Source organism: Streptomyces beigongshangae (genome assembly GCF_019710745.1).
Classification (GTDB): Bacteria; Actinomycetota; Actinomycetes; order Streptomycetales; family Streptomycetaceae; genus Streptomyces; species Streptomyces beigongshangae.
On sequence record NZ_JAHKJW010000011.1, the window covers coordinates 1 to 55737 of the forward strand.

Consider the following 55737-nt stretch of genomic DNA (forward strand, 5'->3'; position numbering starts at 1 on the left):
GCACCCACGCACGGGCGCGGCACGCCGGGCCGGAGCGCGGTCCGGGCAATCGGGCGACCGGAGGGCCGGCCGGCTGGGCAGCCGGGCGGTCGGAGGGCCAGGCGGGGCAGCCGGGCGGTCAGGCGGGCCCTTCCTCCAGGTCCCCGGCACCGGGGCCCGCCGGGCCGGCGTGGCCCGACAGGGCGAGCGTGAGGTCGAGTTCGGCGAGCAGGCAGCGGATGACGTGCTCGACGCCCGCCTGGCCGTCGAGGCCGAGCCCATAGGCGTACGGACGTCCGACGAGCACCGCCTCGGCGCCCAGGGCCAGCGCCTTGAAGATGTCGTCCCCCGTGCGGATACCGCTGTCGAAGAGGACGGTCAGCCGGTCCCCGGCGGCCCCGGCCACCCTGGGCAGCGCGTCGGCGGCGGCGACGGAGCCCGCCACCTGACGGCCGCCGTGGTTGGAGACGACGACGCCGTCCATCCCGGCGTCGACGGCCCGCCGGGCGTCGTCCGGGTGGAGGACGCCCTTCAGGACGATCGGACCGTCCCAGTTCTCCCGCAGGAACTCCAGGTCGGGCCACGTCTTGGCGGGATCCGCGAACATCCCGACGAAGTGCATGACGGCCGCGTTCGGGTCCTCGTGCACCGGCTTGGCCAGACCTGCCCGGAACGCCGGGTCGGAGAAGTAGTTGGCGGTGCCGACACCGTGCAGGAACGGCAGGTATGCCTGGTCGAGGTCGCGCGGCCGCCAGGCCAGCAGGGGCGTGTCCAGCGTGACGAACAGCGCGCTGAACCCGGCCGCCTTCGCCCGGTCCAGGAAACTCCTGGTGACCTCGCGGTCCTTGGCCCAGTACAGCTGGAACCAGCGCTCACCGTCGCCCATCGCCTCCGCGACCTGTTCCATCGGCGTGCTGGACGCGGACGACAGGACGAACGGCACGCCCTGCGCGGCGGCGGCCCGGGCGGCGGCCGGCTCGGCGTCCGGGTGCATGATCGACAGGACGCCGACCGGTGCGAGCGCGAGGGGCGCGGGGAGCCGGCGCCCCAGCACCTCGACGGACAGGTCGCGTTCGTGGACGTCGCGCAGCATGCGCGGCACGATCCGGCGACGGTCCAGCGCGGCCCGGTTCGCGCGTGCCGTGCTGCCGTTGCCCGCGCTGCCCGCCACATAGCCCACCGGGCCGGGTCCCAGCCGCCGCTCGGTCAGCTCCTCCAGCCGGGTCAGGTCGGTGGGGAGCCGGGGCACGGCGCCGGTCATCCCGTTGAGATAGATCTCGTACTGGAAGTCCGCCCAGTGCTTCGTCATCCGTACGCCCGCCTTCCGCCCTGGATCCTGTTCCCTGGATCCTGTTCGCCGGGACTGTGCCCGCCCCGCGACGATCCTGACGAGCGGGACAAGATCCGTCCAGCACGGGGGCGTACCTGACGCAGCCGACGCAGCCGACGTACCCGGGGACCTGTCCGGCGTGACGCCGGAGCACCGGCGGCCGGGCCGGAGGTCCGGGTCAGTCCGGGAACGACACGCGTACGGCGACCGGCCGGCCCGTCGGGTCGAGTTCCGCGGAGACCGGTAACCGGCCGTCACCCCGGCCGGTCATCGTGCACAGCACGCGCGCGCCGCCGACCTCCACGGTGCCTGCCTCCAGAGGGGAGGCACGGACCTCGCGCATGATCTGCCAGTGGTGGGAGTGCGGGCGGAAGTCCACCGTCAGCCGCCGCCGGGGGGCGGCGTCCTTCCAGTCGAAGAGCGCCCCGGCGAGGCGCATCGCCTCCGGCATCGGCAGGCCCGTCCAGCCCTTCACCCCGTCCTCGCCGGGCCCGCCCAGGTCGGGTGCGGAGAACCGGGCGGCGGCCGCCTCCTCGGCGGCGCCCCAGAACGCGACGTCGGCCAGGCCGTCGACCGGTTCGTCGTGCCGCCAGGCGCCCAGCGCGTCGGCGTCCCCGAAGAGCAGGCGGGCCCAGTCGACGCGTACCTCTCCCAGTTCCACGGACTTGGTGGCGGGGGAGGGAGCCAGGTCCGAGACGTCGGCCGGGGCGATGCCGGTGAGGGAGAGGTCCACGGAGGAGAGGTCCACGGGGGAGGGGCCGACATCGGACGGGGCGAAGGAGCGCGAGGTGAAGGGTGACGGGGCGAAGGGCGACGGGGCGAAGGGTGACGGGGCGAAGGGCGACGGGGCGAAGGGGACCACGATGCCGGTGTCCGTCGCCAGCACCGGAAGGGGCCGGTCCCGCGGCACCCCGCCGAGCGCCACGACCGGTACGCCGTGCATCAGGAAGCAGCCCCCGCCCCGCTCCGTGCACTGCCGCACCCGCTCCCGGTGCGGCACCCGTTCGGCGCACGCCTCCAGCCCGGCGTCCAGGCCGTGCTCCCGGCAGTGCGCGTCGAACAGCTCGGTCAGCCGCGCCACCGCGGACGCCGGGACGTCGTGGAGCGTCCGGCCGGGCTGCCGGCCGAAGGAGTGGGCGACGGTGCCGGCGTCGGGGCCGGTGATCACGAAATCGGTCGCGGCGGCCACGTCGGCGGCGACCGCCGGCTCCTGGACGCCGAACGACCCGGGGTCCACCAGTGCCGGTGAACCCTCGCCGCTCCACATGCCCAGGTGACCGCCGTCGACGATCACCAGTTCACCGGACGGACAGGTGATCTCGCCCAGCCCGTAGATCTCTCCCATGGCGGGGCAGTCTACGAAGACCACGATCCCCGGCAGCCCTTGCGGCGGGAGCTGTCCGGTTTTCGCCGTCGAAGGGCGTGGACGCCCGCTGCGCCCCCTCGCGGACCCCCGCGGTCCGCGGGCCCGGACGGAAGCGGAATGTTTCAGGCCGATTGCTGAGCAGGGGTTATCCGGCCAGCAGGTCTGCACGGCGACTCGGGGGCCGCTCAGTTCCAAGGGCGGCATGGTCGAACTCTGTCACTTCACGCCACTGATTCAATACGCAATGTTACTGAAACGCATGGGGTCGACGTGTGTTTCCGGCGCGGACTCGGCAGACTCGCGCTCGCCGCACCGGCACCACCCGTCCGGAGCGGCGATCCACCGAGCGGAAGGATGCACACAATGCCGAACACCGCGCGCTGGGCGGCGACGGTCACCCTGGCGGCCACCGCCGTCTGCGGCCCCCTCACCGGGACCGCCCTCGCCGGCCCTTCGCCGACCGCGCTCTACGCCCCCTCGTCCCTGGTGCTCACCGTGGGGCACGGCGAGATCGCGGCCGCCGCCGCGCCCGAACGCGCGGTCACCCTGAGCTGCGCGCCGACGGCCTCGGGAACCCATCCGGCCCCGGCGTCGGCCTGCGCCGAACTGCGGGCCTCCGGCGGGGATCCCGGTGCGCTGTCCGCCAGGTCCGACGTCCTGTGCACCCGCGAGTACGACCCCGTCGTCGTCACCGTCGAAGGCGTCTGGCAGGGCGAGCGGGTCGCCTACGAGCGGACCTTCTCCAACGAGTGCGTGAAGAACTCCCACGGGAGGACCTTCTTCACGTTCTGAGGGACCGGGGTCGCGTGGTTCTCCGGGTGCGTCGACGGAGACCCGCGAAGCGGATGGGGAGCGCGGATCCCGTCGCGGAGCGCCACGCGATCCCGCAACAGGGGCCGGCGGAGACGGAGTGGGGCCGTCTCCGCCGGCCCTGGCGTCGTCCCCGCCGCCCCCGGCGTCCTCCCCGCCGGTCCCGGCGTCGCCCCAGCCGGTCCCGGCGTCGTCGCGGGGCGCACGTCACCTCCGGACGGTCCCGGGCGGCCGGCCCTGCGGAGGTCGCGCGGAGGGGATCTCCGGCAGGGGAGGGAAGCGGGAGAGGAGTCCGCAGGCGCGCAGCAGGTGGTGGACGCGGGGCTGGTCGGAGACCAGGCGGAGGGCACCGCCGCGCTCCCTGGCCCGGCGCTCCGCCCGGCACAGCACCCGCAGCCCGGAGCAGTCGAAGAAGTCGACCGCGCGGAGGTCCACCACGACCTGGGGCGCCCCGTCCGCGGTGAGGGCGTCCAGCTGTTCGCCCAGCGCGCCGGCCGTCGCCATGTCGATCTCGCCCAGCACCTCGACGACCGTGAACCCGTCGCCGTGGCGAACGCGGGCGTGCGGGTGTGCCGGAGGCGGCGGGGGCTCTCCCGCGTCGTCCTCGGACGGTCCGGTGGTGTGGTTCCGGCATTTCGGTGGCATGCGCTCCACCTCCGCAAGAGCGGACATATTCGGTCTCGGTTGTTACCCCTGCCGTGCCGGAACCATCCATACCGCACCCATTGCGCAATCCGGTTCACTCGGGTCGGTGAATTTCGGCTTTAACTGTTGACTTTTGGTCTTTGTGTTTGCGCCACATGCCCTGTTCAGTCGGGTGGTGTGGACGTACAGTCGCCGTGCTGCCCCGGACCCCGGCCGCACCACTCGTTCGTACGACTGCCCGGCGACTGTCCGGCGGCTGTCCGGTCAAGGAGGATTGGCGGTGGGAACGCCAGTGCACGCGCCCTCGGAGGGCCCCGCGCTGCTCACCGAGCACGGGCTGATGGAGCCCGTCCGGGAGATGGAGTTCACGGCCCGCTTCGCCCGCGCGGACGGGGAGTTCGCGGCCCAGGCGGCCGCGGTGGCGGTGACGCGGGCGATCGACGCCCCCCTGTCGTTCGTCTCCCCGGTCCTCGACGCGGGCCGCTCCGCGAGCAGGTGCCTGCTGGCGCGCAGCGCCGCCGACGCCTGCCGGATCGTCCTCACCGCCGACCCCTCGGGCATCACGGTCTCGGCCACCGACGACGTCGCGGTCCCGCTGGACGCGGACGGCCGGACCGGGGCCAGGAACCTGCCGCTGCTGGCCGTCGTCGACGGGATGAACGTGCACCACGGCCCCGACGGCCACATGTGGGTCGTGTGGAAGGGCGCATGGCGGCGGACCGGTCCGGTCCCGCGGGAGCACGGGACGGCCTGACCCCGCCCGGACCCGCACAGCCTTGCTGCATATGATGCGCAAGTGCGCGATTACTGCATAAGAACGGCGACCCCCGACGACCTCGACGGCGCCCGGTCCGTGATGCTCGACACCGTGTACCGGGACTTCGGTACCGGGTACGTGCCGCGCTGGCACCGGGACGTCATCGACCTCCACGGCGCCTACCTCGCACCCGCCCGGCACACCCTGCTGGTCGCGGTCGGCCGGCGGGACGGCAGGGTGGCCGCGACCGCCGCGCTCGACTCCCGCGGCCCCGTCCACCCGCCGAACCCGCGCCACATCGCCGAGCGCTACCCCTCCGGGGAGACCGCCCAGCTGCGCCGGGTGTACGTCCGTCCCGAGGACCGCAGACAGGGTCTGGCCCGGCGGCTCGTCGGCGGGCTGCTCGACTTCGCGGTGGCCGACGGCGGCTACCGCTCCGCCTATCTGCACACCGATCCGGCGGTGCCCGGTGCCGAGGCGTTCTGGCGCTCCCTGGGCAAGGCGGTCCACGACGAACGCGAGGAGGCGGGCGGCGGCCAGGGCATCGTGCACTTCGAAGTCCCCCTGCCCTGACGACGCGCCGCGCCCTTCCGTACGCCACGCGCCCTTCCGCGCACAGCACAGAGCGCGCACGCACGCACGCATGAACGCATGAACGCATGAACGCATGAACGCATGAACGAACGAAAGAGACCATGTTCTTCTCGCCGCGCCGTCGCCGGTTCGCCGCCGGACTGCTGCTCGCCCCCCTGCTCACCGGCTGCTTCGCCTCCGGCGGCGGCGACACGTCCTCCGACGGCCCGGAGGGCTCCCGGCTGAGGGTCGCGCTGGCCTTCCCGCCCGCCGAGAACTTCTCCCCGTACGGAGCCGACGCCACCCTCCTCAGCCGGCTCGGCGTCACCGAGGGCCTGACCCGCCTCGACGCCAACGGGGCCGCCGCCCCCGCCCTCGCCGACTCGTGGAGCCGGGAGAACGACCGCAGCTGGCTGTTCACCCTGCGGGACGCCACCTTCCAGGACGGCACCGAGGTCACTCCGAAGGCCGTTGCCGCGGCCCTCACCCGCGCGGCCGGCGCCGAGCCCGTGACCGCCGCCCTGTCCGGCGTCGAGCTGACCGCCGAGCCCGCGGACGGGAACCGCGTACGGGTGACCACCGCCGGGCCCGACCCCGTCCTGCCGCTGCGCCTGTCCAGCCCCGGCCTGGTGATCCTGTCGGCGAAGGCGTACGCGAAGAAGGACTCCGTCAGTCCCGTCGGCACCGCCACCGGACCCTTCGAACTCACCGAGGTCACCGGCACCACCGCGGCCACCCTCGACCGCTTCGACGACTACTGGGGCGGCCGCGCCCAGGCCGCCGGCGTCGACGCGCGGTTCATCGCCGACGGCACCGCCCGCACCAACGCGCTGCGCACCGGCGAGACCGACATCGCCGAGGCCGTCCCTGTCTCGCAGGCGGCCTCCCTGGACCGGGCGGCCCGCCGCGAGACCGCCACCACCCGCACCACCAGCCTGCTGCTCAACACCAGGTCGGGGGCGTTCAAGGACGCGAGGACACGGGCCGCCGCCCGCGCGGCGCTCGACACCTCCGCCCTCGCCGAGGACGTCTACGAGGGCCACGCCGACCCCGGGGCCGGCATCTACGGGCCCGCCCTGACCTGGGCCGCCGGCAAGCGCGTGAAGCCGGCCGGCCGGGCCCCGGCGGGCGCCGCCGGCGGGAAGACGCTCACCGTGGCCACGTACGACAACCGGCCCGAGCTGCCCGAGGTCGCCCAGGTGCTGAAGCAGCAGCTGGAGAAGGCCGGGTTCGGGGTGAAGCTGGAGGTGCGGGAGTACTCGCGGCTGGAGAGCGACGCGCTGGGAGGGAAGTTCGACGCGTTCGTGTCCGCCCGCAACACCATGCTCGACACCGGCGACCCCGTCTCCGTCCTCGCCAGCGACTACACCTGCGAGGGCAGCTACAACCTGGCGCTGCTGTGCGACGAGAAGGTCGACCGGGCCGTCTCCGGCGCCGAGTCGGTCACCGACACCGCGAAGCGGCAGGACGCGGCCATGAGGGCCGAGGCGGCGGTCCTCGGCACGGACGCCGTCGTGCCGCTGGTCCACCAGCGGATCATCACCGGCGTCGGCGCCCGGGTCAGCGGCGTCCTCCTCGACCCGTACGAGCGCAGCCTCGTCGGCGTCGGCACCCGGCGCTGACGGGCGGCCGTCCCGTGCCGAAGGCCGTCGTACGGGGCGGGGCGCCCGTGCTGCTCTGGCGCGCCGTCCTCGCCGCCGCCCTGCTGTGCGGCGTCGGGCTGCTGCCGTGGCTCTCGCACACGGACCCCGCGCTCACCGTGCTCAGGGCGCGGTCCGCCGAACGCACCGCGACCCCCGAGGTGCTGGATGCGATCCGCGACGGGCTCGGCCTGGACGCCGGTCCCGCGCACCTGCTGGGTGACTGGCTCGGCGGGCTGCTGCACGGTGACGCGGGCCGCTCCTGGATCTCCGGCGCCGAGGTCACCCCGTCCGTCCTGGAGGCACTCGGTGTCTCACTGCTGCTGATGGGCGCGGCCCTGGCCGTCGCCGCGGTCACGGCGGTCGCCGTGTGCGCGCGGACCCTGCGGCTCGGGGCCCTGCGCCGACTCGACGGGCGGCGCTCCGCGGGCACCGGGTCGGCGGTCCTGGCCACCCTGCCCGACTTCCTGACCGCCTCGGTGCTCGCCACCGTCGTCGGCGTGCAGCTCGGCTGGCTGCCCGCCCTCGGCTGGTACGGCCCGCAGTGGACGGTGCTGCCCGCGCTGTCGCTCGGCCTGCCCGCCGGCGCGCTGCTCGGGCGGATGCTCGACGACCTGCTGCCGGGCGCGTTCGCCGAACCGTGGGCGCTGGCCGCCGCCGCGCGCGGAGTGCGCGGCCGGGCCGTCGCACGGCAGGCGCTGCGCCGCTGCGTACCGGGACTGCTGCCCAACGCGGGCCTGTTCGTCGTCGGCCTGACCGGCGGCGCGGTCGCCGTGGAGCAGGTCTTCGACATCCCGGGGCTCGGACGGCTCTCCCTCCAGGCCGCGGTGGCCCAGGACCTGCCCGTCCTCCAGGCCGGCACCCTGGCCCTCGTCGTGCTGGCGGCGGCCGTCGGAGGACTCGCCCGGCTCGCCGCGCGCCTCCTGATCGGCCCGGCCCTGCGCGACGGCGCGCTGCCCTCCCTGCACCGCCCGGCACCGTCACGCTCCACGACACCCCCGCTGCTGTACGGCGGACTGCTGCTCGCCGTCGTCGCGTTCGGCCTCACCCGTGACCCGCTGGAACTGGACACCGCGGCCCGGCTGCGGCCCCCGTCCCCGGCGCACCCGTTCGGCACCGACGCGCTGGGACGCGACCTCCTGGCCCGGGTCGGCCACGGGGCGCTGGACACCCTCGTCCTGGCCGGCGCCGTCAGCGCGGCGGCGCTGCTCCTGGGCGTCCTGCTGGGGCTGCTGCCGCGGTTCTCCGGGCCGCTGGTCGACACGGTCAACGCCGTACCGCCGGTCCTCGCGGCCCTCCTGGTCACCGCGGTCGCGGGCAGCGGGGCGGCCACTCCGGCGCTCGCGGTGGCCGCCGTCGCCTGGGCGCCGCTCGCCGCCCACACCTCGGCGCTGCTCCGGCAGGAGCGGGCCACCACCCACCTGGCGGCGACCAGAGGGCTCGGCGCGAGCCCGCTCCAGCTGCTGCGCCACGAACTGCTCCCGGCCGTCGTGCCCCCGGTGCTGCGGCACGCCCTGCTCCGGCTGCCGGGAGTGGCGCTGTCCCTCGCGGCCCTGGGCTTCCTCGGCCTCGGCGCGCAGCCGCCGTCCCCGGAGTGGGGCCTGCTGCTGGCCGAGAACCAGCCGTACGCGGAGCGGGCGCCGTGGGCGTCCCTGGCGCCCGCGGCGGCGCTGGCCCTGCTGGGGGCCGTGTCGGTAACGGCCGGGGGAGGAGGGGTGCGCCGGCCGCGGGTCCCGCGCCCGTGGAGGAGGCGGAGGAACGATGCCTGAACCGCGAACGACGACGGCCCGCCCCGGGAGGAGACCGCTCCCCTCGCTCCGGTCCTTCCGCCCTTTCCGGTCCTTCCATCCTTTCCGGTCCTTCCGGTCCTTCTCGCCGCTGCTGCGCCTGCTCGTGCTCACCCAGCTCGCCTTCAACATCGGCTTCTTCGCCGTCCTGCCCTTCCTCGCCGGGCACCTGGGCACGGCGATCGGCATGGCGGGCTGGCTGGTCGGCCTGGTGCTGGGGCTGCGGACCTTCAGCCAGCAGGGACTGTTCGTGGTGGGCGGCGCACTGGCCGACCGGTACGGGGTGCGCCCGGTGGTGCTCGCGGGGTGCGTCCTGCGGATCGCGGGCTTCGCCTGGCTCGGGTACGCGCGGGCCACCTGGGCGGTCGTCGGGGCGGTCCTCCTCGTCGGCTTCGCCGCCGCGCTCTTCTCACCCGCGGTCGAGTCGGAGGTGGCCCGGCAGGCGGTGTGCCGGGAGGAGGCGGGGGAGGGCCCGCGCACCCATGTGCTGGCCCTGTTCACCGTGGCCGGTCAGGCCGGTGCCTTCCTCGGCCCGTTCCTCGGCGCGCTGCTGCTGGCCGTGGACTTCCGCACGGTCTGCCTGGCCGGTGCCGGGGTCTTCGGGCTCGTCCTGGCGGGCCACACGTGGCTGCTGCCGCAGCGCATCCCCGGCCGGGTCCGCGCCGGTGGCCGCGGCGGACTCCGGCGGCTGGTGCGCAACCGGGGGTTCCTGGCCCTGTGCTGCGCGTACGGGGCGTACCTGCTGGCGTACAACCAGCTCTACCAGCTGCTGCCCGTCGAGGTGGAGCGCGCGGCGGGCTCGCAGGCGCCGCTGGCCTGGCTGTTCGCGCTCTCGTCGCTGCTGGTGGTGACGGCCCAGCTGCCGGTGACGCGCTGGGCGGGCGACCGGCTCGACCTGCGACCGTCCATGGCGGCCGGGCTGCTCCTCATCTCGGCGGGGTCCGCGGTGGTGGCCGCGGCCCGGCCCGCCGGGTGGACGGGAACCGCGGGGCTCCTGCCCGTCGCCGGTTACGTCGTCCTGCTGACCCTGGGCCAGATGCTGGTCGCGCCCGCCGCCCGGGCCTGGGTGCCCGATCTCGCCGAGGACGGCAGGCTCGGCCTCTACACGGGCGCACTCTCCTCGGTCTCCGGCCTCGTCGTCCTCGCCGGCAGCGCGGCCACGGGCTCCCTGCTCGACACCGACCTGCCCCCGGCCGTGCCGTGGCTGGTGCTCGCGGCGCTCCCGATGGCCGCGGTCGCGCTGCTGCCCCGGAGGGAGGGGCGGCCGGCTCGCTGACGGTGGGCGGACGGGCGGACGGACGGCGAACCGACGGACGGCGGGCGGGGCGGACGCGCTGCGGCGCTGCCGACTCGCGCTTCCGCCGACTCGTGCTTCCGCAAAGGAAGTTCGGGAGAACGCATTGAACACCCCACGCACCGCTTGCGTATCAACAGCCATCCAGGCGCCCGCAGTCAGCTGCCGTCCGGCGGCTCGGACCCCCCAGTCCCCAGGAGGTCAAGAAGTTGAGTCACAAGCGGATACCCAAGCGCAAGGCCGTCATCGCAGCGGGAAGCGTGGTCGCGCTCGGAGCGGCGGCCCTCGTCCTGCCCAGCGCCATGGCGTCCCAGACCGACGCGACGGAAGGTGCCGCCCCGAGAACGCTGAAGGCCGCCGACGCGTCGGACCTCGCCTCGCAACTGGCCGGACAGCTCGGAGAAGCCTTTGCCGGTGCGTACTACGACGCCGGTGAGCGGCAGCTCGTCGTCAACGTCGTGGGTGACGACAACGACATCGTCCTGGCGGAGAAGGCGGGTGCGGTCGCCCGGCAGGTCGACAACAGCACCGCCGAACTCACGTCGGCCTCGCGGACGCTGAAGGCCGAGGCGACCATCCCCGGCACCTCCTGGGCCGTGGACCCGCGGACGAACAAGATCCGGGTCACCGCCGACAGCACCGTCACCGGTGCCGGGTGGGACCGGCTGGAGTCGGCAGTCGAGGCGCTCGGCCCGGGCATGGCGACCATCAGGAAGTCCGCCGGTGAGTTCAAGACGTTCGCCGAGGGCGGCGACGCCATCTTCGGCGGCGGGTCGCGCTGCTCCCTCGGCTTCAACGTCGTCGCCGACGACGGCGCCCCGGCGTTCCTGACCGCCGGGCACTGCGGTGTCGCGGCCGCCGAGTGGTCGGACGCCCAGGACGGCGCGCCGATCGGCACGGTCGAGACCGCCACGTTCCCCGGTGCGGGCGACTTCGCCCTCGTCCGGTACGACGACCCGGCGACCGAGGCGCCCAGCACGGTGAACACCGGCCGGCAGAGCGTGGAGATCACACAGGCCGCGGAGGCGGCGGTCGGGCAGACGGTCATCCGGATGGGCAGCACGACCGGTCTCAGCGACGGCCAGGTCACGGGGCTGAACGCCACGGTGAACTATCCCGAGGGCACGGTCTCCGGCCTCGTCCAGACCGATGTCTGCGCCGAGCCGGGGGACAGCGGCGGCTCCCTGTTCACCGCGGACGGCAGCGCGATCGGGCTCACGTCGGGCGGCAGCGGCGACTGCACGGTCGGCGGCGAGACCTTCTTCCAGCCGGTGACCACCGCGTTGGCGGCGGTGGGGGCGACGCTCGGTGCGACGGGGGCCGGGGCGGATGATCCCGGTGCCGGTGCCGGTGCCGGTGCCGGTGCCGGTGCCGATGCTGGTGCTGGTGCTGGTGCCGATGCCGGTGAGGAGGCCGGGGCCGGGGGTGACGCCGTCGGTGGTGAGGAGGCCGGGCGTGAGGAGCAGGGTGCCGGTGCGCACGATCAGTGAGGTGGCCTGACCGTGTGACAGCGGTGCGGTGCGGAGCGGCCCGGTCCCCGGCGGGGACCGGGCCGCTCCGCGCGCACGGACGGGATCGTGTGCCGGCTGCGGGCCGGTGGGGGCCGGTCGCACAGTTCCCCGCGCCCCTTCGGGGGCGCACGTTTCCCGTGTTCTTCAGGTGGAGCGGGAGCGGAGGAGGAGCAGGGCCACGTCGTCCACGCGCTGTTCCGCCGTGCCGCTGTGTTCCACCAGGGTGTCGGCCACCTCGTCCAGGGGGCGGTCGCCGATCCCGGCCAGGCGGTTCGCCAGGCCGGTCAGGGCGTCCTCGATGTCGACGCCGGGCGACTCGATCAGCCCGTCGGTGCACAGGACGAGCAGCGCCCCGGGTGCCAGGGTCACCTCGGTCGTCGGGTAGGCGGCGTCCGCGTCGATGCCGAGCAGGGGGCCGCCCGCCAGGTCCAGCACCCGGACCTCGCCGTCCGGCTCCCGCAGCAGCGGCGGCAGGTGTCCCGCCCGGGCCAGTACGACCTGCCCGCGCCCCGGGTCCATCCGCAGGTAGAGGCAGCTCGCGAAGAGTTCGCTGCCCAGGTCGATCAGCAGCCGGTTGGTGCTGCTCATGACCTCCCCGGGCGGCTGGCCGACGGTCGTGTACGCGCGTACCGCGGTACGGATCTGTCCCATCAGGCCCGCCGCGGTCACGTTGTGCCCCTGCACGTCCCCGATCACCGCCGCGGCCTCCCCCGCCAGCGGGACCAGGTCGTAGAAGTCCCCGCCGATCTCCATGCCCCGGGTGGCGGGCAGATAGCGGGCCGCCGCCTCGACGCCGGGCAGCGGGGGCAGGGAGGGGGGCAGCAGGGCGGCCTGCAGACCGTGTGCGAGCCGGTGCTTGGCGTCGTAGAGGCGGGCCCGGTCCAGCGCCTGCGCGACGAGCCCGCTGAGACTGATGAGCACGGCCCGCTCGTCGGCGGGGAAGGGGTGCGGCTCGGCGTACGAGAGGACCCAGGTGCCCACCGGCCGCCCGGACGCGATGAGCGGCAGGTACGCCCATGCCTGCATGGAGCCGTCCACCGGAGCCAGGTCCGGGTACTCGCCCCGCAGCTCCTGGCGGGACGCGAAGAAACCCGGCACACCGCACCGCAGGGCGTGCGTGCCCGGTGACCGCTCGGTGAGGTACATCCCGTCGAACCGCTCCACCGTGTGCGGATCCGGGTAGCCGCGGTGCCCCAGGACGTGCAGCCGGCCCGCCCCGGAGCCGAGCACCACGAGCCCCTGGCTGCCGACGGCGGGAACGATCTCGTCGGCGACGAGCTGCACCACGTCCTGCACGCCCACCGCCTCGGTGAGCGCCCCGGCCAGGCTCAGTACCTGGGAGATGCTGACCAGGCGGGTACCGGTCTCCCCGTGCTGGAAGACCGCGCGGCCCTCCCGCGCCACCGCCCGGGCCCGGGTGATGCGCAGGCTCAGCCCGTTCGTACCGGGATACAGCCGGAACGACAGCCAGTCGGAGGGCGGCCGCTGCGCCACGAACGACGTCGCGTGCTGGCCGAGCAGCGCGGCACGGTAGCGGTCCTCGTAGACCGGGTCGTTCAGCCACTCCACCGCCGCCCACAGCTGGGTGCCCAGCAGGGCGCTGACCGGCACCCCCAGCAGCTCGGCCGCCGCCGAGTTGGCGAAGGTGATCCGCCCCTGCAGATCCAGCGCGCACAGCCCGTACGGCAGGCGGGCCACCATCCGCGCGGCCTCGACCGTGCCGAGCGTCCCCGCCACGCCCGCCATCGGCGCCGGGGCGAGCAGGTCGGGCTCGGGCCGGACCGGGTGGCCCCTCTCGTAGGCGCGCTCCAGCCGTGTCGCGAGCCGGGCGCAGGCGGCCGTGAGGTGCTCCCGCTCCCAGTCGGACAGGTCGGGGGAGCGTACGCCGGGCCACGTCACGAAGAGGGACCCGTACGTGGCGCGGTCGGTCGCCACCGGCAGCGCGGCCAGTGCGAACGGGTACGGCAGGACCATCGAGATCCGCGGGAAGCGGCGGGCCATGTCCTCCTCGCCGGCCACCCACACGAGCCGCCGGTCACGCGCCGCCTCCGCCACCGGGACCGCCGCGCTCAGGGCCATCCGCTCCCAGGGAGCCGCGAACACCCTGGGCAGCCCGGCCATCACGGCCATCTCCAGCACCGGTTCGCCTGGGGCCAGCAGGTACACCGCGCCCGAGAGCGCGCGCACGTCGTCCATGAGCGCGGCCAGGGTGAGCGAGAGCAGCGGCCGCCCGACCGGGGCGGGAGAGGCCCGGGACGGCTGCCCGGACGTCTGTCGGTCGGTCACACCGACCACCTCCTCCCGCGGTCCGCGAAGGAGCCCGGAAGGTCAAGACTCCCCCGTGCGGACGTTTCCCGCGCGGCGAGGAGCCCGGAAAGCACGCGCGCCCGCGCACGCGCCCCCCCCGGCACACGCAGCGTGACCCCCGTCGGTGGTGCCGGAGTGCCCGGGGGACGGCATGGCGCGTGGCCCGCCGACGCGTCCTCGTGCTTCGGAAGGGTCACAGGGGCTGCGTCCGCGGTCCGGAAGCGTTCTAATGACGGACGTGGTCAGTGAGGGCGGCACGGGGCGCGGAACGAGAACACTGCGTGCCGAGCTCGCCCTGGAGGCGCTGCCCACGGACCTCCGTCCTCCGGAACGACTGCGGAGCGTGCTCGAACAGGTACTCGTGTACGGCGGCGCGGCCCTCGCCCTCGTGTACGTCCCGGAGGAGCACGGCGACCGGCTGTGCCTGACCGGGTCGGCCGGTGTGCCCCGGGCGCTGTACGGACTGCCCGACGGCTACCCCCTCTCCGGCGGTTCGCCGGCGGCCGACGCCTACCGGACCGGCCGGTCCCGGTGGCCGGGCCCGGCGGAACCCGCCGTGCTGCCCGGCGCCCGGCACCCCCGGGCGGACGGCCCCTGGCTGGCGGCCCTGCCGCTGCCGCCCGGCCCGCACGGCGGCGGCTGCCTGGTGGCCGTGAGCGAGAACCCGGGCGGTTTCGGCGCCGAGGACCGCGCGTGCCTGGAGCTGTTCGCCGGGGCGGTCTCCTTCGCGCCGCCCCCCGAACCCGACGGCGCCGAGGCGCCGCCCAGCTCGTTCAGCCTGGCCATGGACTCGGGGCGGGTCGAGGTCGACGACGAGATGCTGCGGCTGTTCGGGCTCGGTCCCGAGGAGTTCGACGGCAAGATCGAGACCCTGCTGGGCATGACCGTGCCGGAGGACCTGCCCACGCTGATGTCCGTGGTCGAGGCCGACCACATGTCCATCGGCGAGCGCGAACTGGAGTTCCGCATCCTCCAGCCCTCCGGTGAGCAGCGCTGGCTCAGGCTGCGCGCCCGCCTGCTGACCGCCGCCGACGGGCGTCCCTCCCGGCTGGCGGGCACCGTCGCCGACGCCTCGGAAATGCGCTCCGGCGGCAACGAGGTGGCCCGTGTCCAACGCCTCGCCGCCGCGCTCGCCACCGCGGGCACCGTCCGCGACGTCGGCCAGGCGGTCGTCACCGCCCTGCGCCGGCCCCTGGCGGCGGACCGCATCGCCCTGGCCGAACTGGAGGGCGACCGGCTCGTCGTCACCGTCCTGGACCCGCCGGAGCCGGAGTTCTGGCCCGAGGTGTGGCGCACCGAGTGGCGCTCGGAGTGGCCCGACGCCCCCGTGCGCAGCATGCCGACCCTGGAGGCGGCCCTGCGCGAGGGCCGGGCGGCGATCTGGCCCGCCGGGACACCGCTGGAACCCGCGCTCGCCGAGGTCGGCCCCGGCGGCCTCGCCGTGCTGCCGCTGCCCGCCGGCGGCCGTATGGCCGGTGCCTGCCTCATCGGCTGGGACACCCCGCACGACTTCGGCCCCGACGAACGCGCCCTGCTGACCGCCTCCGCGGGCCTCGCGGGCCAGGCCCTGATGCGGGCCCACGCCTTCGACGCCGAGCACGAACTCGTCGGCATGCTCCAGCGCACCCTCCTTCCGCGCAGACTGCCGCCCCTGCCCGGCGCCGAGGCCGTCGCCCGCTACCTGCCCACCACGGCGGGCCTGGAGGTCGGCGGCGACTGGTACGACGTGATCCCGCTGCCCGACCACCACGTCGCCCTCGTCATCGGCGACGTCCAGGGACACAACGCCCAGGCCGCCACCCTCATGGGTCAGATGCGTACCGCACTGCGCGCGTACGCCGTCGAGGGCCATCCCCCCGACGTGGTCGTCTCGCACGCCAACCGCCTGCTCACGGGCATGGAGAGCGACCTCTTCGCCACCTGCTGCTATGTCGACGTGGACATGGCGGAGGGCACCGCCTGGTGCGTACGGGCCGGGCACCTGCCACCGGTGCTGCGCCACCCGGACGGCACCACCGACGTCGTCGTCACGGCGGGCGGTCCGCCCCTCGGCGTCATCACCCAGGCCGACTTCCCGATGAGCCCCCTGCCGCTGCGGCCCGGCACCCTGCTGGCCCTCACCACGGACGGCCTGGTCGAGTCCGCCGAACTCGACATGGAGGACGGCCTGGCCCGGCTGGCCGGCCGGCTGGCCGCGGCCGACCCCGCCCACCTCGGGCCCGTCGCGGACGCCCTGCTCGCGGGCGCCAACCGCAGCGACGACGTGGCCCTGCTCCTGATGCGCTACGACGGTCTGGCCCTGCGGCCCCTGCGGGAGAGCTGGACGGTGTGGCGCGTCCCCGAGGCCGTCCGGCACGCCCGCCGCTTCACCCGGCGCGTCCTGCGCGCCTGGGAGGTCGGGGACGAACCCGACGCCGTCCTCCTCGTCGTCTCCGAGCTCGTCACCAACGCCCTCGTGCACACCGACGGCCAGGTCCGCCTCGACCTCACCCTCGTCGAGGGCCGCCTGCGCGTCGCCGTCGCCGACATCTCGCCGCGTACGCCCGTCAGGCCCACGAGCATCGGCTGGGAGGCCACCGGGGGCCGCGGCATCCTGCTGGTCGAGGCCCTCTCCGTCACCTGGGGAACGGTCCCGGTCAGCGGCGGCAAACAGGTGTGGGCCGAACTCCCGCTGACCGGGCCCCCGCCGGACGGTCCCGCCGAGGGCTGAGCGGGGAGACTGGTCCGCATGCGCCTCCTGCTGATGTCCGACACGCACCTCCCCAAGCGCGCCGGGGAACTCCCCGGGCCGCTCCTCGCCGAGCTCCCGCGCGCCGATGTCGTGATCCACGCCGGCGACTGGGTGGACACCGCGACCCTCGACCTCCTGGAGAGCCGCTCGAAGCGGCTCGTCGCCGTGTACGGCAACAACGACGGTTCCGGTCTGCGGGCCCGCCTCCCCGAGGTCGCCCGCGCCGAACTCGGCGGCCTGCGCCTTGGTGTCGTCCACGAGACCGGCGCGGCCCAGGGCCGCGAACGCCGCTGCGCCGACCGCTTCCCCGACCTCGACGTCCTGGTCTTCGGCCACAGCCACATCCCCTGGGACACCACCGCCGCCACCGGGCTGCGCCTCCTCAACCCGGGTTCGCCCACCGACCGCCGGCGCCAGCCGCACTGCACGTACATGACCGCGACCGTGACGGACGGCGGCCTCGACGACGTCCGGCTGCACCGCCTGCCGCCGCGCGTCCCGCGTGATCCGCGCGACCGCACCTGACGCACCGCTCCGGTCCACCGCCGCGCACTACCGGCGCGGGTGGATCTCCCCGGCCGTCGCCGTCAGCGGGACGCCGCTGCCGCCCCGGCGCAGCGCGACGATCTCGGCGGCGACGGACACGGCCACCTCCTCCGGCGTACGCGCCCCCAGGTCGAGGCCGACCGGCGAGCGCAACCGGGCGAGGACGGCCTCGTCGAGCCCGCCCTCCCGCAGCCGCTCCATGCGCTCGTCGTGCGTACGGCGGCTGCCCATCGCCCCGATGTACGCGGCCGGGCGGCGCAGCGCCTCCACCAGGAGCGGCACGTCGAACTTGGGGTCGTGGGTGAGGACGCAGACCACCGTGCGGTCGTCGGTGTCCGTCCTCTCCAGGAAGCGGTGCGGCCACTCGACGACGACCTCGGCGTCCGCCGGGAAGCGTTCCGGGGTGGCGAAGACGGGCCGCGCGTCGCACACGGTGACCCGGTAGCCGAGGAAGGCGCCGATGCGGGCCACCGCCGCCGCGTGGTCGATCGCCCCGAAGACCAGCATGCGCGGCGGGGGAGCGAAGGAGTGCAGGAACACCGTCACCGCGTCCTCACACCGTTCGCCCCGCGGCCCGTAGCGCCGCAGACCGGTCGCGCCCGGGGCCGGTTCGCCCCGCGCGTCGGCCGTGACGGCCACGTCCAGACCACTCGTGCCGAGCGTTCCGGACACCTCGTCCGCCCGGACGGCGAGGGTCGCGCCGCGCGGTGCGGGGCCGTCGGTCACCGTCGCCACGGTCACCGGGCACCCCGCGGCCACCGACCCGGCGACCGCGCCGAAGGACGGATCGAGCGCGGCCGTCACGGGACGCACGAGCACGGTGATCTCCCCGCCGCAGGTCAGCCCGGCAGCGAACGCGTCCTCGTCGCCGTACCCGAAGGTCTCCAGCCGTGCCTCACCCGTCGCGACCACCTCCCGGGCCAGCTCGTAGACCGCGGCCTCGACGCAGCCGCCGGACACGCTGCCCACGACCTCGCCGCCCGGTCCGACGGCCATGGCGGCGCCGGGGTCCCGCGGCGCGCTCCGGCTGACGGCGACGACGGTGGCGAGACCGAAGGGGGCGCCCTCCGCGTACCACCGGCCGAGCGCCGGCAGGATCTCACGCATCGTCCGCTCCTCTCACCACCACCACCGCCGTCGGACCGGCCGCCGGCGGTGCGTGACCGGGCGGGCCCCGCGCGGACCGGCCCGGGTCATCCGGGGCGCCGCCCGGTGCAAGCGTCGCATCCGGGCCCCGGGCGGTCCGGGACCTCGCCTCCCGTGTCCGGCGGGCAGGCCGCCAGGCCGAGCCGGCGGTCCCTTCCCGGGGCCCGGGAAGGGGCCGGGATCCGTCGTACGGAATGCGGGTGCCGGGCGTGCTCGACGGCGCGGTCCTGGTGATCCCGGCCGTGGAGGGCGTCCAGGCGCAGACACGGGCGCCGATACCGACAGCCGTGGGATGAAAGTGACTTACTCTCAAGTCAGGAGTATTGACGGGGCGGAGACGCGCACGGAAATGTTGTGGACATGTCGAAGTTGCGTGCGCATCTGCTCGGCGTCCTCGTCCTCCTGACCGGTCTCCTGTCGACCGCGGGAACCCCGTCCGCCGCCGCCCTCCCGGACGACCTGTGGTTCGATCCGGCGGCCGCCGCGACCCTCACGGTGCAGAACGGCCGGTTCACCGACGGCCTCGGCCGCGAGGTCGTGCTGCGCGGCTACAACGTCTCCGGCGAGACGAAGCTGGACGAGAACCACGGCCTGCCGTTCGCCTCGGTCGCCGACGCCAGGAAGTCGGCGACCGCCCTGCGGGCCCTCGGCGGCGGCAACTCCGTCCGCTTCCTGCTCTCCTGGGCGTACGCCGAGCCGGTGCGCGGCCGGGTCGACACGGCCTACCTGGCCGCGGCCACCGACCAGATGCGTGCCTTCCTGGACGCCGGGATCCGGATCTACCCCGACTTCCACCAGGACCTCTACTCGCGCCACCTCTTCGACCCCGATAGCTGGTACACCGGCGACGGGGCCCCCGAGTGGGCCGTGGACACCGGGGACTACCCGGACGAGTACTGCGGCATCTGCCCCTTCTGGGGCCAGAACATCACCTCGAACGCCGCGGTGACGGAGGCGTCGTACGACTTCTGGCACAACGCGTACGGACTCCAGGACGCCTTCCTCGCCACCGCGCAGACCACCATGGCCTACATCGAACAGCACCTGAGCGAAGCCCAGTTCGCCGGGATCGTCGGTTTCGACCCGTACAACGAGCCGCACGCCGGCAGCTACGACCCGGGCCAGACGAGCCGCGCGTGGGAGAAGGACGTGCTCTGGCCGTTCTACGTGAGGTTCCGGGCGCGGATGGACGCGGCGGGCTGGCAGGACAAGCCCGCCTTCGTGGAGCCGAACCTCTTCTGGAACGCCAACATCGACTTCCAGCGGCAGGAGGGCGGCCTCCTCGACGCGGGCACGCTCGGCCCGCGCTACGTCTTCAACACCCACTTCTACGACCAGAAGGCGATCTCGGGCGTCTTCATGTGGGGCAAGGCCAAGGACGGGCAGTACACGGGCGACTTCGGGACCGTGCGCGACCGGGCCGCCGCCACCGGTACGGCCGCGGTCGTCAGCGAGTTCGGCCATCCGCTCGCGGGCACCGTCTCCGACAAGGCGCCGACCGTCCTCAAGGCCGTGTACCAGGCCCTCGACTCCCGGGTGCCGGGCGCCGGCTGGTGGACCGCCCCCGCCCGGTCGGGTCCCGTCCTGTCCGGCTCGCAGTGGCAGTGGGACATCTACAACGGCCGGCACCGCGAACTGATGAACGGCAACCCCGGCAAGGTGCTCACCGCCGGTGACGCCTGGAACGACGAGGACCTGTCCGCCGTACGTCTCGACGACTCCGGGACGGCCGTGCTGCGCCAGGACGCCCGGCTCCTCGACCGCGTCTACCCGAGCGCGACGGCGGGCCGGACGGTCGCCTTCACCTACGAGGACCGCTCGCGCGACGGCTCCACCACCCTGACCTGGAACCCGGTCCCGGACTCCCTGCCGCGGGTGGCCGAGCTGGTCGGCCCGGGCCAGTACGCGCTCCAGGTGTGGCGCTCCGACGGCAGCGCGGAACCCACCGAACTGCACCTGCCCGCGTCCTTCCCCACCACCTCCACGACGGTGGTCTCGGACCTCGGTACGACGGCCGCGCCCCCCGCCTACACCAGGACCACACCGGTCGCGGTCGCACGCGAACCGGGCGGCACGGGCAGCCGCCGCCTCCTGCTGACCGCCCCGGACCAGGGCACCCTGCACTACGCCCTGGTCACCAACGGCGCGACGGCCCCCTCCGCGGCGCTGCTGAGCGCCGCCCGCGCGGAGCTGGCCGACTGGGCGGCGACGCGACTGGGGTGACGCCGGTGACGCCGGTGACGGTGGGGGCGGTGGGCGTCAGGGGCAACACCGGTGCGACGCACGGACATTGACAGCCGGACCGACCGCGACTACGAGAGGCGTACGGCCTTCGCGTGGTCTGATTCCATGGATCCTCCGTGTCCGGCAAAGAGGGGTCCGTCCCCTGAAGGGGGTGCCTGATGCGTCACACGCTCAGCCCCGTACGACCCGCCCACGACTGCACCGCCGCGTGTCCCGTACCGCTGTCGCCGCAGGCCCTGGCACAGCTGTACGCCCGCTACCTGGAACTGGGCAGGGAACGCCGCCTGCCCAGGAACACCACCTTCGAGGAGTACTACACCGTGTGGCGGGCGGGCCGGCGCGGCGAGAACCTCGTCGGCCTCGACGACGGGGCGCTCGACCCGGGTCCCAGCTCCGACAAGCAGCTGCTCGCCCGCCCGGCGACCCGACTGCGGGGAACGGTGCGCACGCTGGTGCTGCTCGTCGACTTCCCGGACCGGCCGCACGACGCCGACCACGGGCCCGGTCACTACGACAGCATGCTCTTCGGCCTGGACGAGTTCCCGACCGGCAGCATGCGCTCCTTCTACCGGCAGGTCAGCGCCTTCGACACCTCGCCCAGCACCGGCATCGACATCCAGGGCGCGGTGCACGGCTGGTTCCGCATGCCGCAGCCGCTGTCCTTCTACGCGGACGGCAACTCCGGGATGAACGCCAACTTCCCGCGCAACTCGCAGGGACTGGCGCGGGACGCCGTCCTGGCGGCCCGGGACGCGGGGGTCGACTTCAGCTCCTTCGACGCGCTCGGCGAGGGCGCCGTCACGGCCCTGTTCATCATCCACGCCGGACGCGGCGCCGAGCAGACGACCCAGCGCGGCGACCTGTGGAGCCTCAAGTGGACGGTCCCCGACGGCGTCGAGGTCGCGCCCGGCCTGTCCGTGCGCACCTTCCTGACCGTGCCCGAGGACTGCGCCGTCGGAGTGTGCGCGCACGAGTGGGGCCACCTCGCGGCGCGCTGGGCCGACTACTACGACACCGGCCGGCAGCAGCTGACCCGGTCGGCCGGGCTCGGCAACTACTGCCTCATGGCGGGCGGTTCCTGGGGCAACGGCGGTCTGACCCCGGTGTTCCCGACGGCCATGCTGCGGATGTTCCACGGCTGGATCGAACCCCAGGTGGTGAACAAGACCACCCGGGACATCAGACTGCGGCCCGCCGCGGAGGACGGCGACGCGGTGTTCGTGCAGAACCCGGAGACGATGTCCGACCACCAGTACATCCTGGTGGAGTACCGCCGCAGGCGCGGGCAGGACGCCTTCCTGCCCGACGAGGGGGTCGCCGTGTACGTCGTCGACGAGTCGGTCGACAACGTCAACGACGAGGAGAACCTCGCCATCGAGCTCCTCCAGGCCGACGGCCGGGGCGACCTCTCCCGCATGTTCGGCCGGGGCAACCGGGGCGACAGCGACGACCTGTACCCGTTCGGCGACAGGAACACGGTGGGCGAGAAGACGCAGCCGGCGCTGAACCTGCCCGGCGGCAGGTGGACGGGGGTCACCGTCGAGGTCGTCGGCACCCCGGGCGCCGACGAGATGACGGTGCACATCACCGTGGCCTGACCCCGGCCCGCTCCCGGCCCGCTCCCGGCCCGGCGCCGGGCTCAGCGTCCGGCCAGCCGGTCCACGGCGGCGAGGACGGGACCCACCCCGTCCTCGCCGCGGAGCCGGCCGGCCACCTCCCGCGCCCGCCGCGCGTGGGCGGGATCCGTCACCGCGCGCCGTACGGCGGCGCCGAGCGCGTCGGCGGTGAGCCCGCGCAGCGGGACCGCCGCCGGGGCCACCCCCAGCGCGACGAGCCGCTGGGCCCAGAACGCCCCGTCGAACTGGACCGGCACGGGTACCGTCGGCACTCCGGCGCGCAGCGCCGCCGCGGTCGTGCCCGCGCCCGCGTGGTGCACCACCGCGGCCGTCCGCGGGAAGAGGACCGGGTGCGGGATCTCGTCCACGGTGAACATGTCGTCGCCGGTGGCGGACAGCCCGGCCCAGCCCCGCTGCACGACACCCCGCAGCCCGGCCGCGCGCAGCGCCCGGACGACCTCCGCGCCGAGCCGCCCGGCGTCGGGCACGGTGGCGCTGCCCAGGCCGAAGAAGACCGGCGGCGGCCCGGCGTCCAGGAAGTCCCGCAGCCCGTCCGGCAGCCGCGGGTCCCGGTCGTACGGCCACCAGTAACCGGCCACGTCCAGTCCGGGCCGCCAGTCGCGGGGCCGGGGCACCACCAGGGGACTGAAGCCGTGGTGGATCTGCCAGCCACGCCGCTCCCGGGCCCGGCGCGCGGCGCGCGGACCGAGCGGCGCGAGCCCGAACCGGGCCCGCAGCGCCCGCGTCGTGTCGGCGAAGATCTGCTCCACGGCCGCGTCGACGGCATGCCCCGCGAGCCGGTTCCCCACCGCGCCCAGCGAACGGGTGCCGATCACCGACGGGGCGAACTCCCGCGTGGCGGCGAGCGGTTGCAGATACACGCCCATGCTCGGCAGCCCGTGCCCCTCGGCGACGGCGTGACCGAGGGGTCCGAGCGAACTCGACAGCAGCAGTACGTCGGCCGTTCCGGCGGCGTCCACCAGGCCGTCCGCCATCCGCCCCACCAGCGACCGCGTCATCCCGACCAGCCGGGCCAGCTTGCCGATGCCGGTGGCGCTGCGGTGCAGGGCCCGTCCGCGGGCGGACTCCAGTTCCGCCCGCGGATCCACCGGCAGGGGGTGGAACCCCAGGCCGGCGGCGGTCACCAGGGGTTCGAAGCGGGCGTGCGTCACCACCGTGACCTCGTGCCCGCCCCGCGCCAGCCCGTGTCCGAGCCCCGTGTACGGAGCGGCGTCACCCCGTGAACCCGCCGTCATGATCGCTACTCGCACGAGCGCCAGTATGACGCCGGAACCCGGCGGAACACCCCGGCCGGACCGATGTGCCTCCCGGACGGGATGCGCCTCCCGGGTGAGGAGCCGGGCGGGGCCGTGTCCGCGGGCGCCCCGCCACCGTTGCTCACGGCATGATCCCCACACGACGTATCGTCGCCGCCGTCGGCCTCGCCCTCAGTGTCACGGGCATCGCCGTACCGGCGGCGAGTGCCGCCACGGTCCCCCAGGCGGGAAAGCTGGACCTGATCGGGAATCTCGACTCGATCGCCGTGAGCGACCTCCCCGCCGAGCACCGGGACGAGGTCCCGAAGATCCGCGACGGGGTGAAGGGCCTCGGCCAGCTGAAGGGCGGTCTGCGCCAGCTGGAGCAGCTGCACCAGGTGACCGGCCTCGCCGCCCCCGTCACCGGACTCCTCCCGGCCGTCCAGGCCTGAGCCGCGTACCGGACGAACCGCCCCGCCCGCGGGTGCCTCCTCCCGGCCGGGAGGAGGCACCCGCGGGCGCACGTCAGCAGATGCTCTGCGAGCTGTTGACGAGGGTGTTGTTGCGGAAGGTCGTGTTGTCACCGCACGGACTCTCCCTGATCGCGGAGTTGGTCACCGTCAGGTTCTGGACGGTGATGTCCGCGTTGTTGGGGAACTCCGAGCGTGCGGCCAGCCGGATCTCGCCGCCGCCCGTGACGCTCCCGCTCTGCGCGGCGAGGTTCACGTTGTAGCAGTTCTCGATCAGGATCGCGTTGTTGCCGGTGTTCGAGAGGGTGATCCGGTCGATGGTCGCGCCACCGCTCTCCGATACGCAGAACACGCCCCGGCCGCCCCCGCGCGCGACGACCTCGCCGACCCGTACGTTGGTCGGGTAACCGCTGCCGATCCGGCCGTTGCGGTTGGCCATCCGGAAGGCCGCGTAACCGGTGCCGGTGCCCGCGCCGTCCGCGTCCACCTTCGTGACGGTGGCGTTGACCGTCTGGTTCAGCAGCAGGCCCGACTCGCCCACGTTGCGCGCGGTGACCGTGCCGATGGTGATGCCGTCGACCCCGTACGTCTCCACGGCATGGCTGCTCGCCCCGGACACGTACACGCTGTCGATGCGGACGTTGCGGGTCCACTGGCTGGTGTCGCCGCGGTTGTCGATGCGCACGCCGAGACCGGCCGACAGGCGCATGTCGATCTGGCCCAGCACCACGTTGGTGACGTTGCGCATGAAGATGCCGTACAGCGGGGCGCCGGTGACGTTGAGGTGCTGGACCTCGATGTCCCGTACGCCGCGTGCGTAGACCGGTGCCTGGTCGCCCGAGCCCGAACCGGTGACGTTGATGGTCCCGCACACGTCGAGCACGGTGTAGCTCGGCAGGGAGACCCGCGACCCGGCGCCGATGCTGCCCGAGCCGCGTACGACGACCCGCTCCTTCGAGGTACGGCCCGCCGTGAGGCTGCCGACGGCCGCCTGCATCGCGGCCCGCATGTCGGTACCGGTGTACACGACGGAGCTGCCGCGCCGGGCGGTCCACGTGCTGCCGCTCAGGGTCGCCTCGGCGTGGTAGGAGCCCTCGCCGCAGGCCGCCGCCGTCTGCGGCGGGGCCGCGTCCGCCGGGGCTCCGCCCGCCGGGGCCGCGCTCGCCGGGGCCGCGCTCGCGGGAGCGGTGAGCAGGGCCGCCGCCGTGACCAGGGTCGTGGCACAGGTCGCCAGGACACCGGCCCGCCGTCCGGGGGCCCGTGGGGTGGAGCGAGTGAGGTGAGGTGCGGCTCCGCGTCCCATCTCGTCTTCCTCCTGTGTGGGGGTTGGTGTGGAGTTCATGCGGGGGTTCGTACGAAGGTCCGCCGCTTGCCCGGCAGACGGCCGCAGCAAGCGTTTTCTACGGCGGGCCGTGAGTGTGGCAAGGGCTTTCTACGCCGTCAAGGGGGTGGTGGGACACAGGAGCCGGTCACCTCTCGCGGCGCATGAGGGGAACGAACAGCGCGCGCAGGTCAACGGAGGCGCGGGCGGCGCGGTAGCCCGTCCTCCGGGCCCGGTCCGCGTCGCCCACCCGCCCGGGCCGCCGGTGCGCCTCCGCGACCGCGAGCCCGGAGTCACGGGTCACCGGCGCCGCCGCGCCACCCCGTTGTGGATCAGGACCAGGACGGCGACGGCGAGGTCGCCTCCGGGATGTGCATCACCTCAGCGGCCGGTCGGCAGACCTCGTGCGAAGGCGGCCTGGCCCACGTGCTGCAGGTCGTCGGAGAGCACGCTGACCAGGCGGGCGCCCAGGGTGACGGCCGGGGTCCAGTTCTCGTCGACGATGCGGTCCAGGTCGTCGCCGCTCAGGCCGTGCAGGGCCCGCAGGGTCTGCTCGTGCACGGCGTCGTGGTAGCCGGTCAGGAGGTCGCCCGCGTCCACCCGCACCTTTGCGACCTGCTCCGAAGTGTGGCCGTAGCCCGTGTCGTCCTGGGGGAGCGCCAGTGCGAGGCGGTCCGCCCAGCCGCCTTCCGTCCAGACCTGCTTCAGGCCGAAAGCGTCGGCGACGTGGTCGTCCTGGACGCGGGTGAGGTGCCAGACCAGCCAGCTGATCGAGTTGGCGCGGCCATCGGGGCGGGCGTTGAGGTCGCCGGGGGAGAGGCCGTCGACGACGGCGTGCACCTCGTCCTTGATGCGGCCGTATGCCTCGACCAGAAGGTCCTTGGCTTCCATGGGTTCCTCCGCGCTCCTCGTGGACACCTGTCCCGGCCAGTGTCCACCGCGGCACCGGGGGGCGCCCCGGTGCCGGGCGGAGTGCGGCGCGGGGGGCGGCTCCTCGCAGGCCGGAACGCCGCCGCCGCCAGGGACCCCCGCGCCGGCGGCTTCGGGTTCGCCGGGCCTGGCGCGGGTGGGGGTGGACGGCACTCGGTGTGCTCCCGCCGGGGAGTCGGGTGCCCCGGATGGCGTGGATGGTGCGGATGGCGTGGATGGTGCGGGCGGTCGCGTGCCGGACCGGCCCGGTCAGTGGCCCTGGCGTGCGTGGTGGCTCTCCACGAGGGCCTGGGTGATCACGCGGACGCCCCGGGCGATGTGGTTCAGCTGCGTGAGTTCGGCCGCGTACAGCTTGATCGTGTGCTCGATGACGGACTCGGGCATCCCCAGGGCGGGCAGTTCGGCGCGTGCGCTGTGCATCGCGGTGCGCACGACCCGGATCTCCTGCTGGAGCTGGATCTGCGCGTGCCGGGCGAGCAGGACGGGCTGCCGGATCAGCAGGGGATAGCTGCCGTAACGGCCCGGCACCAGCTCGCGCAGCCACTTGGCGGCCGACCTCTCCCAGTCGCGGTTGCCGGGCGTCTTGACCTGACAGGGCCAGTCCGTGCTGATGGGCGAGTACGTCAGGGACATGGGCATCGCTTCCGAGGTGGCCGGCGGGCGGTTCTGGGCGTTCTTGGCGGCCCCGGCCCAGGGGAGTGACCGGGGCCGCCACGGGCGTGCGCGAGCGGTGCCCGTCCTGCGCCCGGGGCGGTGCGAGGCGGGTGCGCCGTTCCGGGCCGGCCGGGACCCCACCGGATCCCGATCAGCGAGAAGTATTCATATATACCGTCCGGTAAGCAAGGGTATGTAAAAATTCATGTCCGGATGGGACTGGATTTCGTCTTGCGGAACGACGTCATCGCAGACCGTCGGCACCACGCCTCGTCGGCACCGCGCCTCCTCATCACCGCGGTCCGTCGCCCCCGGGGCGAGACGGGCGGGGAGTCAGTCCTTGAGGAAGAAGGCGTGCTCGTCCGCGACCTGTTCGTAGTCCTCCAGGCGGGCCTGCGTACGCTCGGGATCGGCGTCCGTCATGGCCTGGAGCAGGGCCGCGGACAGCACGGCCGGCGCGGCGTAGGAGTCGAAGACGAGCCGGGAGCCCGTGCCGGTGGCGAAGACGACGTCGGCCTCGTCGGCCAGCGGCCCGAGCCCCAGGTCGGTGACCAGGGCCACGCGCAGACCGGCCCGCCGGGCGACGCGCACGGCCGTCAGCGTCTCGTACGCGTGCCGGGGCATGGTGAAGGCCAGCACCCAGGTGCCGCCCGCCTCGCGCGACTGGAGCAGGGCGTCGTAGGCGACGCTGCCGCCCCGCGTCACCAGCCGGACGTCGGGGTGGATGCGCCGGGCGGCGTAGGCGAAGTACTCGGCCAGCGAACCGGAGATCCGCAGCCCGAGGACGGTGAGCGGGGCCGACCGGGACAGGGCGCGGCCGGTCTCGAGGACCCGCGCCGGGTCGGCGAAGTCGCGGCGCAGGTTCTCCAGGTTGTCGATCTCGGCGTCGACGGCGGCTTGGAGTTCGTTGGGCCTGGTCTCCTCGGCGGCGTCGGGTGTGCCGGCGAGCTTGCTGAGCGCGATCGACTGGAGGTGCTCCCGGAGGGCGGGGTAACCGCTGAAGCCCACCGCGGACGCGAAGCGGGTCACGGAGGGCTGGCTGACGCCGACGCGGTCCGCCAGATCCGTGATCGACAGGAAGGCGGCCTCGGCGATGTGCTCGACGAGGTACTGCGCGATGCGCCGCTGCCCGGGGGACAGCCGGGGCCCGTCGAACAGGGCCCGCAGCCGTGTCGTGGGAGCCGCCTCCGCCTCCGCGGCCGGCTTCCCGGGACTGATCGCGGACGCCTGCGCCCGGGCCTGCTGCGGCGATGGCACCGATGCGCCTCCTTCACGTCCCACGGTGCTTCAACATAGCCCACGGACCACAACCGGCGACCCGCCCCCGGGGCGCCGGACCCGCCCCCCTCCCCGGCGGGCGTTCCTGGCATGATCTGCCCATGGCTGAACGCGTGATCGCCGCATGTGACGGGGCGTCGAAGGGAAACCCGGGCCCCGCAGGCTGGGCCTGGGTCGTCGGGGACGGATCGGGTACCCCCACCGAATGGGAGGCGGGCCCCCTCGGCACCGCGACCAACAACGTCGCCGAACTGACGGCGCTGGAGCGGCTGCTGACGGCCGTCGCCCCGCACGTGCCGCTGGAGATCCGGATGGACTCGCAGTACGCGATGAAGGCGGTCACCACCTGGCTCCCCGGCTGGAAGCGCAAGGGCTGGAAGACGGCGGCGGGCAAGCCCGTGGCCAACCGGGAACTCGTCGTCCGGATCGACGAACTGCTCGACGGCCGCTCGGTGGAGTTCCGCTACGTGCCCGCGCACCAGGTCGACGGCGACCCCCTCAACGACTTCGCGGACCGGGCGGCGAGCCAGGCCGCGTTCGTCCAGCAGCCCGCGGGCAGCGGGCAGGGCTCCCCGGAACCGCCGAAGTCCCCGGCGGCCAGGAAGGCGGTGCCCGCGAAGAAGCGCGTGTCGTCCCCGGGGTCCTCCTCGGCCTCTTCCTCCTCGGCGTCCTCCTCCGCGCGGACCTCCGCCGGCTCCTCGCGCACGCTCAAGGCCAAGTTCCCGGGCCGGTGCCGCTGCGGCCGCCCGTACACGGCGGGCGAGACCATCGCGAAGAACCCCGACGGCTGGGGCCACCCGGAGTGCCGTACGGAGGCGTAGGAACGCGGCTCCCGAAGGGTGCCCGTCCTTCCGGTCCGCGGCTCCGGGCCCGTCCTCCGGGATGCGGAACCCGCCGCCCGCGGTGACCCTGGAAGCAGCGGGGCGAACCGATCAGGAGGACGACCCATGTCCGTCATGAACAAGCTCAAGGACATGCTGAAGGGCCACCCGGACCGGACGGGCAAAGGCATCGACAAGGCCGGTGACGCCGTCGACGACCGGACACGGGGAAAGTACAGCGGGCACGTCGACACCGCGCAGGACAAGCTGCGGGACCAGTTCGGCGGTGACGGCCGGGACGACCGGCCGCCGCGGACCTGAACACCGTGGCGCGCGGCCGGGCCGGTCCCCTCCACGGGGCCGGCCCGCCGTTCGCCTGCTCCGGGGTCAGTGTCCGCGGTTCTCCGGGGAGCGGCAGGTGACCGTGGGGCCGGCCAGCATGCCGCCGGTGTAGAGGCTCTGGCCCCGCGGCATCCAGTACCCGAGCTTCGAGACGATGCTCGTGCAGGCGTCCGCCACCCTGGCGCGGACGATCACCGTGGAGGGCCGGCCCGGCTGGAGGTCGGTGAGGGCGCAGTCCAGGGCGTACATGCTGCGGGCCGTCGACGGATGGCGACCGGTGAGCGGATTCACACAGCGGGCGTCGGACGTCGTCAGCTCCACCCCCGAGGACTCCTCCCCGATGAGTCCGAAGCGGGCGCTGCCGTCGCCCGCGTCGCTGTCGCGCGAGACGGTGTACCGCAGCGTGGTCGACGCGTGCGGCCGCAGCGTCCGCCGGTCGACCTCGATGCGGTGCGTGGGTACCGGCTTGGGGTCGGTGAGCGTCAGTTCGGCGCGGACCGTGCCCCGCAGGTCGACACCGGCGGGCGAGGAGCGGACGTGCACCGTGCCGGTGACCTCGTACGTACCGGGGCCGGGGTTCTCCCTGCCGCCGGGCAGCGGTCCCGTGGCGACGGTCCGGCCCTCCCGGCGCAGTGTCCAGGTGCCCGAGGTCAGACAGGCGTACCGGACGGACGCGCCGGCGCGCCGGCAGGTGGCCGGGGCCGACAGCGACGTCCCCGCACCCCCGCCGTTCGCGCAGAGGCTGACGGAGGCCCGCTGCCCGCCGGGACCCCTCAGGGTGCCCGCGGGGGCGCAGACGGTCGACGCGGCGGGCGGCTCCGGCGCCCGGTGCCGGGGGGCCTCCCCGGCCGGCTGTCCCACCGTGGTCCAGCCCGCGGCGGCCAGCACGGCCGCCGCGGTCAGCAGCAGGGACGTTCCGCGCGGGGGCGTTCTGCGCGCGGGCGTTCCGCGGGGTGTGGGGCGTACCGGCACGGGGTTCCTCCTCGTCGCGGCGGCGAACGGCCGGCTGCCGGTCGCGTTCGCTCGTGATCTGTTCGCGTCCGGTCGTGTCCGGTCGCGTGCGTCGAGGAGAGGATGCGGGAACGCCCGGCGGCCCGGCCGCTCCCACGCCGGGCGGGCCGCGCCGGGGCGGGCGGTGTCGCCCGTACGGGCCAGGCCGCGCCCGGCCGGTCAGGTCGCGTCCGGCCGGTCAGGCCGCGTCGACGCCGTTGGTGCAGGCGGCCCCCGGCTCGGGGGTCTGCGGGCCCTGCACGTACTTCGTGAGGAACTGCCGGACCCGCGGGTCGGACGCCTTCTCCACGGTCAGCTGCTTGCCCCAGGCCGACAGCATGAGAGCGCCGGCCTGGTCCTCCACCGGGCTCATCAGCGTGTACGGCGTCCTGCCGACCTTGTCGGCAAGGGTCTTCACGTCGGCGTCCGCCGCCTTGTCGTTGTACGTGATCCAGACCGCGCCGTGCTCCAGCGAGTGCACCGCGTTCTCGTTCGGTATCGCCTTCGTGTAGACCGAGCCGTCACACGTCATCCACGCCTGGTGGTGGTCGCCGCCGACCGGTGGGTTCATCGGGTACGACACGGACTTCGTGACGTGGTTCTGGGACAGCTTCTTCGCGTCCCAGGTCTTCTCGCCCCGGACGGGCTTCTTCGCGGCCGCCTGCTGCCGCGCGTCCTTCTCGTTCGCGTCGTTGATGTAGTACGCGCCGAAACCGACGAGCCCGGCGACGATGGCCGTGCTGACCGTGATGGTCAGGATGCGGTTCCTGCGTTCGCGGGCCTTCTCGGCACGGCGCATCTCCTCGATGCGGGCCTTGCGGGCCGTCGCGGCCGACTTCTTGCTGGTCCTGCTCATGGGAAGGCGTTCCTTGTCCCCGCCGCGCCGGGTCTCCGGGCGGCGGTGGGTGAGGGTCGGACGGACGTCGTGGTGCGGGACGCCGGTCTAGATCCGCTGCACCTGCAGGACATGGAGGTCGGGGGCCCTGTGAGTGGGCGGCCGTACGGGAAGGTACGGCACGGCGGCCGGCCGGGCCGCGTACGGCATCCGGGGTGCCACCGCGGGCAGGGGGTGGGCCCCCGCCGGCAGTACGGCGCGCGCCTCGCGGGTGGGCAGACCGCAGCACCGGTCGTGCTCCGCGGGGGAGCCGAGCCGGTCATGGGCGACGGAGACGGCGGCCACCGGCACGGGAGCGGGGTCCGGAGCCGTCCGGTCGTGCGCGGACACGTACACCGGACACGCCACCAGTACCGCCACCAGCACCGCGAGCAGCACGGCCGGCGCGGAGCACGGCGCCGCGTCCCGTGCGACGCGGCGCGCTCCGTGGGGCGTCCGGCTGCTCATCAGGGTGATGGTATGCGGTGCCCGCGCCGCCGCCGCCGCGGGCCCAAGGAACGACGGGGCACGGCCCCGCCCCCCCCGCCCGCGGAGCGCGGCGAACGGTCAGGTCCTGACCTGGACGAGGGCGTGCGTCCCGCTCGTGCGCCAGGCCCCGGCGTCCGCGTCCAGCCGTGCCAGGACGGCCGGTGCCAGTCCGGTCACGACGTCGCACTTGAGCGTGCGCAGCGCCGCCACCGGGCCGGGAAAGTACGCGGTCGCCCCGGCGAACGGCGTGGTGGCCGGCCAGTGCCGGTCGCCGACCAGACGGCGGTAGTTGAGGTCGCCCTTCATCACGGTGAGCGTGGCGGACGCGAAGTCCTCCCGCAGGTCGGCGGGCATCCGGTCGTAGGAGTGGGGTGCGCAGGAGAACGGGTGGGCGCGCAGGACCAGCCGTCCGTCGCCCACGGCCCGCCGCAGCCGCGCGCCGGTCGCCGACGCGTGGCCGGAGGCCCCGGCCAGACGGTCGAGGCAAGCGAGCGCGTCGGCGGTGGTGGCGTCGGAGACGTAGTACGGATACGGCTTGAGGTGCAGGACCACGCGGGCGGCCCGCCCGGTGGTCAGCAGGTGATCGGCGAGGACCAGGTCGGGGAGCAGTTCCGGGCCGGCGTTGTCGGCGACGAGACAGACCTTCCCGGGCCGGCCGGCCGCGAGGACGTCCCACAGCACGGGCGAGTCGTCGACGACGAGCCCCGGCACCCTGTCGCCCGGTCCCGCCTCACCCGTGTCCAGCCGGAAGCCGAGGTCGGCGCGGTTGCCCCAGAGGGAGGAGAGCAGGAGCGTGCGGTCCCGCTCCGGCGGCGTGAGACCGGCGAGGCGGTCGAGGGCGGAGAGCTCTTCGTCCACCCCGGCGCCCGCCAGTTCGGCGTTCTTGAACGGGGCGAAGGGGTCGATGCCCCGCCACGGGCCCGGCGTGAAGTACCGCAGCGCGGCCAGGAGCCTGCGGTAGAAGAAGCTCTCCGCCCACAGGAACGGCACCTCCGCCCACTGCCGCCCGTAGTGGGGCGCGTCCCGCCACCACGCGGCATCCGGTTCGCCGTCGTCCAGCCGTCCGACCGTCCCCTGCGTGATCTCCTGGAGGAGGACGTCCAGCGCCCGCTGGAGCTCCGGCGGGTACGGGGTGGCCCGCCGTACCCGCTCGACGACGGCCGGGTGCCGTTCGTCCAGCACGCCGCGGGCGAAGGAGCCCGGGGTGCCGACGACGACGGGAGCCCGGTGGTCGGAGGCTCGGTGGTCGGATACCCGGTGGTCGGAGGCTTGGTGGTCGGGGGCCTGGTGGAGGTCGTCACGGGGGCGTGTCATGGTCCCAGTAAACGCCCCGGTCAGCCCCAACTCTGCGAGTACTGGCTGCGGTAGCGCCTGCGGCCCCGCTCCGAACGGATGCGCAGCGCCACCAGCGCGAGCAGGCTCCCCGCGACGACGAACAGCCCGGGACCGAGGTTCCGGTAGTCCCCCAGCCGCTCCAGCGCCGAGGACGCACGGTCGGTCCGGCCCTCGGGCACCGTGTCCGCCGGGCCCATGGCCCCCGGCGGGACCGCGCCGCCGGGGGCGGTCGCGGAGGTGCCGGGCGGTACCGCGGCGCCGTCGTCGGTGCCGTCGGTGCCGTCGGACGGGGGCGCGGCCCGGCCGGCCGCCGCGGGGTCGCTCGCCAGCTTCACACCGAGCGAGTCGAGCGCCCGGGTCACCGGCTGGAAGAACGTCGTACCGCCGCTGGTGCAGTCCCCGCTGCCGCCCGAGGTGACGCCCAGGGCCAGGCCGTCGGCGAACATCGGGCCGCCGCTGTCGCCCGGTTCCGCGCACACCGTGGTCTCGATGAGGCCGGTGACCGTGCCCTGCGGGTAGTTGACCGTGGCGTTCAGCCCCGTCACCCGGCCGGACCGCAGACCGGTCGTGCTGCCGCTGCGGAAGACCTGCTGGCCGACGGCCGGGTCGGCCGCCCCCGTGATCCGTACGCCCCGGCCGCCGCCGACGGCCACGACGTCGGCGCCGCTGAGGGCGGTGCCGGGGCCGTACCGCACGAGCGAGAAGTCGCCGCCGGGGAACGAGCCGGAGACGGTGTCCCCGACCTGACGGTTCCCCTGCTGGTCCGAGAACCACGTCGTGCCGACGGGACCGCAGTGGCCGGCGGTGAGGATGAAGTTCTCCCGGCCGTTCGTCACGTTGAAGCCGGCCGAACAGCGTCCCGAGCCGGCGAAGAGCGCGTCGGCGCCGTTCAGCCGCGGGGTGAACGTGCCCTTCGTGCGCTCCATGCGCACCGACGCGCCGATGCCCTCGGCCACCTCGGTCAGCCGCGCCCACTCGGCCGCGGAGACGGTGCTGTCGGCGCGCACCACCACCTGGTTGGCCGCGTAGTCCAGCGCCCAGGAGGTGCCGGCCACCCTGGGCGCGGCCTTCAGCACCCCGGTGGCCGACCTGAGGTCGCGCATGGTGTGCCGGACGACCTTGGCGACGGCGCCGGCGTCGCGTACGTCGGCCGCGGCCCTCTCGTCGGTCACCGCGACGACCGGACGCCCTTCGGCGTCGATCCAGCTGCCCGCCGTACGGGAGGTGCCCAGTTCGGCGACCAGTTCCTGGCCCGTCCGCGCGGCCCGGGTCTCGGCGCCCGCGGTCCGCGGACCGTCCGGCGTCCCACTCGCCACGGCATGCGAGACCATCAGCCCTCCGCAGGCCAGTCCGCCGATGGCGGCGAACCGTGCGATCCGCTGAACATTCCGTCGTGCATGCCTCATCCACGGCTCCCGTGCGACTGTCCTGACGCGACTGTCCTGACACAGCGTCACTTCCGTGGGCCTCCCGCGAGGTGGACGCCCTCCTTCAGTACGTGCCGCCGCGCAGTCCGGTTCACCGGGCCGCGCGGGCGTTCGGAGTCGGCGGGAACCCGCCCTTCCCCGGCCGGTTCTGCCGGAACGGCAACGTCCTTCCTTCCGGTGCGGACGCCCCGATGACCGGGAGCAGTGGAATCCGTTCGAGGAGGGCACATGCCGCAGGACACCGGCCCGTTCACCCCGGCGGGCGCCACGCACCGGCTGGTCGACGTTCCGGGTGGCCGGATCCACCTGGTCGAGCAGGGCACCGGACCGCTGGCCCTGCTGGTGCACGGCTTCCCCGAGCTCCGGCACTCCCGGCGCCACCGGCTCCCGGCGCTCGCCGCGGCGGGCTACCGCGCGGTGGCCCTCGGCGTACGCGGCTACGGGCGCTCCTCGGCCCCCGACGACGCCGGGGCGTACCGGATCGGAGCCCACGTCGAGGACAACGTGGCGGTCGTCCGCGCGCTCGGCGAGGAGAACGCGGTGGTCGTCGGCCACGACCGGGGCTCCACCATCGCCGCCGGCTCCGCTGCTCAGGCCCGACGTGTTCACCGCCGTCGGGACGTCCGGTGTGCCGTACGCGCCCCGGGGCGGCATGCGGCCGTCCGACGCCTTCGCCATGATCGGCGGGAAAGAGGAGTTCTACGTCCGCTACTTCCAGGAGCCGGGCCGGGGGAGGCGGAGATCGAGCAGGACGTGCGCGGGTGGCCGGCCGGCTTCTACGCCACGCTGTCCGCCGGCACGGGGCCGGCGCCGGGGGAGGGCCCGGTCTTCTTCGTCCCGGAGGGCGGCAGGCTCCGCGACCGGTTCGTACCGGCCCGCCCGTCCTGGCTGACGGACGGGGAACTCGAGTTCTGCGCGGCCGAGTTCGAGCGGACCGGCCTCACGGGGGCGCTCAACCGCTACCGGAACATGGACCGCGACCGGGAGGACCTCGCCGCTTTCGACGGCGCACCTCTCACCCAGCCGTCGCTCTTCGTCGCCGGTGCACTGGACGCCCCCCTGAGCCGGCTGGCCGACGCGGTCGAGGCGTTCCCCGTCACCCCGCCCGGCCCGGTCTCCTCCCACCCCGTCGAGGACTGCGGCCACTGGGTCCAGCAGGAACGCCCCGACGAGGTCAACCGGATCCTGACCGACTGGCCGGCGTCCCTCCACGCCCCGACACCACCAGCGATCGCCCCGCCCGGAGCCGGCACCTCCGGGCGGCCGGCGAACTCGCCGATGAGACGGCGGGTCACGCTCGGTGCGAGCAGCCCGTCCCCGGCGGCGACGACCCGGATCGCGTCGATGATGTCCTCCAGGGCCATGTCCTTGACGAGGAACCCGGCGGCACCCGCCCGCAGCGCCCCGTAGAGACAGCCGGCACCGTCGACGGCCACCGCTTCCGGGACCGGCCGCGCGGACTGCGGTGCGTCGGCGCGCTGCTCGACGTGCACGGCGGCCGCAGCTCCTCGCACCGCTGCCCGCGCTCACCGGCCCGGCCCCCGGCACCGTCCTGCGGCACAGCGCGACCACTGGGCGACGGCGACGTCGGAGACCCGCCCGGGAGCGGCCGGGGCCGTCGCGCTAGGTGGTGTGCGCGGGGCCGTAGGTCTTCGTCAGGTGGGCGAAGACGACGACGTTGCTCCGGTAGCCGGTCTTCCGGTCGTACGTGCCGCCGCAGGTGATCAGCCGCAGCTCCGGCCGGTTCCTGGTCCCGTACACCTCCTGACTGGGGAAGCGCGCCTTCTCGTACATGCGGACGGCGTCCACCGTGTACACGGCGGTGCGGCCGTCGGAGCGTCGGGCCTCGACGATCCGGCCGGGTGTCAGCGTGCTCAGGCCGGCGAAGACCGCGGGGCCGGAGCGGTTGTCCAGGTGGCCGACCATCACCGAGGTGCCCGCCTCGCCGGGAGTGGGCCCGCCCACGTACCAGCCGGCCAGCTCGGGCCGGTCGAGCGGCGGGGCGGTGAGCTGCCCCCGCCCGTCCAGCCGCAGCCCGACGAGCGGGGCGTCCAGGCCGAGGGACGGGATGCTCACGAACCTGGGCTCGGACCGCGGCAGCGGCTGCGGTGTCCGGGACGGTGGTGCCGAGGGGTCCGGCGGGGCCGGAGGGCGGACGGGAGGTTGTTCGGGAGCGGGGGTGCGCCAGGGCTCCGGTGTCGTGGAGGCGGGCGGACCCGGGGACGCCTTCGCGTCCCCGGGGTCCACCGCCGAGGCGGCGGCCGGCTCGGCGGGCCGGCCGTCGTCCTCGACCCACCAGATGCCGCCCATCACCAGGGAGAACGTCAGGATCGCCGTTCTCGTCAGGCGGTAGGCACGCGTGCGGTACCAGGGCCTGGGCGCGTGATTATGCGGCACCGTCGGTCCGGCGACGCAGCTGCCGGAAGTAGACGAAGCCGGACACGCCGACCAGGCCCACCGCGCCGGCTGCCGCGACCGCCGACACGGTCGGCGCCTCGGCGAGACCGCCGCCGCCCGCGGGCACGGCGCCGCTGGGCGTCTGCGCCTTGGCGTCGGGCTTGGCTTCCGCCTTCGCTTCGGCCTTGGCGTCGGCCTTGGCGTCGGGCTTCGCGTCCGTCCCGGTCGCGGCGGCGGGGTTGCAGTCGACCGTGAACGTCTTCTCCTTGCTCGCCCCCGCCGCACCCGTCGGCTTGAAGGTGAGCTTGTACTCGCCGTCGGGGAGCGCGAGCGTGTCCGTGTAGCCGGTGCCGATGGGGAGGGCGAGGGTGCCGGTGAGCGTGCCGCTGGCCGAGGCCGTCGGCTGCGGCTCGATGGTCCAGGTGATCCCCGGCACGCCTTCGAAGTTGAAGGCGGACAGGTAGAACTTGCAGACCTTCGACTCGGTGCGCTGGTCGGTGGGGGACGTCGTTTCGGCATGAACCTTGACGTCACCCTTGTCGCCGGGGGAGGGGGCGGCCTGGGCGGCCGGTGCCCCCAGGAGAGCGGTGCCGGCGAGAGCGGCGGTGGTGAGGGCTGCGGCGCCGGTACGGATGCCGGCGGAACGGGAGAGCGGTGAGGCGGGCATACGAGGTCCTCCGAGCGAAACGATTGTCGTACAAATCGGTTGTGCACCTGACTCTCTTTCACGTTCACCGACGGGAAACGCGACGCATCGCTGATACGACGTCAGAGATCCCTCGTCCGGCGCAACGTCCGGGGGGTCCGGGTCGTTTCGCCGTCCGCGGCAGGCGGCACGGCGCATGGCGTGGTGGATGGCGTGGCGGGCGGCACGGTGTGCGGCGCCGCGGGCGGCACGGTCGGCGGCGCGCCGCCGACCCGGCTCCGCCGTGTCCCGCGGCGCCGGACAGGACCCCGACGCTCCGGCCGAGTTCCTCCGATCACGTACGTCCCCCTGCCCACGTCCCCCTGCCCATGTCCCTCAGGAGACGTGCCGCAGCCAGACGTAGTCGACCGGCTGGCCGGCGTTCCACTCCCGGGCCGATGCGGCGGCGACCGTCTCGAACCCCGCTCCGCGGTAGCAGCGCAGCGCCACCGCGTTGCCCGGGTGGACCCGTACGAACACGTCCGACAGGCCCGAGAGCCGGGCCTCCGCGACCAGGGCCCGCACCAGTTCGCGTCCCAGTCCCTTCCCGCGGGCCCCGGGCGCCACGACGATCCGGGCCAGTTCGACCTCGTCCCCCTCGGCGTCGAACCACAACTCCCCGTACCCCAGCACCCGTCCACCGTCCGACAGGACACGGGCCGCCACGTCCGGCGCGTGCTGCCAGGCCGCGACGGTCTCCTCGGCGACGGGGAACTCCCGCAGCCCGCACCACATCACCGCCTCCGCCGCGGAGACGGGCCAACCCGCCACCGTCGCGGCGTGGTCGGTACCGAAGGGAAGCAACTGCATGACACGGGTCCGTTCTCGTCGTGGGACGCGGTCGGTGTCCTCCGTACCAGGATCCGCCGTCGCCGAAGCGTCGCCGCCGTGTTGAACCGGCGGGCGGGGACACGCGTATCCCTTCCCAGGAGCACCCGGAGGGAGAGCAGGTTGTCGACACCGTTCGACCCCGAAGAGCCGACGCGTCGCGCGCCCCTGGAGCCGACCCACGTCCTGCGCCGTCAGCAGCAGAGTTCCCTGTCGGAGCTGCTGCGGCAGGTGCGGGAGAGGGAACGCGACCCGGACGAGGGCTACGAGGTCGTCGCCGTCCCGGTGGCCGAGGACACCACATCGGCCACGGTCACGGTCACGGTCACGGAGGACGACACCGGGGAACCGCCGCCGGTTGCCGCGGACGACGACCGGCCCGTACGACGGCCGGTGCGGCGCGAACGCCGGACCGCGCACGCGCCCGCGCACGGCCGAAGCTCCTCGCTGCGGCGTACGACGCTCGCCGTCACCGCGGTGACGGCCGCGGTGGCGGGGTTCGGCGCGGCCCTGCTGCTCACCCGGGACGGGGACACCGCCGGTACCGCGCAGGCGCTGCCCCCTGCCGCCTCGTCCGCGCCACCGGCGTCGGCCGCCGTTCCGCAGGGCGCCGACCCGGACGGACCCGGCACCCTGCGCGAGGGCGACAGCGGCCCGGCGGTGAGCGACCTGCAGGAACGGCTGCTGCGCATCCCGAACGTGTACGACCGGGGCACGCTCAGCGGCGTGTACGACGCCACGCTGACGGCGGCGGTGGCCCGCTTCCAGCTCTGGTACGGCATCCGGGGGGACGAGACGGGCGTGTACGGCGACGACACCCGCAACGACCTCGAAGCCCGCACGGCCTCCTGACCCGCGCACCGCCGAGCGCCCCGGTCCCGGCACGTGCACCTCGGCGGCCGACCACGCGGCCGACGCCTTTCCGCGGACCGTGCGGACCGGCGTACGGGCCCGGTCCACGCCCGTGCGCCGCGGGCGTCAGGGCTTGCGGGCGACTCCCCCGTACACGTCCGTCGGCTGCGGGTCGGTGCCCGGCTCGGGACGCCACAGCGGACAGGAGACGATGCCGGGGTCCAGCAGTTCGAGGCCGTCGTAGTACGCGGCGATCTGCCGGGGGCTGCGCAGCACGTACGGGACGGCGCCGGTGTCGTCGTACCCCTCCTGCGCCCGCTTCAGCTCCGCGTCGGTGTCGGTGCTGTCGTAGTGGACGAAGTAACTGCCCGGCGGCAGGGCGGCCTGGAGTCGGCGCACGATCGACCTGGCCTCCTCGTAGTCCTGGATGTGACCCAGGATGCCCATCAGCATCAGTGCGAGGGGCTTGTCGAAATCGAGTATTTCGCCTGCCGCCTCGATGATCCGCCCGGGATTGCGCAGATCGGAGTCGATGTAGTCGGTGACCCCTTCGGGTGTGCTGGTGAGCAGCGCCTGGGCGTGCCGCAGCACCAGGGGGTCGTTGTCCACGTAGACGATCCGGGACTCCGGCGCCATGCGCTGGGCGACCTGGTGGGTGTTGTCGTAGGTGGGCAGTCCGGTGCCGATGTCCAGGAACTGGCGGATGCCCAGCTCGCCGGCGACGAACGTCACGGTACGGATCAGGTATTCCCGGGAGGCGCGGGCCATCGTCTCGATGTTGGGCGCGATCCGGCGGTAGGCGTCGCCCGCCTCCCGGTCGACCTCGTAGTTGTCCTTCCCGCCCATCCAGTAGTTCCAGATGCGGGCCGAATGCGGCACCGTGGTGTCGATCCGGGAGAGGGCGTCCTGGTCGGGAGCGGTCTGGCCGTCTGCCATGGGGGTCTCCTGCCGTGCGTCACGCGGTCCCTCACCAACCTACCGTCAACTTCCTTTTACGGCGGGCAAGTTGCAGGGGCGGCAGGTCTGTGGCGCGGACGGCGGGAGTGGGGCGCCCGATGTCGACGGGGACCACGGGGACGTGCTGGCCGAGGGTGCGGAACGCACGGGCGTAGGCATCGGCCGCCTCGGCGCCCTCGGGGTCCGCGACGCGCCCGGAGTCCGGCCCGGAGTCCGTCAGATGGAGGAGCGCGCCGTCCCGTTCGGCGACGGCCTCCGCGAAGTCGAGCGCCTGGATCCAGGTCACCCGCGACTGCCCGCGGCGCAGCGGCCCGTAGACGAGTTCGTGGACGACGCCGCCGTCCACGGCCAGCAGGCCGGGGGCGGCGAGGATTTCACGGTAGGGGCGGGTCGGGTCCAGGTGGTGCAGCTGTCCCCGGAAGCGCCGGACCAGGAAGCCGCCGCGGGCCAGCTCGGCGAGGACCGGGTCCCGGCAGATGCCGTCGGGGCCCTCGACGACCAGCGTCCGGCACCGGGTGACGGCCTCGTGGAGTGTGTGCATGACACTCCCTCCGGGGCGGCCGACTTCTCAGTGTGACCGGACGACCCGCACGGCGGGAGTGTGCGTGCGGGTTGTCCGGTTGTGCGGTCGTAGTGATGGACGTCTGTACGACCGCGGTGGCGCCACGAGGCGGGTCAGGCGACGAGGAAGTCGGCCTGGCCGGACTTCGCGCCCGCCAGGAACGCGACCATCTCGTCCCTGCTGTAGACCAGCGCGGGCCCGTCCGGGTCCTTGGACTGGCGGAAGGCGACGCTTCCGTCGGGCAGCCGCTTGGCCTCGACGCAGCTGCCGCCGTTGGTGCCGCTCCAGGGCTTCTCCCAGCCCTCGGTTCCCAGCTCGACGGCGGACACGCCGCCGGGGAAGGGGTTCGTGGAGGTCATGGCTCACAACTCCTTACGCAGTTCACCCAGGATGGTCCTGGTCCGGTCGACCGGTTCCGCCTGCACGGACATCCGGTCCAGCACTTCGAGGTACGTCACGACGTCGGCGGGCTGGTCGACGTAGACCGAGCCGGCGAGGCTCTCGGTGTAGACGACGTCGGGGAGTTCGGAGAAACCGAAGCGGAAGTAGTGGAACGGGCCGAACGCGCCGGGATGCGCGCCCACCGAGAAGCGCAGCACCTGGATCCGGACCTTCGGCATGTCCAGGGACTCGGCCAGGCGGTCGATCTGGGCCCGCATCACCTCGGCCCCGCCCACCGGCCGCCGCAGCACCGTCTCGTCCAGGATGGCCCAGACGGCCGGCGCGTCGGGTTTGGCGAGCAGGTCCTGGCGCCTGAGGCGCAGGTCGACGCGGCGGTCGATCTCCTCCTTGGTCTCGTTGGGGAAACCGGTGCGCAGCAGCGCGGCCGCGTAGTCGTGCGTCTGCAGCAGGCCCGGCACGTAGTGGGGTTCGTAGAGCCGGATGACGCCGGCCTCGCTCTCCAGGCTCACGTACGCCCTGAACCACTCCGGGAGCACGTCGCGGTAGGAGTACCACCAGCCGGGCCGGTTGGCCTCCCTGGCCATCGAGAGGAAGTCGTCCACCTCCGGGGAGGGGACCCCGTAGGCGCGCAGCAGCTCCTTCACGTAGGGGATGCGGAGGCCGACCTCGGCCTTCTCCATCCGGCGGACCGTCAGAGGCGTCACCTCTATGGTCCGCGCGGCCTCCTCGAAAGAGATTCCGGCCCGCTCCCGCAGATGGCGCAGCCGCTTCCCGAGAACCATCCGCAGGACGGTCGGCGCGCTGCCGCCCGAGCGGTTGTCGCTCACGTCCTACCTCCCGACAGCGGCCGTCACAGCGAGCAGTGTGCCACGGGGTCGCCGACACAGACAGGGCCGTGCGGATCGTTCTGAAATTATCAGAATGCTTGTTGCGGGTTGAGTGCGTACGCAATCATAGGGACCGAGTGATCTGGCGCACAGCCCGGTGGCTTCGGCGCAACGGCGCCGGACGGCAGCGGGACTGACGTCGCGCCAGGTCGGGCGAGCCCGCACGGCACCACGAGCGAGACCTGGATGGCCACCGTGAGCGACGGACGACCGAGGAACCCGGGTAAGGCTCCCGCCGGGGCCAACAAGGCACTGGCGGCCGCGCTCGGGGAAGCCGGCTGCTCCTACGCCTCGCTCGCCCTGCGCGTCAACGAACTGGGGCGCCGGCAGGGCACGGAGTCCAACTACGACAAGGCGTCGGTCACCCGCTGGCTGAACGGACAGCAACCACGGGGCAGTACACCGGAGCTGATCGCCGCCGTCCTGTCCGAGCGGCTCGGTCTGCCCGTCTCGCCCACGGACCTGGGCTTCCTGCCCGAGCAGCAGCGTCCGGTGGTGGGCAGGGCACTCGCCTACCGCGAGGACCTGGCGGACACCCTGCACATCCTGGCCGAGCTCGGCTCCACGGACATCGCGCGCCGTACGCTCCTCGGTACGGTCCCCTTCGTCGCGGGCGCCCTGCTGAACCCCCAGCGGGAGTGGCTGCTCTGGCTGGTCGAGAGCCCCGAGGCGGTCCGCCTCGACCCGGTGACCGACGGGGGACCGGTCGAGCAGGTGCACGCCATGATCGGCATGTTCGACCAGATGGACAACCACTTCGGCGGCGGAGGGGTGCGCACCAGCATCGTGCACTACCTGTGCACCGAGGTCGTCCCCATGCTGCAGCGCCGCGGCACGCCCCCGTACCAGCAGCGCCTGCTGTTCGCCGCGGCGGCCCGCCTCGCCGCGATGGCCGGCTGGAGCTCGTACGACGCGGGGGAGTACGGACTGGCGCAGCGCTACATGATCCAGGCGCTGCGGCTCTGCGCGGAGGGCCGGGACCGGGTGCTGGGCGGGCAGATCCTGGCCGGTCTCTCCCACCTGGCCACCGGGCTCGGCAGCCCGGACGAGGGGGTGGCGCTGGCCCGGGCGGGCATCGCCACCGCAAAGGACTCGGGCAGCCCGCTCGGCCTGATGCGGCTGTACGCGATGGCGGCGCGCGGCCACGCGGCGCGCAACCGCGTCGAGGAGACGACCGAGGCCCTCCGGCAGGCGGAGCGGCACCTGGACGCGAGCCGGGGGGCGGCGCAGGAGTCCGTCTGGGTCCGCTACCTGGACCACCACTACCTCCAGGCCGAATCCGCCCTCTGCTTCCGGGACCTCGGCCTGGCCGCGCAGGCGGAGCGCACGGCCGGGGAGTCCGTCGTCGCCAACGCGGACCGGCGCAGGCGCCAGGCCATCAGCCGCTCCGTGCTGGCGACCGCGCACCTGCAGCAGAACCGGCTCGACGAGGCCATCGGCACGGCGACCGAGGCGCTGAACGCCCTGAGCACGGTGCACAGCGAGCGTTCCGTCCAGGCCCTGCGCGACTTCCGCACCCGGCTGGCCCCCAGCCGCCACGAGCCGCTGGTCCAGGAGTTCGAACGCAGGTCCCGTCCCGTGCTGGGCGCCGTGGCATGAGGCCCGGCCCGGGGACGGCCCGCTCGCACGACGGCTCAGTAGCCGTCGGGGGAGGGCGCGTTCTGGGCCCGGTCGACGGGCAGGTTGGCCCCCGAGATCCCGCTCGACGCGTCGGACAGCAGGAACGCCACCACGCGCGCCACCTCCTGCGGCGCGACCGGTCCGCCGCCCGGCAGCTCCGTCCGGACGAAGGCGGCGAAGGCCTCGGGCTCCCGCGTCCGCATCCGGTCCCAGCGGCGGCCCGGGACGAGCATCGATCCCGGCGAGACGGCGTTCACCCGGATCCCGTCGGGGCCGAGTTCACGGGCCAGCGAGGCGGCCAGGTGGATCTGGGCGGCCTTCGCGCTCCCGTACTGGGCGTCCGGACCCGGCTTCCAGCCGGAGATGGAGGAGACGACCACGACCGAGCCGCCGCCCGCCGTCCGCAGCGGGGGGACCGCGGCCCGCACCAGACGCGCGGTGTGTCCGACGTTCAGCTCCCAGGTCGCGGCCCAGTCCGCGGCGTCCGTCCGCTCCAGACCCCGCCCGCGGGAACCGCCCGCGGACGCCACCACCCCGTCCAGGCCGCCGAAACGCCGTGCCGCGGCGGCGACGAAGCCCTCCAGCCGCTCGGGCGCGGTGACGTCCAGCGCCCGGGTGAACAACTGCCCGGAGCCCGGGGAGGCCAGCGACTTCCGCAGCACGTCGAGGTCCTCCGCCGTGCGGGCGCAGGTCGCCACCCGGGCGCCCTCGGCCGCCAGCAGCCGCACGATCTGCTCGCCGAGTCCGCGTGTACCGCCGGTGACCAGCACACGTCTGCCGCTCAGCCCGAACAGACCGCGGGCGGAACGCCCGCGGTCCACGGCCCGGCCGCCACCCGCATCGCTCACGCGATCGAACATACATGTCACACCACTACGCGGCTGCAACCGGACAACCTCCGCACCCCCTGGCCGTCCCACCCGTCCGCGGGGTTGGCTGCACGAGCAGCTGCCCAGACCCCGCCCACCCGTGCTGCACACGAAGGAGGCACGATGACGGCATTCCGTGCGGACCGCCGCCCGCCGTCACCCTCACTGGCGGACGCCACGGATCCCGACGCGCCCTCCGTTCCCGTCTGGACCGCCGAGAGCGCCCGGACGGTGGCCGTCACCCCCGCGGCCCCGGCCCCTCCCGCCCCGGCGAACGGCCCCAGGGTCTTCCGCGCCGTGGTGCCCGCCCAGCCTTCACGTGCCTCCGGCGTGCGCCGCATGGTCGCCGGACAGCTCGCGCACTGCCCGCTGTCCGAGGAACTGCTCGACAACGCGGTCCTGGCGACCGACGAGCTGTTCGCCAACGCCGTCAGGCACGGCAGCCGGGGCCCCGCCGACACGGTCACGATCAGTGTCGAGTACACCGGTCACGGGGTGCGCGTCACGATCGCCGACCGCTCCACCGAACTGCCGCGCCACTGCACGGCGGGCACGGCGGAGGAGTCCGGACGCGGACTCGCCATAGTGGCCGTGCTGACCGACGACTGGGGTGTCCTACCGCCCGAGCCCGGAGAGAGGGGCAAACGGGTGTGGTTCTCGCTGGACGTACGGGCGGAGCCGTGACCGGTCCGGGCGACACGGCCCGCCTCGCGCGCACCGGCGCGCGGGGGGACGCACGCACGGGGTCCCCCCGCCGGGCCGACGAGGGACGGGCCGGCCCGGAGCGCGCCGAGCGGGGCCGCACGGAGCAGGACCGCGCAGAGCGGGACCGTACGGGACAGGACCGGGCGGGAGGGGGCCGGGCGGGAGGGGGCCGGGCGGAACGGTCCTGTACGGGGCCTGCGCACGGCGTGGCCCCGGAGGGCCGCCCGGCCGTGCTGCCGGCGCTCGCGTCCGCCCTCGCCCGTGAGCTGGTCCGCCGCGTGGAGGAGGACCACCGGGCGACCGCGGAAGCGTACGGCAGTCCCACACCGGCCGCGCGGAACCGCATCGCGCGGTGCCGCGAGGACAACGCCGAGGCGCTGCGGACGATCGTCGGGCGCCATTCCTGGCCGGCCGCCGACCTGGTCGGGACGCCCGCCTCCACGGCGGCCCTGATGATCCTGCTGCACGCGCCCGACCTCGACTTCCAGCTCGCCTGTCGCGACCTGATCGCGCAGGCCGTGGCCGACGGGCGCTGCCCGGCGCCGCACCACGCGTACATCGCCGACCACTGCGCCGTGGAGCAGGGCCGGCCGCAGTTCTACGGGACCCGCGTCGACCCCGCGACCCTCCGCCCGTACCCGGTCCGCCGGCCCGGGACGCTGGACGAGCGCCGCCGCGACGTCGGGCTGGCCCCCCTCGACGTCCAGATGCGGGCCCTGCGCCCCGGCGGATGAGGCCGTTGGGCCCGACGGATGAGGCCGTTGGGCTCGACGGGTGAGGCACCGCCCCGGAGCGGGACGGTGCCTCACCCGCCGGAAGGACGACAGGACCTAGGGCTCCAGGTGCAGCTCCCGCTCCTGTTCCTGGTCACCCGGGGCCGTACCGCCCTCCTTGACGTTGAAGGCCGCCGAGAGCGTCTCGTCGGCCCGGCGCACGGCCTCCGGGCTGCCCTGCAGGGTGACGGTGACGGACGAGGAGAGCGTGGAGCCGGCGGAGGTCTGCCCGTCGCCGGCCGACGCGTCGCCGTCGAAGGACACCGTGTAGACCGTGGCGCCGTCGTCGCCGGGCAGGGTGTCCGCCGATCCGAAGACGGGTTCGAGCGTGTGGACGACGGCCCGCGCGTCGGCGGCCGTGCCGCCGGTGAGAGTGAGCGTCAGATCGAGATGCGTGCCGGACATCATGAACAGCCACCTTTGCTTGGACGAATGCGCGCCATCCGCTCGTGTAACCGGTTGCCCCTGCCACAAACGGTGGCGCGGCCCTGCGTGAGCCTGTCTCCATGACACCGCCATCCCGCGGACCCCGCAGCCGCGGCGGTACGCCCGACCGGGTGGCGGCCGACCCGGAACGGAGGGTTCCGCCGCGGCCGGCGGCCGGCGGACCCGGTCAGCGCAGGGTCCGCGCCCAGTCCGCCGGCACCCGTCCCGCCGGTCCCGGCGAGGGCTGGTCCGCCGGGCGGCTGAGCGGCGGGGCGAGGTCGGGCCCCGACCCGTACAGCTCGGACGTCCCGAAGTTCCAGAACCAGGTCTCGCCCGGCTCGAAGCTGCGGATCAGGGGGTGACCCGTGCTCCGGTGGTGGGTCGTGGCGTGCCGGGAGGGGGAGTCGTCGCAGCAGCCGACGTGACCGCACAGGGCGCAGCGCCGCAGATGGAACCACCAGCCGCCCGCCGCCTCGCACTCGACGCATCCCGTGCCGCTCGGCGGCACGTGCGGGTCGATGCCGTCCGGTCCGTCCGGTCCGTCCGGAAGGGAAGAGGTCATGACGTCTCCTGAGGGGTGTCGGATCGGAGGGCGTCGGGTCCGGTGCCGGCCTCCGCCGCGGTGAGCGGCAGGAAGACCTGGAAACGGGTGTCGCCGGGTACGGAGTGCACCTGAAGATGCCCGTGGTGCTTGTTCACGACGATGCGCCAGGAGATGTCCAGGCCGAGCCCGGTGCCCTCGCCCACGGGCTTCGTGGTGAAGAACGGATCGAAGATCCGGCCGCGGATCTCCTCCGGCACGCCGGGCCCCGTGTCGCGGAACTCGACGAGCAGCTGCTCCCGTTCGAGTGCGGTGCGCACGGTCAGGGTGCCCTCGCCGCCCATCGCCGAGGCGGCGTTGTCGACGAGGTTCGTCCACACCTGGTTCAGCTCGCCCGGATAGGCGGGGATCCGGGGCAGCGACCGGTCGTAGTCCTTGACGACCCTGACACCGGGACCGATCTTCCCGGAGAGCATCATCAGCGTGCTGTCCAGCAGTTCGTGCACATCGGCGACCTGGTAGGGCGCCCGGTCGAGCTGCGAGTACTGCCTGGCCGCGTTCACGAGGTTCGAGACCCGGGTCGTGGAGTCCTCGATCTCGTTCATCAGCAGCTCGGTCTCCACCGTGTAGTTGAGCCATCTGACGGCGCCTTCGAGCGTCCCCTCGTCCACGGTCGCCGCCACCCGGTCCAGCCAGTCGGTGTCCAGCCCGGCCTGCACGAACGTCGGCGCGAGCTCCCAGCCGCCCGCGATGCCGTGGTCGTCGAACCAGTCGCCCAGGGCGTCCTCGCGGTCGGCGGCCTCCAGCGGGGACAGCGGCGTCGCCTTGGCGACCTGCTCCGCGGTGCGTTCCTGGATCCCGACGAGGGTCTCCAGGGCGTCGCGCGCGTACGGGCCTGCCGCGATCATGCCGAGCTTGTGCCGCATCCCGGCCACCCGGTCCCGCAGCGCGGACGTGGCGCGGACCGCCGCGGCCGCCGGGTTGTTGAGCTCGTGCGTCAGCCCGGCGGACAGCGAGCCGAGCGCCAGGAGCCGCTCCCGCTGCCCGACGGTCCGCTGGGTGTTCTGACTACCGAAGAACAGCCCCTCCAGCAGGTGCACGGCCATGGGGAACCACTCCCGCAGGACCGCCGAGAACGTCTCGGCGGGCAGGACGAAGAACCGCGAGGGCTCGGTGACCCGCATCGAGCTCTTGTAGAGCGCCTCCTCCGGGGTGTCCAGGTAGGCCTGCATGGCGCCCGCGTACACCCCGCGCTGGGACGTACGGCTGATCTCCACGTCGTCGCCGCCGACCCGGCGTGACATCACGACCGTGCCCTCCAGGAGCACGAAGAAGCAGGTGGCGGGCTCCCCTTCCGCGTACACGGGGCCGGGCTCGAACAGCTCCACCCGGCCCTCGGCGCACAGCCGCCCGAGCTGCGCGTCGTCCAGCTCCTCGAACAGGAACAGCGTGCTCAGCTCCGTGACGTCGCACGGCATCGGCCGGCCGCTCACGACTGCTCCAGGTACCGGTGGACGAGCATCACGGCCATGGCTCCCTCTCCGACGGCGGAGGCGACGCGCTTGGCGGACTCGGCGCGCGCGTCCCCCGCCACGAACACCCCGGGCACACTGGTCTCCAGGTGGTACGGCGGCCGGTCCAGCTCCCAGCCGGGCGGCGGCTGCCCGCCGGCGGCCAGGTCGGGCCCGGCGACGATGAACCCGCGCTCGTCCCGCAGGACCGTGCCGTCCAGCCAGTCGGTGAGCGGCGCCGCGCCGATGAACACGAACATCCACTGCGCGTCGACGAGTTCGGTGCGGCCGCTCGCCAGGTCGCGCAGGGTGAGCTGCTCCAGGTGGCCGGAGCCGTGCACCGAGTCCACCACCGTCCCGGTGCGCACCGAGATGTTCGGCGCGTCCGCGATCTGCTCGATCAGGTAGTGGGACATCGACGAGGACAGGGAGGAACCGCGCACCAGCAGGGTGACCGACTTCGCGCCCCTGGCGAGGTACATCGCGGCCTGCCCCGCGGAGTTCGCCCCGCCCACGATGTACACGTCGTGCCCCTGGCACGCGGGAGCCTCGGTCAGGGCCGACCCGTAGAAGACCCCGCACCCGGTCAGGTCCTGTGCCCCGGGCGCCGCCAGCTGCCGGTACGACACACCCGTCGCCAGGATCACGCAGTGCGCGGCGATCGCCGAACCGTCGGAGAACCGCACGGTGCGCGAGGCGCCCGTCACCTCTAGGCCGGTCACCTCGCGTGCGGTCAGGATCTCGGCGCCGAACTTCGCCGCCTGGCGGCGCGCCCGGTCGGTGAGCTGCCCGCCGGAGACACCGTCGGGGAAGCCCAGGTAGTTCTCGATGCGTGAGCTCTGGCCCGCCTGCCCGCCGGTCGCCGAGCGCTCCACCAGGACCGTCCGCAGACCCTCCGAGGCGCCGTACACCGCCGCGCCGAGACCGGCCGGCCCGCCGCCGACGACCACGAGGTCGTAGAACCCGGCGGTCGGCGTCGTGGCCAGCCCCACCCGGGCGGCCAGCTGCGGATCGTCCGGCTCGACCAGTACCGCCCCGTCCGCGGTGACCACCAGCGGCAGCCGCTCGCCGTCCGCCCCCGCGCAGGCCAGCAGCCGCCGGCCCTCCGGCTCGTCCGAGGAGTACCAGCGGTAGGGCACCTGGTTGCGGGCCAGGAACTCCCGTACGCCGGAGGAGCGGGCCGACCAGCGGTGACCGACGACCTTCGTGACCGCGACGGCCCGGTGGTCGGACGTCCGCCAGGCGGCCAGCAGGTCGTCCAGGACGGGGTAGAGCTTCTCCTCGGGCGGGTCCCAGGGCTTGAGGAGGTAGTGGTCCAGGTCGACCACGTTGATCGCGTCGATCGCCGCGTTCGTGTCGGCGTACGCGGTCAGCAGCACCCGCCGGGCCCCCGGGTACACGTCCAGGGCCTGCTCCAGGAACTCGATGCCGTTCATCTGCGGCATGCGGTAGTCCGCCAGGATCACCGCGACGAGGTCACCGCGCAGCTTCAGCTCGCGCAGGGCTTCGAGGGCGCTCTCCCCGGACTCGGCCCGCACGATCCGGTACGTCTCGCCGTAGCGGCGCCGCAGGTCACGGGCCACGGCACGCGAGACTCCCGGGTCGTCGTCCACGGTCAGGATGACGGTCCGTGCTGCGTCGGTGCCCTGTGCCATGCGTCTCCCACCCCGAGCGGTCACTGTCCCGGCGCGGCTGTGCGCGTCGCCGCCCCGGATGCCCGCCCATCGTATGTTCGATCGCTCCGCCATGCTCCGAAGAAGTGACGTACCGCCTGGTCAAAAGGTACGTACCGGTCGACCGCGGCCGTTGGGTGTCGTACGGGTGAGCCGGGGCATCCGCCAGACGGGAGGCAATGATGAACGCAAGCTCGTTGACGCGAGGCAGTCGGGTGGGGAAGAACAAGGCGGCGCCGGCCATCGAGGGCGCGGCCCGGGCCGGTTTCACCGCGCGCGGTGTCATCTACGTGCTGGTGGGTCTGCTGGCGTTGCAGATCGCCTTCGGCGGCAGCGGGAAGCAGGCCGATCAGGGGGGCGCGCTCCAGGAGGTCGCCGGGAAGCCCTTCGGGGCGTTCGTGCTCTGGGCCCTGGGCATCGGCCTGGTCGGCATGACGCTGTGGCGGCTGTCCGAGGCGCTCTTCGGTGCGGCGGGACCTGACGGCGACAAGGCGACGAAACGGCTGGCCTCGGCGGGGCGCGCCGTCTTCTACGGCTTCGTCGCCTACTCCGTGCTCTCCTTCGCCGCGGGTTCCGGCGACAGCGGTTCGAGCGACGGCCAGTCGCGGGACGTGACGGCCAAGGTCATGGACCTGCCCGCCGGGCAGTGGCTCGTGGGCATCGCGGGAGTGGTGATCCTGTGCGCCGGCCTCTGGATGGCGGTGCAGGCGATCCGCCGCAAGTACCACAAGAAGATGCGGCTCGGTGAGATGCCGCGCCGGGTGCGCCAGACGGTCGACGTGACGGGCGTCGGCGGCGGTGTGGCCCGCGGCCTGGTGTTCGCCGTCGCCGGTGGCTTCGCGGTCCGGGCGGCCATGGACTACGAACCGGACAAGGTCAAGGGCATGGACGACACCCTGCGCTCGTTCGCCGACACCCCGATGGGCCCGTGGCTGCTGGCGCTCATAGCCGTCGGCCTGATGCTGTTCGGCGTGTTCTCCTTCGCGATGGCCCGGTACCGCAGGGTCTGAGCGGGCGGGGCCACCGCCGCACCGTGCCGGTGCCGTACACCGGCACGCGCGGACGGGTAAGGGCCCCGCCGCCGGGAGGCGGCGGGGCCCTTCCGGTGCCGGTGCGGAGCGTCAGGCCGTGTGCAGCGTGAGCCCGTACCGGTTGAGGATCTCGTTGATCGGCTGGTACCAGGTCTCGCCGCCGGTGGAGCAGTTGCCCCAGCCGCCCGACGTGACGCCCTGCGCCTGGTCACCGCTGATGAAGGAGCCGCCCGAGTCGCCCGGCTCCGCGCAGACGCTGGTCTTGGTCATCTGACGCACGGCGCCCTGGCTGTAGTTGACGGTCTCGTTCTTGGCCAGCACGGAACCGCAGTGCCAGCGGGTGGTCGAACCCGACCGGCAGATGGAGGCGCCGACCGGCGCCTCGTTGGAGCCGCGCACGAGCTGGTCGGAGACGGTGCCCCAGCCGAGCACGACCGGCACGGTCCACCAGCCGCTGCCGACGTTGACCCAGGCGTAGTCGTTCTCCGGGAACGAGGACCCCTGGATGTTGCCTATGTACGAGCGGTCCCAGCCGCTGACACCCTGCCCCGCCCCGCCGCAGTGCCCCGCGGTGACGAAGCCGCCGTGCACCGAGAAGCCGATGGAACAGCGGACGTTGCCGGTGTAGAAGGGGTCGCCGCCGACCGTTCCGGCGGCGAAGGTCTCCGGTGCCTTCGAGGTTTCCTTCACGGTGACGGGACCCGCGGCCCGGGCCCGGGCGAGGAACGACCGGACATCGTTGTCAGCGCGCTGGCCGGCCACGACGCCCACGACGACCGAGCTCGCCTCGGCGTCGACGTACCAGTTGCTGACCCCCTCCGGCGCGTCCAGCGCGTCGATGCGGGCCTTGGCCGCGTCGAGCTGCTTCGCGCTGTACTTGACGGTCCGGACGGCCGCCCCGGTCTCCCGTACGGATTCCAGGGCGGCGGCGGACGCGCCGGACGTGACGGCGACGGTCAGCTTTCCGCTGTCGGCGTCGAACCAGGAGCCCCCGTACGCGGCGCCCGCCGCGCTCCGGGCCTTCGGTTCGGCGGCCGTCGCCTTCTTCTCGGCGGCGAGACGTGCCTCGGCTCCGGCGCGCGTCAGGCCGAAGTCCCGCTGCATGGCGTCGAGGAGGGCGGCCGAGGCGGGAGCCTTCGCGGCGGTGGGGGTGGGGTCGGGGGCGGCCGAGGCGGGACCGGCGGCGACGGTCGCCGAGGCGCCGATCAGGAGGAGGGAGGCCAGGCCGGTGCTCAGGGTCGTGGTGCGTCTCAAGGCGGTAGCCCTTCTTGTTCCAGCGAGGTGGGGGAGGAACAGCTGAACTGTGAGAGCGCTCTCATGCGATGCGGGGCAGAGCTTAGCGGCAGACCGTGGTCAGGTACATACCAAAAACATCCCCGGTGGGAAACGCCGGGTCGGAGGATCGGCGGGTCAGTGAGTCGGCGGGTCGGTGAGTCGGCGGGTCGGTGGGGCAGCGGGTCGGTGAGTCAGCGGTTCAGGGGGATGCCGTACGCGCGCTCCACGCGCAGCCGCAGGACGAGGCGGCTGTCGCGGACCATGGCGGCCCGGTAGTCGTCCCAGTCCGGATGCTCGCCCCGCACGTCCCGGTAGAGCCTGATCAGCTCCTCCACGGTCGCGTCACCGGCGTCGCGGGCCACGGGCGAGAGGTCGGCGGTCCCCTCGGCGACGGTGTAGGCCCGGCGGTCCGCGCTGGTCACGTGGTACGAGACCCGCGGGTCGCGGCGCAGGTTGCGCGTCTTGGCGCGGTCGTCGGTGAGCGACACGCGCACGATCCGCTCGTCCGGGTAGTACGCGTGGTTGACGTTCGAGAGCTGCGGGCGTCCGTCGCGCTTGAGCGTCGTCAGCACTCCGCCGTCGTACTCGGAGAGGAGTGCGAGCAGTGTGTCCTGGCCGGTGTCGTTCGTCATGTGCTCTCAACACCCGCCGGAGCGCCGGACATTCCGACCGTCCGGACGGTTTTGTGCGTAGCCCCCGCCCGCGGGGGTACTCCGGAACCGGACGTGGCGCGGCGACCGGAACCGCCGCGCCACGCTCTTTGCGGCAACGGAGTCGCGGACAACGGAGTCGCGCTGTCGCGTGGTGCTGCGGGTACCAGGACCCGTGGTCCTGCCCTCAGGAGGGGTCCGGCATCCCGGGCGCCGCGGGCGGCACCGTGGACCCATGGACACCACCCGGCAGCCGCAGGCCAGGATCCGGGTGACGCCGCTGCGTCGTCTCGGCGGAGGAACGTACGTACCGCGCGGCGGTCGGCCGGCGACCGCACCGGCCGATGACGGCCGGTGCGCCCGCAGCAGAGGGAGCCGGGAGAACCAGGAGAGCCGGGAGAGCCGGGAGAACCGGGAACGGCCCGCGCGGACGAGCGGCGGGAACACCGCACACGACTGAGCCGGAGGGTACGGGCGCGTCCGGCGCCCGGCTCCGCGGGCGCCGGACATGACGGTGGCGGTCCCCTCCCCGCGGGGAGGGGACCGCCACCGTCATGTCCCTGTGCGGCCACCGGGTTCCCGCGCCCGGCCACCCGGCCGGGGCCGGGCCCCGGGCCGCCGGGGAGGGTCAGTCCGCCGTCCGGTCCGAGCCGGCCAGCTGCCGTACGTCGGGCCGCTGACGAGGTCTCGTCGAGGCCAGGAGCGCGACCAGCGCGGTCAGGGACGCCAGCGCGGCGAGCACGGCCGCGGGACCGGCGAGCCACGGCGGCGCGAGGGTCAGCTCCAGGGCGCGGGACAGGCCGGGCGAGGTGACGCGTCCTTCGAGGAGCTGGGCCGCGGCGAGCACCGCCGGCACCACGATCCCCAGGACGAGCACCGGCACCCTGCTCCGGCGGAGCAGCGCCAGACCCGTCAGGACACACAGGGCACCGGTGCCGACGGCGAAGCCGTAGGCGTTGACGGACGCCCCGTCCCGGTGCGGCGGGACGTGCGCCAGACCGCACAGCACCAGCAGCACGACCGCCGTCCAGCGCGGCCAGGCGGGCGAGTCATCGGTCCTCGGCGTCCGGACGCGGCGGGTGCGGCCCTTACGGCCGAGGGCGACGGTGCCGCCCTCGGCGACGAGCCGGTCCGCGACGGGGTAGCCGTCCATGGGCGGGGCCGCGCGCGTTCCGGCGCCGCCCGGCGCGGTCCCGTCCCGCGCCGGCGACTCGGCCTGCTGCCGCTTCTCGCGCAGGCCCTGCGCGTGGGCCATGCGGCCGATGAGCTCCACGAGTTCCTCGACCGGCCGGCTCGTGGCCGCCGCCCGCACCGCGGCCTCGCCGCAGTGGGGTTCCAGCGGGGTCCGGTGCAGCAGGGCCATCAGCCGGGTGACCTCCTCCACCGGCCGGCTCTCGGCCGCCGCACGGATCGCCTCGTCGGCGCTGTCCGCGTTCCTCGGCGGCCGGGTCAGCAGGGCCACCAGCCGGCTCACGTCCTCCACGGACCGGTCCGTGCCGGCCGCCCGCAGCGCGTCGACCGTGGCCCGCGCGTACTCCGGTGACTGCTCCAGCAGTTCGATGAGCTGGATCACCTCGGCCAGCGGCCGGTCGGCCACGGCGGCGTGCACCAGGCCGTCGACCGGGTTGATGTACGCGGGGTCGGGATCCTCGGCAGGGTCGGGACAGACGGCCTCGGCCTGGGTGCCCTGGGCGCTCTGTGCGGTCTGTGCAGCCTCAGTGGTCTGCACGGTCTGCACGGTCTGCACGGCCTGTGCGGCCTGTGCGGCCTGTGCGACTTTCCCGGCTTCCCCGCCCTCCATGGCCTCCCCGCCCTCCATGGCCTCCCCGGTCTCCCTGGCTTCTTCGGCCTCTTCACTCCTGCGGACCGGTGCGGGGTAGGCGGGGTCGTCCTCGCGAGCCGGGTCGGGACGGCGCGGATCGATCTCGTCGGCGGGACCGGCGTGGCGCTGCTCCGCGCGGTCGTCCCTGTGGTCCCTGTCGTCCCGGTCGCCCCCGTCGTCCTGGCTGTCCCGGTCGTACCGATCCGTGCGGTCGGGGTACCGGCGGCCGAACTCCTCGACGGGATCGCCGTACCGCTGGTCGAGCTCGTCGGCCGGGTCGGCGTACCGGTGTCCGGCCCTGCGCGTCGCCCTCTCCGGCGCCTCCTCCGGCGGTGTGTGCCAGGGGGCGGAGGCGGGTGGCGGCGGCACGGGGGCCTCGACCGCGCGCTCGGGAGATATGCCGGGTCGATCGGGGTCGAAAGGCGAACGGGTTGTCATACTCGGCTCCCTACGAAGGGTGCAGTCGCTGTCGTGGCCCGGACGTGCGGCCCGAGACGTGCTGTGCGACCTTTCTAGGCGCCCGCACCGGATGCCGCCATCGGGATGAGGCACACGTGTGACGCGGGACGGAGCCGGACCTGTCGCGTGTCAGTCGCCGGGGGTGCCGTACAGCCACAGCCGCAGCAGCCGGCTGAGCCCCGGCATGACCAGGTACGTGAGCAGCGGCAGCAGCACGATCGGGAAGATGCCGGCGCGCAGCGGCAGGGGCCAGGAGGCGGCGACGGGCGCCACCAGCCACTGGATGAGGAAGGTCAGCGGATAGGCGCCCAGGAACGTCGTCAGGACCATCTTCCAGCGCGGC

52 protein-coding genes and 2 pseudogenes (1 of these 54 only partly in view) are annotated in these 55737 nt (G+C 74.1%); 21 read left to right on the top strand and 33 right to left on the bottom strand.

Features of this window, described 5'->3' with window-relative positions; genetic code table 11:
- Positions 1-118: 118 nt before the first annotated feature.
- Positions 119-1288: a lactate 2-monooxygenase gene (locus KM933_RS10645; protein ID WP_221350624.1), complete on the bottom strand. Its 1170-nt coding sequence runs from the start codon at positions 1286-1288 to the stop codon at positions 119-121.
- A gap of 199 nt (positions 1289-1487) precedes the next feature.
- Positions 1488-2654, bottom strand: a complete 1167-nt coding sequence (locus KM933_RS10650) for a hypothetical protein (protein ID WP_221350626.1) — start codon at positions 2652-2654, stop codon at positions 1488-1490.
- Positions 2655-3038: 384 nt separating this feature from the next.
- On the opposite strand from KM933_RS10650, the gene KM933_RS10655 reads away from it, so the two are divergent.
- Positions 3039-3467: a protease inhibitor gene (locus KM933_RS10655; protein ID WP_221350628.1), complete on the top strand. Its 429-nt coding sequence runs from the start codon at positions 3039-3041 to the stop codon at positions 3465-3467.
- A gap of 225 nt (positions 3468-3692) precedes the next feature.
- Here KM933_RS10655 and KM933_RS10660 read toward each other — a convergent pair whose 3' ends face one another.
- Positions 3693-4130, bottom strand: coding sequence for an STAS domain-containing protein (locus KM933_RS10660; protein ID WP_221350629.1), 438 nt, complete (start codon positions 4128-4130; stop codon positions 3693-3695).
- A gap of 280 nt (positions 4131-4410) precedes the next feature.
- Between KM933_RS10660 and KM933_RS10665 the strand changes: the two genes are divergently transcribed.
- From KM933_RS10665 to KM933_RS10690, 6 genes are all read left to right on the top strand, one after another.
- Positions 4411-4884 carry a hypothetical protein gene (locus KM933_RS10665; protein ID WP_221350631.1) on the top strand — a complete coding sequence of 158 codons (474 nt, stop codon included), beginning with the start codon at positions 4411-4413 and terminating at the stop codon, positions 4882-4884.
- 42 nt (positions 4885-4926) lie between these two features.
- Positions 4927-5460 (top strand): GNAT family N-acetyltransferase, encoded by a 534-nt coding sequence (locus tag KM933_RS10670; protein ID WP_221350633.1) that lies wholly within the window; start codon positions 4927-4929, stop codon positions 5458-5460.
- A 122-nt stretch (positions 5461-5582) separates the two neighbouring features.
- Positions 5583-7082: an ABC transporter substrate-binding protein gene (locus KM933_RS10675; RefSeq protein ID WP_221350635.1), complete on the top strand. Its 1500-nt coding sequence runs from the start codon at positions 5583-5585 to the stop codon at positions 7080-7082.
- A 14-nt stretch (positions 7083-7096) separates the two neighbouring features.
- The gene (locus KM933_RS10680; protein WP_308013334.1) at positions 7097-8869 is read left to right on the top strand and encodes an ABC transporter permease subunit; all 1773 of its coding nucleotides are present in this window, start codon (positions 7097-7099) and stop codon (positions 8867-8869) included.
- Complete coding sequence (locus KM933_RS10685) at positions 8862-10163, top strand: MDR family MFS transporter (RefSeq protein WP_221350636.1); 1302 nt, start codon at positions 8862-8864, stop codon at positions 10161-10163. The genes KM933_RS10680 and KM933_RS10685 overlap by 8 nt, the downstream gene beginning before the upstream one ends.
- A gap of 227 nt (positions 10164-10390) precedes the next feature.
- A complete protein-coding gene (locus tag KM933_RS10690; protein WP_221350638.1) occupies positions 10391-11671 on the top strand; it encodes a S1 family peptidase in 1281 nt (426 codons plus the stop codon).
- A gap of 165 nt (positions 11672-11836) precedes the next feature.
- Here KM933_RS10690 and KM933_RS10695 read toward each other — a convergent pair whose 3' ends face one another.
- Positions 11837-13987, bottom strand: coding sequence for a SpoIIE family protein phosphatase (locus KM933_RS10695; protein WP_221350640.1), 2151 nt, complete (start codon positions 13985-13987; stop codon positions 11837-11839).
- Between the two features lie 241 nt (positions 13988-14228).
- Between KM933_RS10695 and KM933_RS10700 the strand changes: the two genes are divergently transcribed.
- Together KM933_RS10700 and KM933_RS10705 are read left to right on the top strand one after the other, a co-directional pair.
- A complete protein-coding gene (locus tag KM933_RS10700) occupies positions 14229-16709 on the top strand; it encodes a SpoIIE family protein phosphatase (protein ID WP_221350642.1) in 2481 nt (826 codons plus the stop codon).
- A gap of 18 nt (positions 16710-16727) precedes the next feature.
- Positions 16728-17255, top strand: coding sequence for a metallophosphoesterase family protein (locus KM933_RS10705; protein ID WP_221350644.1), 528 nt, complete (start codon positions 16728-16730; stop codon positions 17253-17255).
- A 27-nt stretch (positions 17256-17282) separates the two neighbouring features.
- On the opposite strand, the gene KM933_RS10710 is transcribed toward KM933_RS10705, so the two are convergent.
- Positions 17283-18383 carry an XdhC family protein gene (locus KM933_RS10710; protein ID WP_221350645.1) on the bottom strand — a complete coding sequence of 367 codons (1101 nt, stop codon included), beginning with the start codon at positions 18381-18383 and terminating at the stop codon, positions 17283-17285.
- A gap of 399 nt (positions 18384-18782) precedes the next feature.
- Here KM933_RS10710 and KM933_RS10715 point away from each other — a divergent pair, with 399 nt between their 5' ends.
- Complete coding sequence (locus tag KM933_RS10715) at positions 18783-20645, top strand: cellulase family glycosylhydrolase (protein ID WP_221350647.1); 1863 nt, start codon at positions 18783-18785, stop codon at positions 20643-20645.
- A 179-nt stretch (positions 20646-20824) separates the two neighbouring features.
- The gene (locus tag KM933_RS10720; protein ID WP_221350649.1) at positions 20825-22264 is read left to right on the top strand and encodes a M6 family metalloprotease domain-containing protein; all 1440 of its coding nucleotides are present in this window, start codon (positions 20825-20827) and stop codon (positions 22262-22264) included.
- Positions 22265-22305: 41 nt separating this feature from the next.
- Here the strand turns inward: KM933_RS10720 and KM933_RS10725 are convergent, their stop codons facing one another.
- On the bottom strand, positions 22306-23538 hold the full coding sequence (locus KM933_RS10725) for a glycosyltransferase (RefSeq protein WP_221350974.1): 1233 nt from the start codon (positions 23536-23538) through the stop codon (positions 22306-22308).
- Positions 23539-23687: 149 nt separating this feature from the next.
- Between KM933_RS10725 and KM933_RS10730 the strand changes: the two genes are divergently transcribed.
- Complete coding sequence (locus KM933_RS10730) at positions 23688-23990, top strand: hypothetical protein (RefSeq protein WP_221350651.1); 303 nt, start codon at positions 23688-23690, stop codon at positions 23988-23990.
- 73 nt (positions 23991-24063) lie between these two features.
- Here the strand turns inward: KM933_RS10730 and KM933_RS10735 are convergent, their stop codons facing one another.
- The 5 genes from KM933_RS10735 to KM933_RS10755 all read right to left on the bottom strand — a co-directional run bounded on the left by KM933_RS10735 (position 24064) and on the right by KM933_RS10755 (position 28170).
- Entirely contained in the window at positions 24064-25311 is a 1248-nt protein-coding gene (locus KM933_RS10735) for a hypothetical protein (RefSeq protein ID WP_221350975.1), read from the bottom strand.
- 166 nt (positions 25312-25477) lie between these two features.
- Positions 25478-25633 carry a hypothetical protein gene (locus KM933_RS10740; protein ID WP_221350653.1) on the bottom strand — a complete coding sequence of 52 codons (156 nt, stop codon included), beginning with the start codon at positions 25631-25633 and terminating at the stop codon, positions 25478-25480.
- A 77-nt stretch (positions 25634-25710) separates the two neighbouring features.
- Positions 25711-26220, bottom strand: a complete 510-nt coding sequence (locus KM933_RS10745) for a mycothiol transferase (protein WP_221350655.1) — start codon at positions 26218-26220, stop codon at positions 25711-25713.
- Positions 26221-26508: 288 nt separating this feature from the next.
- Entirely contained in the window at positions 26509-26898 is a 390-nt protein-coding gene (locus KM933_RS10750) for a hypothetical protein (RefSeq protein ID WP_221350657.1), read from the bottom strand.
- A 348-nt stretch (positions 26899-27246) separates the two neighbouring features.
- Positions 27247-28170, bottom strand: coding sequence for a MurR/RpiR family transcriptional regulator (locus KM933_RS10755; RefSeq protein WP_221350659.1), 924 nt, complete (start codon positions 28168-28170; stop codon positions 27247-27249).
- 122 nt (positions 28171-28292) lie between these two features.
- Between KM933_RS10755 and KM933_RS10760 the strand changes: the two genes are divergently transcribed.
- Together KM933_RS10760 and KM933_RS10765 are read left to right on the top strand one after the other, a co-directional pair.
- On the top strand, positions 28293-29012 hold the full coding sequence (locus tag KM933_RS10760) for a ribonuclease H family protein (RefSeq protein WP_221350661.1): 720 nt from the start codon (positions 28293-28295) through the stop codon (positions 29010-29012).
- A 126-nt stretch (positions 29013-29138) separates the two neighbouring features.
- The gene (locus KM933_RS10765; protein WP_221350663.1) at positions 29139-29333 is read left to right on the top strand and encodes an antitoxin; all 195 of its coding nucleotides are present in this window, start codon (positions 29139-29141) and stop codon (positions 29331-29333) included.
- 66 nt (positions 29334-29399) lie between these two features.
- Here KM933_RS10765 and KM933_RS10770 read toward each other — a convergent pair whose 3' ends face one another.
- The 5 genes from KM933_RS10770 to KM933_RS10790 all read right to left on the bottom strand — a co-directional run bounded on the left by KM933_RS10770 (position 29400) and on the right by KM933_RS10790 (position 34448).
- Positions 29400-30326, bottom strand: a complete 927-nt coding sequence (locus KM933_RS10770) for a hypothetical protein (protein ID WP_308013335.1) — start codon at positions 30324-30326, stop codon at positions 29400-29402.
- A 217-nt stretch (positions 30327-30543) separates the two neighbouring features.
- Positions 30544-31200 (bottom strand): thioredoxin-like domain-containing protein, encoded by a 657-nt coding sequence (locus KM933_RS10775; RefSeq protein WP_221350665.1) that lies wholly within the window; start codon positions 31198-31200, stop codon positions 30544-30546.
- Between the two features lie 87 nt (positions 31201-31287).
- Positions 31288-31686, bottom strand: a complete 399-nt coding sequence (locus tag KM933_RS10780) for a hypothetical protein (RefSeq protein WP_221350667.1) — start codon at positions 31684-31686, stop codon at positions 31288-31290.
- 99 nt (positions 31687-31785) lie between these two features.
- A complete protein-coding gene (locus KM933_RS10785) occupies positions 31786-33021 on the bottom strand; it encodes a damage-control phosphatase ARMT1 family protein (protein WP_221350669.1) in 1236 nt (411 codons plus the stop codon).
- Positions 33022-33041: 20 nt separating this feature from the next.
- Positions 33042-34448: a S1 family peptidase gene (locus KM933_RS10790; RefSeq protein ID WP_221350670.1), complete on the bottom strand. Its 1407-nt coding sequence runs from the start codon at positions 34446-34448 to the stop codon at positions 33042-33044.
- A gap of 249 nt (positions 34449-34697) precedes the next feature.
- Here KM933_RS10790 and KM933_RS10795 point away from each other — a divergent pair.
- Positions 34698-35639: pseudogene (locus KM933_RS10795) on the top strand (alpha/beta fold hydrolase); the annotation flags it as partial.
- A gap of 56 nt (positions 35640-35695) precedes the next feature.
- Here KM933_RS10795 and KM933_RS39200 read toward each other — a convergent pair.
- The 4 genes and pseudogenes from KM933_RS39200 to KM933_RS10805 form a co-directional block, all read right to left on the bottom strand.
- Positions 35696-35881 (bottom strand): annotated as a pseudogene (locus tag KM933_RS39200) (DNA-binding response regulator); the annotation flags it as partial.
- Between the two features lie 211 nt (positions 35882-36092).
- Positions 36093-36866 (bottom strand): class F sortase, encoded by a 774-nt coding sequence (locus KM933_RS39205; RefSeq protein WP_308013336.1) that lies wholly within the window; start codon positions 36864-36866, stop codon positions 36093-36095.
- Positions 36856-37533 (bottom strand): hypothetical protein, encoded by a 678-nt coding sequence (locus tag KM933_RS39210; protein ID WP_260333357.1) that lies wholly within the window; start codon positions 37531-37533, stop codon positions 36856-36858. The genes KM933_RS39205 and KM933_RS39210 overlap by 11 nt, the downstream gene beginning before the upstream one ends.
- Before the next feature lie 354 nt (positions 37534-37887).
- A complete protein-coding gene (locus KM933_RS10805) occupies positions 37888-38361 on the bottom strand; it encodes a GNAT family N-acetyltransferase (RefSeq protein WP_221350672.1) in 474 nt (157 codons plus the stop codon).
- Positions 38362-38502: 141 nt separating this feature from the next.
- On the opposite strand from KM933_RS10805, the gene KM933_RS10810 reads away from it, so the two are divergent.
- Entirely contained in the window at positions 38503-39231 is a 729-nt protein-coding gene (locus KM933_RS10810) for a peptidoglycan-binding domain-containing protein (RefSeq protein ID WP_221350674.1), read from the top strand.
- 126 nt (positions 39232-39357) lie between these two features.
- On the opposite strand, the gene KM933_RS10815 is transcribed toward KM933_RS10810, so the two are convergent.
- The 4 genes from KM933_RS10815 to KM933_RS10830 all read right to left on the bottom strand — a co-directional run bounded on the left by KM933_RS10815 (position 39358) and on the right by KM933_RS10830 (position 41934).
- Positions 39358-40167 carry an SAM-dependent methyltransferase gene (locus KM933_RS10815; RefSeq protein ID WP_221350676.1) on the bottom strand — a complete coding sequence of 270 codons (810 nt, stop codon included), beginning with the start codon at positions 40165-40167 and terminating at the stop codon, positions 39358-39360.
- 31 nt (positions 40168-40198) lie between these two features.
- On the bottom strand, positions 40199-40729 hold the full coding sequence (locus KM933_RS10820) for a hypothetical protein (protein ID WP_221350678.1): 531 nt from the start codon (positions 40727-40729) through the stop codon (positions 40199-40201).
- A 134-nt stretch (positions 40730-40863) separates the two neighbouring features.
- Positions 40864-41109 (bottom strand): DUF397 domain-containing protein, encoded by a 246-nt coding sequence (locus KM933_RS10825; RefSeq protein WP_221350680.1) that lies wholly within the window; start codon positions 41107-41109, stop codon positions 40864-40866.
- 3 nt (positions 41110-41112) lie between these two features.
- The gene (locus KM933_RS10830; RefSeq protein WP_221350978.1) at positions 41113-41934 is read right to left on the bottom strand and encodes a helix-turn-helix domain-containing protein; all 822 of its coding nucleotides are present in this window, start codon (positions 41932-41934) and stop codon (positions 41113-41115) included.
- A 291-nt stretch (positions 41935-42225) separates the two neighbouring features.
- Here KM933_RS10830 and KM933_RS10835 point away from each other — a divergent pair, with 291 nt between their 5' ends.
- Positions 42226-43638 carry an NsdA family TPR-like regulatory protein gene (locus KM933_RS10835; protein ID WP_221350684.1) on the top strand — a complete coding sequence of 471 codons (1413 nt, stop codon included), beginning with the start codon at positions 42226-42228 and terminating at the stop codon, positions 43636-43638.
- Between the two features lie 35 nt (positions 43639-43673).
- Here the strand turns inward: KM933_RS10835 and KM933_RS10840 are convergent, their stop codons facing one another.
- Entirely contained in the window at positions 43674-44507 is an 834-nt protein-coding gene (locus KM933_RS10840; RefSeq protein ID WP_308013338.1) for an SDR family NAD(P)-dependent oxidoreductase, read from the bottom strand.
- 144 nt (positions 44508-44651) lie between these two features.
- On the opposite strand from KM933_RS10840, the gene KM933_RS10845 reads away from it, so the two are divergent.
- A complete protein-coding gene (locus KM933_RS10845) occupies positions 44652-45212 on the top strand; it encodes an ATP-binding protein (RefSeq protein ID WP_221350688.1) in 561 nt (186 codons plus the stop codon).
- A gap of 227 nt (positions 45213-45439) precedes the next feature.
- Positions 45440-45967, top strand: a complete 528-nt coding sequence (locus tag KM933_RS10850) for a DUF6624 domain-containing protein (RefSeq protein WP_308013339.1) — start codon at positions 45440-45442, stop codon at positions 45965-45967.
- A gap of 96 nt (positions 45968-46063) precedes the next feature.
- Here the strand turns inward: KM933_RS10850 and KM933_RS10855 are convergent, their stop codons facing one another.
- The 4 genes from KM933_RS10855 to KM933_RS10870 all read right to left on the bottom strand — a co-directional run bounded on the left by KM933_RS10855 (position 46064) and on the right by KM933_RS10870 (position 50139).
- A complete protein-coding gene (locus tag KM933_RS10855) occupies positions 46064-46411 on the bottom strand; it encodes a hypothetical protein (RefSeq protein WP_221350980.1) in 348 nt (115 codons plus the stop codon).
- A 208-nt stretch (positions 46412-46619) separates the two neighbouring features.
- Positions 46620-46994, bottom strand: coding sequence for a UBP-type zinc finger domain-containing protein (locus KM933_RS10860; protein ID WP_221350690.1), 375 nt, complete (start codon positions 46992-46994; stop codon positions 46620-46622).
- A complete protein-coding gene (locus KM933_RS10865) occupies positions 46991-48466 on the bottom strand; it encodes an ATP-binding protein (protein ID WP_221350693.1) in 1476 nt (491 codons plus the stop codon). The genes KM933_RS10860 and KM933_RS10865 overlap by 4 nt, the downstream gene beginning before the upstream one ends.
- Positions 48463-50139, bottom strand: coding sequence for an NAD(P)/FAD-dependent oxidoreductase (locus KM933_RS10870; RefSeq protein WP_221350695.1), 1677 nt, complete (start codon positions 50137-50139; stop codon positions 48463-48465). Before KM933_RS10870 ends, KM933_RS10865 begins: the two co-directional genes overlap by 4 nt.
- Before the next feature lie 200 nt (positions 50140-50339).
- On the opposite strand from KM933_RS10870, the gene KM933_RS10875 reads away from it, so the two are divergent.
- Positions 50340-51167 (top strand): DUF1206 domain-containing protein, encoded by an 828-nt coding sequence (locus KM933_RS10875; protein ID WP_221350698.1) that lies wholly within the window; start codon positions 50340-50342, stop codon positions 51165-51167.
- Between the two features lie 111 nt (positions 51168-51278).
- Here KM933_RS10875 and KM933_RS10880 read toward each other — a convergent pair whose 3' ends face one another.
- Complete coding sequence (locus tag KM933_RS10880; RefSeq protein WP_221350700.1) at positions 51279-52442, bottom strand: S1 family peptidase; 1164 nt, start codon at positions 52440-52442, stop codon at positions 51279-51281.
- 212 nt (positions 52443-52654) lie between these two features.
- The gene (locus tag KM933_RS10885) at positions 52655-53095 is read right to left on the bottom strand and encodes a PPOX class F420-dependent oxidoreductase (RefSeq protein WP_221350701.1); all 441 of its coding nucleotides are present in this window, start codon (positions 53093-53095) and stop codon (positions 52655-52657) included.
- 253 nt (positions 53096-53348) lie between these two features.
- Here KM933_RS10885 and KM933_RS10890 point away from each other — a divergent pair, with 253 nt between their 5' ends.
- Positions 53349-53573, top strand: a complete 225-nt coding sequence (locus KM933_RS10890; RefSeq protein ID WP_221350703.1) for a hypothetical protein — start codon at positions 53349-53351, stop codon at positions 53571-53573.
- Between the two features lie 168 nt (positions 53574-53741).
- Here KM933_RS10890 and KM933_RS10895 read toward each other — a convergent pair whose 3' ends face one another.
- Positions 53742-55373, bottom strand: coding sequence for a hypothetical protein (locus KM933_RS10895; protein ID WP_221350705.1), 1632 nt, complete (start codon positions 55371-55373; stop codon positions 53742-53744).
- Between the two features lie 150 nt (positions 55374-55523).
- Positions 55524-55737, bottom strand: the 3' end of a protein-coding gene (locus KM933_RS10900; protein WP_221350708.1) for an antibiotic biosynthesis monooxygenase. 353 nt of this gene lie beyond the right edge of the window; the window shows 214 of its 567 coding nt (coding positions 354-567); its start codon lies off the right edge, out of view; its stop codon occupies positions 55524-55526.

Excerpts from the sequence above, each read along its gene's own strand:
- KM933_RS10645 (WP_221350624.1), bottom strand. The coding sequence starts at position 1,288 with ATGACGAAGCACTGGGCGGACTTCCAGTACGAGATCTATCTCAACGGG.
- KM933_RS10650 (WP_221350626.1), bottom strand. The coding sequence starts at position 2,654 with ATGGGAGAGATCTACGGGCTGGGCGAGATCACCTGTCCGTCCGGTGAA.
- KM933_RS10655 (WP_221350628.1), top strand. The coding sequence starts at position 3,039 with ATGCCGAACACCGCGCGCTGGGCGGCGACGGTCACCCTGGCGGCCACC.
- KM933_RS10660 (WP_221350629.1), bottom strand. The coding sequence starts at position 4,130 with ATGCCACCGAAATGCCGGAACCACACCACCGGACCGTCCGAGGACGAC.
- KM933_RS10675 (WP_221350635.1), top strand. The coding sequence starts at position 5,583 with ATGTTCTTCTCGCCGCGCCGTCGCCGGTTCGCCGCCGGACTGCTGCTC.
- KM933_RS10685 (WP_221350636.1), top strand. The coding sequence starts at position 8,862 with ATGCCTGAACCGCGAACGACGACGGCCCGCCCCGGGAGGAGACCGCTC.
- KM933_RS10700 (WP_221350642.1), top strand. The coding sequence starts at position 14,229 with ATGACGGACGTGGTCAGTGAGGGCGGCACGGGGCGCGGAACGAGAACA.
- KM933_RS10705 (WP_221350644.1), top strand. The coding sequence starts at position 16,728 with ATGCGCCTCCTGCTGATGTCCGACACGCACCTCCCCAAGCGCGCCGGG.
- KM933_RS10710 (WP_221350645.1), bottom strand. The coding sequence starts at position 18,383 with ATGCGTGAGATCCTGCCGGCGCTCGGCCGGTGGTACGCGGAGGGCGCC.
- KM933_RS10715 (WP_221350647.1), top strand. The coding sequence starts at position 18,783 with ATGTCGAAGTTGCGTGCGCATCTGCTCGGCGTCCTCGTCCTCCTGACC.
- KM933_RS10720 (WP_221350649.1), top strand. The coding sequence starts at position 20,825 with ATGCGTCACACGCTCAGCCCCGTACGACCCGCCCACGACTGCACCGCC.
- KM933_RS10725 (WP_221350974.1), bottom strand. The coding sequence starts at position 23,538 with ATGACGGCGGGTTCACGGGGTGACGCCGCTCCGTACACGGGGCTCGGA.
- KM933_RS10730 (WP_221350651.1), top strand. The coding sequence starts at position 23,688 with ATGATCCCCACACGACGTATCGTCGCCGCCGTCGGCCTCGCCCTCAGT.
- KM933_RS10735 (WP_221350975.1), bottom strand. The coding sequence starts at position 25,311 with ATGGGACGCGGAGCCGCACCTCACCTCACTCGCTCCACCCCACGGGCC.
- KM933_RS10745 (WP_221350655.1), bottom strand. The coding sequence starts at position 26,220 with ATGGAAGCCAAGGACCTTCTGGTCGAGGCATACGGCCGCATCAAGGAC.
- KM933_RS10750 (WP_221350657.1), bottom strand. The coding sequence starts at position 26,898 with ATGCCCATGTCCCTGACGTACTCGCCCATCAGCACGGACTGGCCCTGT.
- KM933_RS10760 (WP_221350661.1), top strand. The coding sequence starts at position 28,293 with ATGGCTGAACGCGTGATCGCCGCATGTGACGGGGCGTCGAAGGGAAAC.
- KM933_RS10765 (WP_221350663.1), top strand. The coding sequence starts at position 29,139 with ATGTCCGTCATGAACAAGCTCAAGGACATGCTGAAGGGCCACCCGGAC.
- KM933_RS10775 (WP_221350665.1), bottom strand. The coding sequence starts at position 31,200 with ATGAGCAGGACCAGCAAGAAGTCGGCCGCGACGGCCCGCAAGGCCCGC.
- KM933_RS10780 (WP_221350667.1), bottom strand. The coding sequence starts at position 31,686 with ATGAGCAGCCGGACGCCCCACGGAGCGCGCCGCGTCGCACGGGACGCG.
- KM933_RS10785 (WP_221350669.1), bottom strand. The coding sequence starts at position 33,021 with ATGACACGCCCCCGTGACGACCTCCACCAGGCCCCCGACCACCAAGCC.
- KM933_RS10790 (WP_221350670.1), bottom strand. The coding sequence starts at position 34,448 with ATGAGGCATGCACGACGGAATGTTCAGCGGATCGCACGGTTCGCCGCC.
- KM933_RS39210 (WP_260333357.1), bottom strand. The coding sequence starts at position 37,533 with ATGCCCGCCTCACCGCTCTCCCGTTCCGCCGGCATCCGTACCGGCGCC.
- KM933_RS10805 (WP_221350672.1), bottom strand. The coding sequence starts at position 38,361 with ATGCAGTTGCTTCCCTTCGGTACCGACCACGCCGCGACGGTGGCGGGT.
- KM933_RS10815 (WP_221350676.1), bottom strand. The coding sequence starts at position 40,167 with ATGGCAGACGGCCAGACCGCTCCCGACCAGGACGCCCTCTCCCGGATC.
- KM933_RS10820 (WP_221350678.1), bottom strand. The coding sequence starts at position 40,729 with ATGCACACACTCCACGAGGCCGTCACCCGGTGCCGGACGCTGGTCGTC.
- KM933_RS10825 (WP_221350680.1), bottom strand. The coding sequence starts at position 41,109 with ATGACCTCCACGAACCCCTTCCCCGGCGGCGTGTCCGCCGTCGAGCTG.
- KM933_RS10830 (WP_221350978.1), bottom strand. The coding sequence starts at position 41,934 with ATGGTTCTCGGGAAGCGGCTGCGCCATCTGCGGGAGCGGGCCGGAATC.
- KM933_RS10835 (WP_221350684.1), top strand. The coding sequence starts at position 42,226 with ATGGCCACCGTGAGCGACGGACGACCGAGGAACCCGGGTAAGGCTCCC.
- KM933_RS10845 (WP_221350688.1), top strand. The coding sequence starts at position 44,652 with ATGACGGCATTCCGTGCGGACCGCCGCCCGCCGTCACCCTCACTGGCG.
- KM933_RS10855 (WP_221350980.1), bottom strand. The coding sequence starts at position 46,411 with ATGTCCGGCACGCATCTCGATCTGACGCTCACTCTCACCGGCGGCACG.
- KM933_RS10860 (WP_221350690.1), bottom strand. The coding sequence starts at position 46,994 with ATGACCTCTTCCCTTCCGGACGGACCGGACGGACCGGACGGCATCGAC.
- KM933_RS10870 (WP_221350695.1), bottom strand. The coding sequence starts at position 50,139 with ATGGCACAGGGCACCGACGCAGCACGGACCGTCATCCTGACCGTGGAC.
- KM933_RS10875 (WP_221350698.1), top strand. The coding sequence starts at position 50,340 with ATGAACGCAAGCTCGTTGACGCGAGGCAGTCGGGTGGGGAAGAACAAG.
- KM933_RS10885 (WP_221350701.1), bottom strand. The coding sequence starts at position 53,095 with ATGACGAACGACACCGGCCAGGACACACTGCTCGCACTCCTCTCCGAG.
- KM933_RS10890 (WP_221350703.1), top strand. The coding sequence starts at position 53,349 with ATGGACACCACCCGGCAGCCGCAGGCCAGGATCCGGGTGACGCCGCTG.
- KM933_RS10895 (WP_221350705.1), bottom strand. The coding sequence starts at position 55,373 with ATGACAACCCGTTCGCCTTTCGACCCCGATCGACCCGGCATATCTCCC.